Annotated in this window: 50 protein-coding genes (2 of these 50 cut by a window edge); 27 read left to right on the forward strand and 23 right to left on the reverse strand. The window is 66.1% G+C overall.

The features are described from left to right. Positions 1–519: the 3' portion of a nitroreductase gene (locus ACQR1Y_RS08860; protein WP_434876269.1), read on the forward strand. 159 nt of this gene lie to the left of the window's left edge; 519 of the gene's 678 nt are visible here — the last part of the coding sequence; its start codon lies beyond the left edge, outside the window; the stop codon is at positions 517–519. Between the two features lie 150 nt (positions 520–669). Here ACQR1Y_RS08860 and ACQR1Y_RS08865 read toward each other — a convergent pair whose 3' ends face one another. Further along, the gene (locus ACQR1Y_RS08865; protein WP_434876268.1) at positions 670–1,374 is read right to left on the reverse strand and encodes an alpha/beta fold hydrolase; all 705 of its coding nucleotides are present in this window, start codon (positions 1,372–1,374) and stop codon (positions 670–672) included. Between the two features lie 72 nt (positions 1,375–1,446). Continuing rightward, positions 1,447–1,926, reverse strand: a complete 480-nt coding sequence (locus ACQR1Y_RS08870) for an Lrp/AsnC family transcriptional regulator (RefSeq protein ID WP_434858101.1) — start codon at positions 1,924–1,926, stop codon at positions 1,447–1,449. Between ACQR1Y_RS08870 and ACQR1Y_RS08875 the strand changes: the two genes are divergently transcribed. After that, a complete protein-coding gene (locus ACQR1Y_RS08875) occupies positions 1,894–2,451 on the forward strand; it encodes a nuclear transport factor 2 family protein (RefSeq protein ID WP_434858102.1) in 558 nt (185 codons plus the stop codon). The genes ACQR1Y_RS08870 and ACQR1Y_RS08875 overlap by 33 nt on opposite strands. Before the next feature lie 799 nt (positions 2,452–3,250). Here ACQR1Y_RS08875 and ACQR1Y_RS08880 read toward each other — a convergent pair. Together ACQR1Y_RS08880 and ACQR1Y_RS08885 are read right to left on the reverse strand one after the other, a co-directional pair. Next, positions 3,251–4,165, reverse strand: coding sequence for a phosphoribosylaminoimidazolesuccinocarboxamide synthase (locus ACQR1Y_RS08880; protein ID WP_434876267.1), 915 nt, complete (start codon positions 4,163–4,165; stop codon positions 3,251–3,253). A gap of 39 nt (positions 4,166–4,204) precedes the next feature. Further along, a complete protein-coding gene (locus ACQR1Y_RS08885; RefSeq protein WP_434876266.1) occupies positions 4,205–5,122 on the reverse strand; it encodes a pirin family protein in 918 nt (305 codons plus the stop codon). Positions 5,123–5,262: 140 nt separating this feature from the next. Between ACQR1Y_RS08885 and ACQR1Y_RS08890 the strand changes: the two genes are divergently transcribed. Next, positions 5,263–6,327, forward strand: a complete 1,065-nt coding sequence (locus tag ACQR1Y_RS08890) for a helix-turn-helix domain-containing protein (protein ID WP_434876341.1) — start codon at positions 5,263–5,265, stop codon at positions 6,325–6,327. A gap of 141 nt (positions 6,328–6,468) precedes the next feature. Continuing rightward, positions 6,469–7,875 carry a serine hydrolase domain-containing protein gene (locus ACQR1Y_RS08895; RefSeq protein WP_434876265.1) on the forward strand — a complete coding sequence of 469 codons (1,407 nt, stop codon included), beginning with the start codon at positions 6,469–6,471 and terminating at the stop codon, positions 7,873–7,875. 8 nt (positions 7,876–7,883) lie between these two features. Here ACQR1Y_RS08895 and ACQR1Y_RS08900 read toward each other — a convergent pair whose 3' ends face one another. Beyond that, complete coding sequence (locus tag ACQR1Y_RS08900) at positions 7,884–9,251, reverse strand: MmgE/PrpD family protein (protein ID WP_434876264.1); 1,368 nt, start codon at positions 9,249–9,251, stop codon at positions 7,884–7,886. A 120-nt stretch (positions 9,252–9,371) separates the two neighbouring features. Between ACQR1Y_RS08900 and ACQR1Y_RS08905 the strand changes: the two genes are divergently transcribed. Further along, positions 9,372–10,514 carry an FUSC family protein gene (locus ACQR1Y_RS08905; protein WP_434858107.1) on the forward strand — a complete coding sequence of 381 codons (1,143 nt, stop codon included), beginning with the start codon at positions 9,372–9,374 and terminating at the stop codon, positions 10,512–10,514. A gap of 2 nt (positions 10,515–10,516) precedes the next feature. Here ACQR1Y_RS08905 and ACQR1Y_RS08910 read toward each other — a convergent pair whose 3' ends face one another. The 10 genes from ACQR1Y_RS08910 to dnaA form a co-directional block, all read right to left on the reverse strand. Next, positions 10,517–11,902: an MATE family efflux transporter gene (locus tag ACQR1Y_RS08910; protein WP_434876263.1), complete on the reverse strand. Its 1,386-nt coding sequence runs from the start codon at positions 11,900–11,902 to the stop codon at positions 10,517–10,519. Between the two features lie 725 nt (positions 11,903–12,627). Next, complete coding sequence (locus ACQR1Y_RS08915) at positions 12,628–13,107, reverse strand: DUF2867 domain-containing protein (RefSeq protein ID WP_434876262.1); 480 nt, start codon at positions 13,105–13,107, stop codon at positions 12,628–12,630. 410 nt (positions 13,108–13,517) lie between these two features. Beyond that, positions 13,518–14,813 carry a UDP-N-acetylglucosamine 1-carboxyvinyltransferase gene (murA, locus tag ACQR1Y_RS08920; RefSeq protein WP_172110530.1) on the reverse strand — a complete coding sequence of 432 codons (1,296 nt, stop codon included), beginning with the start codon at positions 14,811–14,813 and terminating at the stop codon, positions 13,518–13,520. A 102-nt stretch (positions 14,814–14,915) separates the two neighbouring features. Continuing rightward, positions 14,916–15,191, reverse strand: a complete 276-nt coding sequence (locus ACQR1Y_RS08925) for a FitA-like ribbon-helix-helix domain-containing protein (RefSeq protein ID WP_434876261.1) — start codon at positions 15,189–15,191, stop codon at positions 14,916–14,918. 93 nt (positions 15,192–15,284) lie between these two features. Continuing rightward, positions 15,285–17,723: a DNA topoisomerase (ATP-hydrolyzing) subunit B gene (gene gyrB, locus ACQR1Y_RS08930; protein ID WP_434876260.1), complete on the reverse strand. Its 2,439-nt coding sequence runs from the start codon at positions 17,721–17,723 to the stop codon at positions 15,285–15,287. A 341-nt stretch (positions 17,724–18,064) separates the two neighbouring features. Beyond that, on the reverse strand, positions 18,065–20,218 hold the full coding sequence (locus ACQR1Y_RS08935; protein ID WP_434876259.1) for a hypothetical protein: 2,154 nt from the start codon (positions 20,216–20,218) through the stop codon (positions 18,065–18,067). A gap of 119 nt (positions 20,219–20,337) precedes the next feature. After that, entirely contained in the window at positions 20,338–21,474 is a 1,137-nt protein-coding gene (gene recF / locus ACQR1Y_RS08940) for a DNA replication/repair protein RecF (RefSeq protein ID WP_434876258.1), read from the reverse strand. 63 nt (positions 21,475–21,537) lie between these two features. Further along, entirely contained in the window at positions 21,538–21,825 is a 288-nt protein-coding gene (locus tag ACQR1Y_RS08945; RefSeq protein ID WP_434858120.1) for a GIY-YIG nuclease family protein, read from the reverse strand. Between the two features lie 67 nt (positions 21,826–21,892). Next, positions 21,893–23,011: a DNA polymerase III subunit beta gene (dnaN, locus tag ACQR1Y_RS08950; RefSeq protein WP_434876257.1), complete on the reverse strand. Its 1,119-nt coding sequence runs from the start codon at positions 23,009–23,011 to the stop codon at positions 21,893–21,895. 318 nt (positions 23,012–23,329) lie between these two features. Beyond that, complete coding sequence (dnaA, locus tag ACQR1Y_RS08955; RefSeq protein WP_434858122.1) at positions 23,330–24,766, reverse strand: chromosomal replication initiator protein DnaA; 1,437 nt, start codon at positions 24,764–24,766, stop codon at positions 23,330–23,332. 157 nt (positions 24,767–24,923) lie between these two features. Between dnaA and ACQR1Y_RS08960 the strand changes: the two genes are divergently transcribed. Beyond that, complete coding sequence (locus tag ACQR1Y_RS08960) at positions 24,924–25,064, forward strand: hypothetical protein (protein WP_434876256.1); 141 nt, start codon at positions 24,924–24,926, stop codon at positions 25,062–25,064. Between the two features lie 1,068 nt (positions 25,065–26,132). Here ACQR1Y_RS08960 and rpsT read toward each other — a convergent pair. Then, complete coding sequence (rpsT, locus tag ACQR1Y_RS08965) at positions 26,133–26,402, reverse strand: 30S ribosomal protein S20 (protein ID WP_434858297.1); 270 nt, start codon at positions 26,400–26,402, stop codon at positions 26,133–26,135. Between the two features lie 363 nt (positions 26,403–26,765). On the opposite strand from rpsT, the gene ACQR1Y_RS08970 reads away from it, so the two are divergent. The 3 genes from ACQR1Y_RS08970 (at position 26,766) to ACQR1Y_RS08980 (ending at position 28,758) form a co-directional block, all read left to right on the forward strand. Further along, positions 26,766–27,083 carry a hypothetical protein gene (locus ACQR1Y_RS08970; protein WP_434858123.1) on the forward strand — a complete coding sequence of 106 codons (318 nt, stop codon included), beginning with the start codon at positions 26,766–26,768 and terminating at the stop codon, positions 27,081–27,083. A gap of 122 nt (positions 27,084–27,205) precedes the next feature. After that, the gene (gene msrA / locus ACQR1Y_RS08975) at positions 27,206–27,862 is read left to right on the forward strand and encodes a peptide-methionine (S)-S-oxide reductase MsrA (protein WP_434858124.1); all 657 of its coding nucleotides are present in this window, start codon (positions 27,206–27,208) and stop codon (positions 27,860–27,862) included. 179 nt (positions 27,863–28,041) lie between these two features. Then, positions 28,042–28,758: a polysaccharide biosynthesis/export family protein gene (locus tag ACQR1Y_RS08980; protein WP_434858125.1), complete on the forward strand. Its 717-nt coding sequence runs from the start codon at positions 28,042–28,044 to the stop codon at positions 28,756–28,758. A gap of 154 nt (positions 28,759–28,912) precedes the next feature. On the opposite strand, the gene ACQR1Y_RS08985 is transcribed toward ACQR1Y_RS08980, so the two are convergent. Further along, complete coding sequence (locus ACQR1Y_RS08985; RefSeq protein WP_434876255.1) at positions 28,913–29,584, reverse strand: dienelactone hydrolase family protein; 672 nt, start codon at positions 29,582–29,584, stop codon at positions 28,913–28,915. Between the two features lie 54 nt (positions 29,585–29,638). Further along, on the reverse strand, positions 29,639–29,944 hold the full coding sequence (locus ACQR1Y_RS08990; protein WP_434876340.1) for a hypothetical protein: 306 nt from the start codon (positions 29,942–29,944) through the stop codon (positions 29,639–29,641). A 321-nt stretch (positions 29,945–30,265) separates the two neighbouring features. On the opposite strand from ACQR1Y_RS08990, the gene ACQR1Y_RS08995 reads away from it, so the two are divergent. The 4 genes from ACQR1Y_RS08995 (at position 30,266) to ACQR1Y_RS09010 (ending at position 35,750) form a co-directional block, all read left to right on the forward strand. Next, entirely contained in the window at positions 30,266–30,754 is a 489-nt protein-coding gene (locus ACQR1Y_RS08995) for a (2Fe-2S)-binding protein (RefSeq protein ID WP_006610320.1), read from the forward strand. After that, the gene (locus ACQR1Y_RS09000) at positions 30,751–33,045 is read left to right on the forward strand and encodes a molybdopterin cofactor-binding domain-containing protein (RefSeq protein WP_434876254.1); all 2,295 of its coding nucleotides are present in this window, start codon (positions 30,751–30,753) and stop codon (positions 33,043–33,045) included. The genes ACQR1Y_RS08995 and ACQR1Y_RS09000 overlap by 4 nt, the downstream gene beginning before the upstream one ends. 210 nt (positions 33,046–33,255) lie before the next feature. Continuing rightward, positions 33,256–34,365: an HD-GYP domain-containing protein gene (locus ACQR1Y_RS09005; protein ID WP_434858129.1), complete on the forward strand. Its 1,110-nt coding sequence runs from the start codon at positions 33,256–33,258 to the stop codon at positions 34,363–34,365. An 83-nt stretch (positions 34,366–34,448) separates the two neighbouring features. Further along, positions 34,449–35,750: a cytochrome P450 gene (locus ACQR1Y_RS09010; protein WP_434876253.1), complete on the forward strand. Its 1,302-nt coding sequence runs from the start codon at positions 34,449–34,451 to the stop codon at positions 35,748–35,750. 27 nt (positions 35,751–35,777) lie between these two features. Here the strand turns inward: ACQR1Y_RS09010 and ACQR1Y_RS09015 are convergent, their stop codons facing one another. Beyond that, entirely contained in the window at positions 35,778–37,352 is a 1,575-nt protein-coding gene (locus ACQR1Y_RS09015; protein WP_434876252.1) for an AMP-binding protein, read from the reverse strand. 154 nt (positions 37,353–37,506) lie between these two features. Between ACQR1Y_RS09015 and ACQR1Y_RS09020 the strand changes: the two genes are divergently transcribed. Together ACQR1Y_RS09020 and ACQR1Y_RS09025 are read left to right on the forward strand one after the other, a co-directional pair. Continuing rightward, the gene (locus ACQR1Y_RS09020) at positions 37,507–38,331 is read left to right on the forward strand and encodes an RnfABCDGE type electron transport complex subunit D (protein WP_434858132.1); all 825 of its coding nucleotides are present in this window, start codon (positions 37,507–37,509) and stop codon (positions 38,329–38,331) included. Beyond that, on the forward strand, positions 38,328–39,659 hold the full coding sequence (locus ACQR1Y_RS09025; protein WP_434876251.1) for a DUF2330 domain-containing protein: 1,332 nt from the start codon (positions 38,328–38,330) through the stop codon (positions 39,657–39,659). The genes ACQR1Y_RS09020 and ACQR1Y_RS09025 overlap by 4 nt, the downstream gene beginning before the upstream one ends. A gap of 7 nt (positions 39,660–39,666) precedes the next feature. Here the strand turns inward: ACQR1Y_RS09025 and ACQR1Y_RS09030 are convergent, their stop codons facing one another. Next, positions 39,667–40,077: a VOC family protein gene (locus ACQR1Y_RS09030; protein WP_434858134.1), complete on the reverse strand. Its 411-nt coding sequence runs from the start codon at positions 40,075–40,077 to the stop codon at positions 39,667–39,669. 108 nt (positions 40,078–40,185) lie between these two features. Between ACQR1Y_RS09030 and ACQR1Y_RS09035 the strand changes: the two genes are divergently transcribed. The 6 genes from ACQR1Y_RS09035 to ACQR1Y_RS09060 all read left to right on the forward strand — a co-directional run bounded on the left by ACQR1Y_RS09035 (position 40,186) and on the right by ACQR1Y_RS09060 (position 45,538). After that, the gene (locus ACQR1Y_RS09035) at positions 40,186–41,160 is read left to right on the forward strand and encodes a Bug family tripartite tricarboxylate transporter substrate binding protein (RefSeq protein WP_434858135.1); all 975 of its coding nucleotides are present in this window, start codon (positions 40,186–40,188) and stop codon (positions 41,158–41,160) included. 137 nt (positions 41,161–41,297) lie between these two features. Further along, positions 41,298–41,597: a DUF3551 domain-containing protein gene (locus ACQR1Y_RS09040; protein ID WP_434858136.1), complete on the forward strand. Its 300-nt coding sequence runs from the start codon at positions 41,298–41,300 to the stop codon at positions 41,595–41,597. 136 nt (positions 41,598–41,733) lie between these two features. Beyond that, the gene (locus tag ACQR1Y_RS09045; protein ID WP_434858137.1) at positions 41,734–42,351 is read left to right on the forward strand and encodes a hypothetical protein; all 618 of its coding nucleotides are present in this window, start codon (positions 41,734–41,736) and stop codon (positions 42,349–42,351) included. Further along, complete coding sequence (locus ACQR1Y_RS09050) at positions 42,338–42,718, forward strand: winged helix-turn-helix domain-containing protein (RefSeq protein ID WP_434858138.1); 381 nt, start codon at positions 42,338–42,340, stop codon at positions 42,716–42,718. Before ACQR1Y_RS09045 ends, ACQR1Y_RS09050 begins: the two co-directional genes overlap by 14 nt. Before the next feature lie 36 nt (positions 42,719–42,754). Beyond that, positions 42,755–43,498, forward strand: coding sequence for a di-trans,poly-cis-decaprenylcistransferase (locus ACQR1Y_RS09055; RefSeq protein WP_434876250.1), 744 nt, complete (start codon positions 42,755–42,757; stop codon positions 43,496–43,498). A 93-nt stretch (positions 43,499–43,591) separates the two neighbouring features. Continuing rightward, positions 43,592–45,538 carry a tetratricopeptide repeat protein gene (locus ACQR1Y_RS09060; protein WP_434876249.1) on the forward strand — a complete coding sequence of 649 codons (1,947 nt, stop codon included), beginning with the start codon at positions 43,592–43,594 and terminating at the stop codon, positions 45,536–45,538. A gap of 6 nt (positions 45,539–45,544) precedes the next feature. On the opposite strand, the gene ACQR1Y_RS09065 is transcribed toward ACQR1Y_RS09060, so the two are convergent. Then, positions 45,545–46,669, reverse strand: coding sequence for a helix-turn-helix transcriptional regulator (locus ACQR1Y_RS09065; protein WP_434876248.1), 1,125 nt, complete (start codon positions 46,667–46,669; stop codon positions 45,545–45,547). A 173-nt stretch (positions 46,670–46,842) separates the two neighbouring features. Further along, positions 46,843–47,265, reverse strand: coding sequence for a GFA family protein (locus tag ACQR1Y_RS09070; protein ID WP_434876247.1), 423 nt, complete (start codon positions 47,263–47,265; stop codon positions 46,843–46,845). Between the two features lie 236 nt (positions 47,266–47,501). Here ACQR1Y_RS09070 and ACQR1Y_RS09075 point away from each other — a divergent pair, with 236 nt between their 5' ends. The 4 genes from ACQR1Y_RS09075 (at position 47,502) to ACQR1Y_RS09090 (ending at position 53,596) form a co-directional block, all read left to right on the forward strand. Beyond that, positions 47,502–48,509, forward strand: coding sequence for an AraC family transcriptional regulator (locus ACQR1Y_RS09075; protein ID WP_434876246.1), 1,008 nt, complete (start codon positions 47,502–47,504; stop codon positions 48,507–48,509). Positions 48,510–48,623: 114 nt separating this feature from the next. Beyond that, on the forward strand, positions 48,624–49,724 hold the full coding sequence (locus tag ACQR1Y_RS09080; protein ID WP_434876245.1) for an HlyD family secretion protein: 1,101 nt from the start codon (positions 48,624–48,626) through the stop codon (positions 49,722–49,724). Beyond that, positions 49,721–52,468: a ribosome-associated ATPase/putative transporter RbbA gene (gene rbbA, locus ACQR1Y_RS09085; RefSeq protein ID WP_434876244.1), complete on the forward strand. Its 2,748-nt coding sequence runs from the start codon at positions 49,721–49,723 to the stop codon at positions 52,466–52,468. The genes ACQR1Y_RS09080 and rbbA overlap by 4 nt, the downstream gene beginning before the upstream one ends. Before the next feature lie 3 nt (positions 52,469–52,471). Beyond that, positions 52,472–53,596 carry an ABC transporter permease gene (locus ACQR1Y_RS09090; protein ID WP_434876243.1) on the forward strand — a complete coding sequence of 375 codons (1,125 nt, stop codon included), beginning with the start codon at positions 52,472–52,474 and terminating at the stop codon, positions 53,594–53,596. 56 nt (positions 53,597–53,652) lie between these two features. Here the strand turns inward: ACQR1Y_RS09090 and ACQR1Y_RS09095 are convergent, their stop codons facing one another. Then, positions 53,653–54,474 (reverse strand): outer membrane protein, encoded by an 822-nt coding sequence (locus ACQR1Y_RS09095; RefSeq protein ID WP_434876242.1) that lies wholly within the window; start codon positions 54,472–54,474, stop codon positions 53,653–53,655. Between the two features lie 368 nt (positions 54,475–54,842). Here ACQR1Y_RS09095 and ACQR1Y_RS09100 point away from each other — a divergent pair, with 368 nt between their 5' ends. Together ACQR1Y_RS09100 and ACQR1Y_RS09105 are read left to right on the forward strand one after the other, a co-directional pair. After that, entirely contained in the window at positions 54,843–55,097 is a 255-nt protein-coding gene (locus ACQR1Y_RS09100; RefSeq protein ID WP_434876241.1) for a hypothetical protein, read from the forward strand. 996 nt (positions 55,098–56,093) lie between these two features. After that, a protein-coding gene (locus ACQR1Y_RS09105; RefSeq protein ID WP_434876240.1) for a UDP-N-acetylglucosamine-peptide N-acetylglucosaminyltransferase crosses the window boundary here: on the forward strand, positions 56,094–56,845 show its 5' portion. It continues 619 nt past the right edge of the window; 752 of the gene's 1,371 nt are visible here — the first part of the coding sequence; its start codon is at positions 56,094–56,096; its stop codon lies beyond the right edge, outside the window.

Consider the following 56,845-nt stretch of genomic DNA (forward strand, 5'->3'; position numbering starts at 1 on the left):
CCGCTCAACCGCATCCGCGCCGGCAACACCGAGCGCATGGTCGCCGGTGTCCCGCAGTCGCGTGAATTTCGCACGGGCCAGCCGTTCGCAGGCCATCACCGCGACCGCCAGGTGCAGGTCGCCAAGCAATTGTTCTCCGCGATGGGCATCGCGCGCGACGACAAGGACAAACGCCAGGACTGGGTGCTGCGCGGCTTCCGCCAGTTCGACGCCCCGGTCTGCATCATCGTCACCTATGACCGCGTGCTCGACGGCAGCGACGACACGCCGTTCGATTGCGGTGCGGTGACGACGGCGCTGGTCAACGCCGCCTGGTCACGCGGCCTCGGCGCTGTCATCAACAGCCAGGGCATCATGCAATCGCCGGTGGTTCGCGAGCACGCCGGCATCGCCGACGACCAGATCATCATGAAGAGCATCGCGCTCGGCTGGCCGGATCACGATTTCCCGGCCAATGCCGTGGTCTCCGAGCGCAAATCGGTCAAGGACGCGACGGTGTTCGTCGGGTTCGAGGAGTAGTTGACACCTCGTAGGGTGGGCAAAGCAGCCGCCGCAGGCGGCAGCATGCCCACCGTCTATCCGCGCATGCTCCAGCAAGACGGCGGGCACGGCGTCACCACGAGCTCGCCCGGAGATGCACCGCGCTCTCGCCTTTGCCACCCTGCCGATTCAATCGTGAACGGGTGCAACGCGCTCGCAGAACGCATCGATGACCATGGCAGCAGCTTTGGCATGAGTCGCCAGCAACATGTGGGGCGCATCAAGCTCGCACAGCTCGCAATCGGGCCGAGCCGCAAGGATGTCCGAGATTTCTCTCTGACCAATGAGCAGGTCCGCACTGCCGTGCATGCACAGCATCGGGCAGGTGGTCGCACGCAATCGGTCGCGCCGGTCGATCCGGAGCGCGTCTTTGGCCCGCGCGCGCAGGACCGCCGGCGGCAGCGAGCGCAGGACGTCTTGCAGCCGTTGCCTGAGCTCCGGCGTTGTCGCCGATCCCATGATGGCTGCGGCCATGAGCGTGGACGGCATCCATCGCGCATCGAGCAGCCAAGTGAGCGGCGACATCCACCGCGGCAGCGGATGCCGCGCAAAGCTTGACGCAAGGATGAGCCCGGCGACTCGCGGGTTCGTGGCTGCGATCTCGATTGCAATCGGTCCAGAAAATGACTCCCCCAGAATGACGAAGCGATGCCGAGGCAAGCGCTCGCCGACGAACCGTGCGAGCTGGTCGTAGTCGAGGTACCGATCGAAGGGATAGGCGATGATGTGCGTAGGGCGGTTCGCCGACAGACGTTCGGCGAGGGGCTTCAGCAACTGTCCAGTCCCGTCCATGCCGGGCAGCAGGATGATCGGGGCGTTGGTGCTCAGGCCCATGACCAGGCTGCCGCGACCTCTTGCGCACGACTCCTCGAAATCATTGCTCTCACTCTCCGACTGTCCACACCCTCAGAGCGGTTCTGAAAGCGGCAACGGGGCCGTTGCCTTGCGGGTCTGAATGGCGATATTGCTTTTGACCTCCCGGACGATCGGCAGGTTCAGCAATCGTTCGACCAGGAAGCGCCGGTAGTGCTCCAGATCGGCCGTCACGACTTCGAGCAAGTAGTCTGAGTCGCCGGACACCAGATGACAGGCGAGGACTTCGGGCATCGCGCAAACGGTGTCCTCGAAGTCGAGCGCGTGCACGTTGGCATGTCCCTCGATCTTGACGGCGAGGAACGCGGAAAAGCCCAGCCCCACGCTGTCGCGGTTGAGCACCGCGCGGTAACCTTGAATGATGCCATCGCGCTCCAGCCGCTTTACGCGCCGAAGGCATGGAGAAGGTGACAGTCCGACGCGATCCGCAAGCTCGACATTGCTCAGCCGTGCATCAGCTTGCAGCTCGCGGATAATGCGATGGTCGATGGCATCGAGCGTGATTTTTGGCATGTCTCGCCCAATCCGGCTGCTGAAGGGACAATTCATTGCGCCGAGGATCGGGAGGTTAGCACAGTTCGCAAGGACATGCTGCGGCGTTCCGCGCCAAGATCAAGGGCAGTCAACACCACCCGTGAGCTGAACATGACAGATCCTGCACCGCCCCACACACTGCTTTCTACCGTCGATCGTTACTTCGACATGATGTTCGACTTCGACGTCAGCCGTTTCGATCGTGTGTTCGCACCCACAGCGCAGTTGCACGGCTTCCGCGATCAGGCGCTGCGCGTTCTGACCGCGGCCGAATATCGCCATGTGCTGGAAACAACTCCCTCGCCGGAAGCGAAAGCGGCGCCGCGTCAGCAAGAGGTGCTGCTGGTCGATCTGGCATCGGCAACGCAGGCGCTCGTGAAGGTGAGGGTCAGGATCGATCGGATCCTCTATCTCGACTATCTCTGTTTTCATCTGATCGACGGCGCATGGCGGGTGACCGCCAAGTCATTCCATGTCGAGCATCAGTTTGCGGAAGGCGATTGATGGCTGAGTGGTGTCGATCGCTGGCTGGGGTCGTGGCGCTTGCGCGAACGGTGACCCATCCGGGCGGGCAAAAAGACGCTTGCTAAAAATCAGAAATCATGCTTTGATGCGCCCATCCCGTCCTCATGCAGAGGGGCGTACGCGTCGTCACGATACGTAGAGGCGGGGAGCGGTGGCCGCGGGTCTGTCAGGTGCTGATGCGCTGGACGATGGACAGCTCGCGGACGTTCAAGCCGTGTGGTCCTGGCGCCCCGATGCTGGCGTCAAGTCGGTGTGACGTGATCCTTGACAGGACGTGTCGCACTGGCGACGGGGGCAAGAAAGCCCGGTCCCCGGGGAGAGCTCGGAGCAGACGTTAAACCCATCGCGCAGGGAGGGCCGGGATGTCTCGGCTGAACCTGTGGTGACCGCCGCGTGCATTCTTTTTCGCACGCGGGCCATGGGAGCAGCCAGCTCCCGGCCTTCCCTGCGCCCTCGGCATTTTCGGAGGGCTCTGTTTTGATCAACTCGGGCGCGACGGCGCTGCGGGCGTATTGGTGCGCATCATGATGATCTCGCCGAGCGGACCCCCACCCCCGACCCCTCCCCGCAAGGGGGAGGGGAGACGACAGAGCGTGCCTCTTGCCACAAGATTTCGAGCAGAAAGGCTGAGGAGTTCGAATTGACCAAGAAAGCGGCCGCAGATTGGCCCCTCCCCCTTGCGGGGAGGGGTCGGGGGTGGGGGTCCCCGATGCACACTGTCGATGATGCGCTAAGACAAAAAGCCCAACCCAACCGTCAACGCATGAGCCTGCGATCTTCAGATATTCAGCTCACTCCCCGTCACGCGCCGGAACGCTTCGAGATAGCGCTGGCTGGTCGCGTCCACCACGCTTCGAGGCAGCGGCGGCGGAGGAGCTTCGCCGTTCCAGCGGCCCGCCTTGCGTTCGGAATCCAGATAGTCGCGCAACGGCTGCTTGTCGAAGCTCGGCTGCGGCTGGCCCGGCTGATAGGCATCGACGGCCCAGAACCGCGAACTGTCGGGCGTCATCACTTCGTCGATCAGGATGATGTTGCCGTCCTTGTCGCGGCCGAACTCGAACTTGGTATCGGCAATGATGATGCCCTGCTCGCGGGCGAGCTTTTCGCCGAGCGTATAGACCGCGCGCGTCATGCTCTCGAGCGTATACGCCGTGTCGTCGCCGACCACCTCGCGCATCCGGGCGATGGTGATGTTCTCGTCGTGGCCGGTCTCGGCCTTGGTCGCCGGGCTGAAGATCGCGGGCTCCAGCTTCTGGCTCTCGACGAGACCTGCGGCCAACTGCTCGCCGGCCAGCGTGCCGCTCGCGGCGTATTCCTTCCAGGCCGAGCCGGAGAGATAGCCGCGGATCACGCATTCGATCGGAAACACGGTGGTGCGCTTGCACAGCATCGCGCGGCCCAGAATCTCCTCGCGATGCGGCTTCAGCTCGGGCACCGCGGCGATGATCTCATCCGTATCGGCCGAGATCATGTGGTGATGCACGACGCCTTCGAGCGCGCTGAACCAGTAGGACGAGATCTGCGTCAGCACCGCGCCCTTCATCGGGATGGTCTCGTTCATCACGACGTCGAACGCGGAGATGCGATCGGTGGTCAGCAGCAGCACGCGGTCGTCGCCGACGGCATAGATGTCGCGGACCTTGCCGCGGCCGATCTTCGGGAGCGGCAGATTGCTGGCGAGAAGCGTGGTCATGGGTCAGGGCCTTCGAAAGAGAGCGTCGCTCCCCATAGCCTATTCCGGCAGCGGAATGAACTCGTGCTCCTGCGGAACGGCGGCGAAGCGGCCGGTTTTCCAGTCCTGCTTGGCCTGCTCGATGCGCTCCTTGCTGGAGGAAACGAAATTCCACCAGACATGGCGCGGCCCCTCCAGCGCATCGCCGCCGAGGAACATCATCCGGGTCGGCTTGATGGTGCGGACGCTGATGGCGTCACCGGGACGGAAGATCAGCAGCCGCGGGCCCTCATGGCGCTCGCGCGCGATCTCGATTTCGCCGTCGACGATATAGATCGCGCGCTCCTCGTGGTCAGGATCGAGCGGCACGATGGTGCCGGCCTGCGCCGTGACCTCGACATAGAACCAGGGCGAGACCATCGTCACCGGCGAGGCTTTTCCGAACGCCTTGCCGGCAATGATGCGCGCCGAAAAGCCGGTGTCGCTGACGGTCGGCAGCGCGCCCGCCGCATAATGCTGAAAGCTCGGCGCAATCTCCTCGGATTCCACAGGGAGCGCGATCCAGCTCTGCAGGCCCAGCATCTGCTGCCCGTTCTGCCGCTGCAGGTCCGGCGTGCGTTCGGAATGCGCGATGCCGCGGCCGGCGGTCATCAGGTTCATCGCGCCAGGCTGGATCTCCTGGACGTTGCCCTCGCTGTCGCGATGCATAATGGCGCCGTCGAACAGATAGGTGACGGTGGCCAAGCCGATATGCGGATGCGGCCGCACGTCCATGCCCTTGCCGGAGACGAACTGCACCGGGCCGAAATGATCGAAGAAGATGAACGGTCCGACCATCTGCCGGCGGCCATGCGGCAGCGCGCGGCGCACGGCGAAGCCGTCGCCGAGATCGCGGGTGCGCGGCACGATGACATGCTCCAGCGCATCGCAGGAGGTGGGATCGCCGAATTCGGGATCGATCGATGGCTGCCAGCTCATGGGACACTCCTGAAAAGTGGTTGCGCGAGCTTAGCAGTTTCGCGACGGCGAGGGCAGGGCATGACGTCGCGACATCCGTGCGATTTGAAAGCCGTCAAGGCCCGGCCTAGAGTTCCGGCGCCGATCATGGACGTGTGATGATGCCGCTCGACCACCTCGATCTCGCCCTCCGCGCCGCAGCCATCGCGCTGCTCGCCATGCTGGCCGTGTCGTTGTGGCGTGATCTCGGCAAGCAGCCGGTCGGCCGGCTCGCGGTCGCGCTGGCGCTCGGCTCGGCCGCGCATGCGGCGACGTTCAATATCGGCGGCACCGCGGTGCCATCGCTCGCCGCCGCGCCGCTGATCGCGCTCGCGACCGCCGACATCGTCGTGCTCTGGCTGTTCTGCCGCGCGCTGTTTGATGACGGCTTCGCACCGCGATGGCGGCACGGTCTGATCTGGCTCGCGGTGTTCGGCTTCAGCCTGATCAGCTGCCTCGTGCTCGGGCCGGCGGGGCATGCGCGGATCGTCATCGTCGCGAACAATTTGCTGGCGCTTGGTTTCGTCGGACTGACTCTGGCGCAGACGATCCGGTCGTGGTCGGCGGATCTCGTCGAGGGCCGCCGTCGCGTCCGCGCCTTCGTCGTCATCGCGGCGCTTGGTTACGGCGGCGTCAACGCGCTGCTGCAGATGGTCGCGGCTGGCAGTGGTCCGTCGGAGCTCGCCAATGTCGTCAATGCGGCGATGTTCTTGGCCGTCGTCGGCGCCGTCGCGCTGATGCTGCTGAAGGTCGGTGCGTCCGACGTGTTCGCTCCCGAGGCGCCGCATGACGCGATAAGCGTGCCGGAGCCGGTTGTCGCGGCCCAGCCTGCCGCCAACCGCAAGCTGGTCGACGCGCTGATGCGGCTGATGGCCGACGAGCGGATCTACAGGCAGGAGAACGTCACCATCGGCATGCTGGCGACCCGGCTCGCCATTCCCGAGTACCGGCTGCGCCGGCTCATCAATGGCGAACTCGGCTATCGCAACTTCAACACCTTCCTGAACAACCACCGCATCGAGGAAGCCAAGGCCGCGCTCGCCGATCCGGCCCAGGCCGAGGTGCCCGTGATCACCATCGCGATGGACGCCGGCTTCCAGTCGCTCGGCCCCTTCAACCGCGCGTTCAAGGCGGCGACGGGCGTGACGCCGACCGAGTTCCGGCGCATGAGGCTGGCCGCGGCGTGATGGTTCGAGCGCTGACATCAAAGGAGAATTCCGAAATCGGCGAGCTCGCCGCGCGTTTCGGCGGGTGCATGTTTCGAAATCGGCGAGCCGTGCGACGGCCGCTGCGGTGTGGTCCGGCAGGTTCATCTGCCGGAGCTTCCCATGACCCGCCGCCGCCTGCTTCTCGTCTTCGTGTCGACTGTCGCCGTGACCGCCCTTGCACTCGGCGCCGCCCGGGCCCGCGATGTGCCGCAAGTGGCGACGGGCTTCATCGCCAGCGTCGTGTGCTCGGAGACCTTCGTCTCCGGCCTCGATCCGGAGCGTGTGCTGGCCGAGACACGCGACGCGATGCCTGGTGCTGGCCTGCTGACCTGGGCCATGAATGTCCAAGTGGACCGGGCCACCAAGGACGTCACCGTGACGCTGCTGGGGCTCGGCCGCAGTCATGCGGTCTATCGCGACGGCCTCGGTTGCCATCTCGATCATGGCGGGGCGGAGGGATGGCCGGCCATGCGGCTGCCCACGCCGTCGCCGGCCTTGCCAGCCGAGATCGGCCCTCCGCGCCCCGTGGAGCCGGCCACGCCGGCCTTGGCCGCCGCCCTCGACCGGGCCTTCGCCGAGCCGGAAGCGCCGCCCTTTCGGCGCACCCATGCGGTCGTCGTGCTCAAGGACAGCAAACTGATCGCCGAACGCTATGCTCCCGGCTTCGCGCTCGACACGCCGCTGCTCGGCTTCTCCGCAACCAAGTCGATGACCGCGACCCTGATCGGCATCCTCGTTCGTCAGAACAAGCTCGCTTTGCATGCGCCCGCACCGGTCGCGGCCTGGCAGGGCGAGGCCGATCCGCGCCACGCCATCACCGTCGATCACCTTCTCCGCCACACCGCCGGGCTCGCGCTCGGCAGCTCGTTGCAGGCCTCGTTGTTGTCTGCGTTGGAGCCGGTCAACCGGATGAAGTTCGTCGAGCCAGACCGCGCGGCGTTTGCCGAATCCATGCCGCTCGAAACCGCGCCGGGCGCGGTCAGCAACTATCACGACGGCAACACCGTCATCCTCTCGCATCTCATCCGCGCCGCCGCCGGCGGCAGTGCCGCGGATGTCCTGCGGTTTGCGCATCGCGAGTTGTTCGATCCGCTCGGCATGCGCAACGTCACCATCGAATTCGATGCCGCCGGCACGCCGGAAGGATCGAGCCAGATGCTGGCCACCGCGCGCGACTGGGCGCGGCTTGGCCAATTGTATCTCGACGATGGCGTGATCGCCGGCCGCCGCATCCTGCCCGCCGGCTGGGTCGATTACGTCAGCACCCCGACTCCCGGAGCCTTCGTCGGCCTCGGCGCCGGCTTCTGGACCAACCGCGGCGACAGCTTTGGCGCTACCTATCGCGTCTCCCACGGCTGGCCGCGCGATGCCTTCTTCGCCAAAGGCACGCTCGGCCAGTATGTCGTCGTCATCCCTTCGGAGCGCCTGGTCATCGCGCGCTTCGGCCGCACCGTGAACTGGCCGCCGGAGGCCGACGGCGTGGCGCAGCTCGTGAGCGACGTGATCGCGGCGACGCGTGGGGAGTGATGCTTGGATCAGGCTCTCCCCAAAGCGGTGGCCTGCGCGACGCGATCGAACCGCTCCAAGGAGAGAATCGCATCGGCAAAAGTTTGCGCGCGGCTGCTCAGCACCGGCCGCGCCAAGGTGATGAACTTGTCGCTCATCGCCTGCGCCGTCGGAAACGACGTCGGCTCGCCCGAGGGATCATCATGCATCCGCTCGTGCACGCCGTCCTCGGTGGTGATGGTGACGCGCGCGCCGAAGGGATGGCTGCGGCCTTCCAATTTGTCGTCCTGCACGACGTCGAACTTGTCGGCGAGGCTGTTGATCGCGCTGTCACCCAGACGCGTGTAGTCGTCCCAGCCGAAGCGGCCCTGGTCGAGCGCGAGCGCGCCGGTGAAGAACATCGAGAACTGGCCGCCGACGATCGAGGTCGGATGCCGCTTGGTGCTCGCGTCGCCGGTCAAGGTGATGCCGTTGCGATGCAGGCCGACCTCGACGCGCCTGACCTGGTCCGGCGTCAGATTGTGCTCGCGGCGCAGCGCGATGATGGCGTCGATCGCCGCATGGGTATAGCGGCAGCTCGGATACGGCTTCACGCCGATCTTCATCGTCTCGTAGGTCGTGCCGAGACCCGCGACCGCCTTCTCATGATGCGGCGTGTCGGTGTAGCCGACCAGGAGCCCATGCTTGCCCTCGACGGATTCGATCGCGCCGACGAAATCATTCTTGGCGAGCGTCGCCGCGATCACGCCGTTCATCGCCGACGCCCCGACCTGATAGCGCTTGTTCCAGGCGCCGTTGACGAGAAACTGCAGCGAGCCCGCCGCCTGGCTGCCGGAGACGCCGAAGGCGTAGACGAGCTGCTGCTCGGACAATCCGAACAGCTTGCCCGCGGCCGCCGCTGCGCCGTAGGTGCCGGCGGTCGCGGTCGGGTGGAAGCCGCGCCCATAATGCGAGGTCGGATCGAGCGCGTTGCCGAGCCGGCAGCACACCTCATAGCCGGCGACGATCGCGGTCAGCACCTCGCGGCCGGACGCGCCGACCATCTCGCCGACGGCGAAGGCGGCGGGTACCACCGGCGCGCTCGGATGCAGCGAGGAGTCCGCGTGGGTATCGTCGAAGTCGAGCGAGTGGCCCATCGTCCCGTTGAGCAGCGCCGCCACGGCCGGTGTCCACGTCCGGGAGTCACCGAACACGGTGGCCTCGCCCGCGGCATCCAGCTTCAACGCCGCCAGCATGTTGACGACCGACGGCGTCGATTCCGCCTCGCGCCGGGCGCGGATGGCGCTGCCGAGAAAATCGAGCGTCAGCACCTTGGCGCGGTCGAGCACCTCGGGCGGGATATCGTCATATTTCAGGTCGGCGACATAGGCGGCGAGCGTTGCGGTTTCCTGGGCCATCGTGTTTCCTCACATCGTTGCGGCGACCGTAGGCAGACTGATTCCGGCTTTCAAGCCGGTTCCGCGTTGCGAAGGGCTGCCATGCCGGGACCGCGCTGGTCCGTTCGAGGTGAGTGACTGATGCCGTCGATCAAGGAGCTGTTCGGCCGGGTGTATGCCCGCAGGGCGCAGATGTCGCTCGCCGTGCGCGGCACGGTGGCGGCGACGCTCGCCTTCGCGATCGCAACCGCTCTCCAGCTCAAGCTGCCGCTGTGGGCGGTGCTGACCTCGCTGATCGTGACGCAAGGCAGCGTCGGGCGCTCGCTGAAGGCGACGCGCGACTACATGTTCGGCACCATCGGCGGCGCGATCTATGGCGGCGCCATCACCGTGTTCATCCCGCATTCCGGCGAGTTGCAATTGCTGGGCATGCTGATCCTGGCGGTGACGCCGCTCGCCTTCATCGCCGCGCTCAATCCGAGCCTCAACGCCGCCACGGTGACGGCCGTCATCGTGCTGCTTGTCCCGACCATGGGCCATCTCGATCCGCTGGGCTCGGCGGTCGACCGCGTGTTCGAGGTCGCTGTCGGTGCGCTCACCGGGCTTGCCGTATCGTTCGTGGTGCTGCCGTCGCGCGCTCACGTGCAGATGCGCAGCGCTGCCGGGCGCCTGCTCGAGCTGATCGCGGCCGCCTTCACCGAGTTGCTGGCCGGCCTGTCGCGCGGCCGCGACAACGACGCGCTGCATCGAATCCAGGACGGCATCGGCACCGCCCTGAGCGAGTTGAACGCCACCGGCGCCGAGGCCGAGCGCGAGCGGTCGGCGCGGCTGTCGTCGGGCGCCGACACCGGCCCGCTGTTGCGAACCATCCTGCGGCTGCGCCATGACGTCGTGATGATCGGCCGCGCCAGCGTGGTGCCGCTGCCCTCGGAGCTGCAGACGCGCCTGTCGGGCCCGGTCACGCGCGTCAGCGACGCCATCGCCGGCTATCTGCGCGGCTGCGCCGCCGCCATCCGTAACGGCTCCGGACCGCCGGCGATCTGGCCGGTGCATGTCGCGGTCAAGTCCTATGCCGAGGCGGTCGCCGCGTTGCGCAGCGACGGCCTGACGCGGGGTCTGCCGGGCGACGCCGCCGAGCGCTTCTTCGCGCTCGGCTTCTCGCTCGATCAGATGCGGCAGAACCTGATCGACCTCGAACGGGTCATCGCCGAATGGGCCGAGACATCGCCCGGCAAGCCGCATCGGCCTGAGCCCGAGGAGACGTCCGATACCGCGGGCGCCTGACATCATCGCGACAGCCTGAGGAAGCGCAGCACGAGCAGTGCCGCATAGATGCTGGTGCCGAGCGACAGCCCGATCCAGATGCCGGTCGCGCCGAGCGAGGTGTGCAGCCCGAGCCCATAGGACGCAGGAAAGCCGATCAGCCAGTAGCCGAGCACGGCGAGCAGCAAGGGCACGCGCGTGTCCTTGATGCCGCGCAGCGCACCGACGGCGATGGTCTGCAGCGCATCGGTGATGAAGAAGGTGGTTCCGACCAGCAGCAGGGTGGCGGCGAGCGCGACGGTCGCTCCGACATCGGCGACGCCGCTGCCGAGAAACAGCTGCACGAGCTCGAACCGCGCGAGGATGATGCCGAGTGTGAAAAGCAGCGCCAGCGCAAGGCCGAGCAGCAGTGCCATCAACCCGGCGCGGCGCACGCCCTGCGCATCGTTGCGCCCCGCGGCGTGGCCGACGCGCACCGTCGCCGCCATGCTGATGCCGAACGGAACCATGAACAGGATCGCGGTGATCTGCAGCGCGATCTGATGCGCGGCGAGCGCGGGCGTGCTGATCAGTCCCATCAGGATCGCGGCCGCCGAGAACAGGCCGTATTCCAGCAGGAACGACAGCGAGATCGGCGCGCCGATGATGAGCAGCTGCCGCAGCAGCCGCCAGTCGATCTGTCCCAGTCGCGCGAGCACGCGATAGTCGCGGAAGGGCGGACGAAACACGGCGAACCAGAGCCCCGCGAGAAACGTCGCCAGGTTCACGGTGGAGGTCGCAAGCCCGACGCCGGTCAGGCCGAGCTGCGGAAATCCCCACGCGCCGTACAGCAGCGGATAGACCAGCAACGCATTGAGCGGGATCGCGGCGAGCGTGATCCCGAGCACCGGCTCCGGGCGATTGACCGCGCCCATGAAGCTGCGCAGCGCCAGGAACCACAGCATCGGCGCGACGCCCCAGGCGAGACCGGCCAGATAGTCCTGTGCGAGATGCGCGACGCGGGGCGTCTGCCCGAGCGCGAGCAGGATGGCTTCGCCGTTCAGCGCGATCAGCATGATCGGCAGCGCAATGAAGAGACCGGTCCACAGGCCGACTCGCAGCGCGCGCCGGACCAGCCCGGCGTCTCCGGCGCCGAACGCCTGCGCGGCCAGCGGCGCCACCGCCGACATCAGGCCCATGCCGAAGGTCGAGCCGACGAAGTAGACGGTGCCGGACAGCGCGGCCGCCGCGACCGCGTCGCCGCCGAGGCGGCCGATGAAAGCGAGGTCGGTCGACATCATCGCGATCTGCGACAGCTGCGTCAGCGCCATCGGCGCAGCGAGCCGGATCGTCTCCCAGAGTTCGACGGTGAAAGAGGCAGGCGGCGCCGCCGGAAGCGGCGCATGATCGGTTGCAACGATAGGGGTCATGGACGCGGCTATAGCAGCCTCCGCCGGTTCCTGCACATCACGGTCGTTGTTCCCTCTCGAACACATGCGGCGTATGAACGCAGCCTGCGGCAACGATGAGAGCCGTCGGATCGCACGGCCGCCGCGTGCGCGTGCGTTGTCATTCTCGCGGCATGCTTCGCGCCCGAGCTTTGCAAAGTGAGCGGCCCTTGGAAGTGAGAGGGCGCAGGGAAGGCCGGGTGCTTGACCACACCCATGGCCCGCCTGCAAAAGAAGTAGCAGGCGGCAGTCACCACAGGTGGGCCGCACAACCGGCCTTCCCTGCGCGATGGTCTTAACGGCTTATACGTACTCTCCCCGGTGCGCCGGGCTTGTTGGCCACCGTCACCGACAGATCGTTCGCCGGCTTGACCTCAGCGTCGGGAGGCCAGGACCATACGATTTCGCCGTATGCGACCGCTCCTTCGTCCACGCGCCGACCTCGGATTGCCCCGAGCGCGCGCTGAAAGCCGCCGCATCCATCGCATCCCACCCTCAACGGTCCGTGACGATCGCGAAGCGTCCCTCTCATGAGGACGGGATGGCGGCATTGTTTCTGATTTGCGGAACAAACGCAAGCGTAAAATTCGGAAAATAAAAAGCGCGAAGGGCTGACTCGGTCGGAGCTGCCGGCGGCTCCGATGTGATCTGCGTGTCGGGTAAACCGTTCGAGATCGTGACGCGTGACGGAGACGCGTTGAACGCGTTCAGGCGGTTCCTGAGACCTGCCGTAGCGTGGCCTTGACCACGAGGCGATGGAACGGCGTGATCACGGTGAGATAGATGCGGCCGAGTGCGTTGTGGGTCCGGACCAGGGTGGTCGCGGTCACCTGAGAGCTTGCGCCGATTGTCGCGACGTCGACCAGAACGCGGAAGTCCAGATGCTGGTCGTCGAAGCCGAGCACGAGTTGGCTTGGCGTCTGTGCGATGACCGGGAAAATCCCGATCATGGGGCCAGGACGGCGTGCGTCCGCGCCCGAGGTCTTCAAGCCGAACGGCCTGACGAGCGCATTGCGGAGTTTCAGGAGAGCGGCCATCCACCAGGGCGCATGACCGAGCATGCGCTCGGCCGTGGTGCGGGCATCGAGGGCCGCGCCGTCGATCGTGATGCGGAAGGCATCGGCGAAGTCGGCTCCGGCGAGCCATCGGTCACGGTCGACATCGGGCGTGATCTCGCTGATCGTCATGCGTGCGCCTCGAACGGGTCGGCCGGTACGGACGTATCGCGAAACAAGGCCAGCGCCGCGGCCTCATGGCGTATCAGGAGGGCGAGGATCGATTGGTGCGTGAGCGACATCGTTTGAACAGGCATCTCGAAGTAGGATCCAGGCTCTTCGCGGCACGGGCGGTGGTCCCCCCGCCGCTTGCGGGGAGAGGGCTGGGAGGTGAGGGGGCTCTCCACGAGCACCGCACTCGCTGAGAGCAAGGAGTAGGGTGGGCAAAGGCGCGCCACTCTGTCACGGTTCGTCCGCGATGTTGCTCGCGCCGTGCCCACCATCAGTGTCATCCGTCGCTCGACGGTGGGCACGAGCCGCCTGCGGCTGCTCTTTGCCCACCCTACGGTCCTTCGGTGACGCGGAGAGAGCAGAGCGAACGTCTACCGTCCCCGCTCCGGCACCCGCGTGATCTTCGCGCCGAGCGCGTTCAGGCGTTCGTCGATGCGTTCGTAGCCGCGTTCGATCTGGTCGGCGTTGTCGATATAGGACGTGCCCTCGGCGCAGAGCGCGGCGAGCAGCATGGCCATGCCGGCGCGGATGTCGGGGGAGACGACGCGGGCGCCGCGCAGCTGGCTGGGGCCGGCGACGATGGCGCGATGCGGGTCGCACAGCACGATGCGGGCGCCCATCGAGATCAGCTTGTCGACGAAGAACATCCGCGACTCGAACATCTTCTCGAACATCAGGATCACGCCCTCGCATTGCGTGGCGGTGACGATCGCGATCGACATCAGATCAGCGGGGAAGGCCGGCCAGGGCTGGTCCTCCAGCTTCGGCACGTGGCCGCCGAAATCGTCCTTGATCTTCATGGTCTGGTCGGAGGGCACGATGAGATCGTCGCCGGCGACCTCGCAGACGATGCCGAGCCGCTCGAAGCCCATGCGGATCGAGCGCAGATGCTCGGTGCCGGCGCGCACGATGCGCAAGGGCGAGCGCGTCACGGCGGCGAGGCCGATCAGCGAGCCGACCTCGATGTGATCGGGCTGGATCGCGTAGGACGCCTGGCCGAGCGTGCTGGCGCCATGGATTACCATCGTGTTGGTGCCGATGCCCTCGATATTGGCGCCGAGCGCAACGAGGAAGTGCGCGAGGTCCTGCACGTGGGGCTCGGAGGCGGCGTTGCGCAGGTAGGTCGTGCCGTGCGCGGCAACGGCCGCGACCAGCGCATTCTCGGTCGCGGTGACGCTGGGCTCGTCGAGGAAGACGTCGGCACCCTTGAGGCCGGAGGCGCGCAGCTCGATCTTGTCGGTCGCGGTGACGGTGGCGCCGAGCTGCTCGAAGGCGAGGAAATGCGTGTCGAGGCGGCGGCGGCCGATCACGTCGCCGCCGGGCGGCGGCAGCGCCACTTCGCCGCAGCGGGCGAGCAGGGGGCCGGCGAGCAGGATCGAGGCGCGGATGCGCGCGCACAGGTCCGGATCGAGGTCGGCGGCGCGGATCTCCTTGGCATGGATCGCGAGCCGGTTGCGGCCGCGCCATTCAGCCGACGCGCCGACCGAACGGACCAGCTCGACCAGAGTCTCGGTGTCGCGGATGCGCGGCACATTATCGAGCGTCACCGGATGGTCGGTCAGAAGCGCGGCTGCGATGATCGGCAGCGCCGCGTTCTTGTTGCCCGACGGCTCGATCGCGCCCTTGAGCCGGTGACCACCCTCGACGATGTATTGAATGGGCGCCATGTGTCGGTCCGTTTTTGATGCTGAGGTCAAAGGCGGCGCCGGCTACAGCGGAACCTCGCTCCGGCGTGCAATTATCACGGAAGCCGCACGCAGACCACTGTCCTAAAGAGTCTCCGGGCCGAGCAGGTTTATTCGGTGTGGGGCCTTGCGGCAGGCTAGCAGCTGCCGCTCCAGCAACTCGATGTCGGCAGTCGTGAGGCCGATTGTGCGGCTCATCTCCGAGAGTTTGCTGCCGATGCGCAGCCTGTCGCTCGGACTTGTCGCTTCGTCGAGAATGGCGCGGATTTCGGCCTCAATGCTGCGGGCATTTTGCGTGGCGCGCAGCTTTGGAGCCCGATGGATTTCGTCGGAAAGGTCACGAACAGTGACAGTGGTCATGACGATGTCCTCCGTAAGAACAGCGAGAACGCCAATATCACATGCCGAGTTGCACAGCAGCCTATCGAGAACCGCTGCGGCGGCGCCCCGCGCCTACACGTCCACGTTCGCCGACAGCGAATTGTCCTGGATGAATTCGCGGCGGGGCTCGACGACGTCGCCCATCAGCTTGGTGAAGATGTCGTCAGCCTCGTCGACCTCCTTGACCTTCACCTGGAGCAGGGTGCGCGCCTCGGTGTCGAGGGTGGTTTCCCAGAGCTGCTGCGGGTTCATCTCGCCCAGCCCTTTGTAGCGCTGCATGGCGATGCCCTTGCGGCCCGCATCGGTGACGGCCTCGAACAGGTCGACCGGGCCATGGATCACGGTCTGGGTATCGCCCCGGCGCAGGAAACCGGGCTTGGCGTAGGCGTCCTGCAGGCGCGCGGCGTAGTCGTCGAGCTTGCGCGCGTCGGCCGAGGCCAGCAGAGCGTCGTCGATCACAGCCACGTCCTTCACGCCGCGCACGGTGCGCTCGAACGTAAAGCCCTGGCCTTCCACGAAATGGCCGATCCAGCCGCGTTCGACTTCGTCCGCCAGCACGTCGAGCCGCTTGGCGATGTAATCGGCCGCGGCGTCGGCGGTGGCGATGTCTCGCGTGATGTCCGCGCGCAGCACGCCGGCAATCGCGGCCTGCTCGACGACGCTGCGGTCGTAGCGGCTGTGCAGATTGCGCAGGATGTTGCGGACCAGCCGCGCCTCCTCGACCAGCGCCAGCAGGTCGCGGCCCTTGCGTTCCTCGCCCTCGGCGGTCCTGAACACGCAATCGTCGAGTCCGGTGCCGATCAGGTAGTCCTCGAGCGCGCGCTCGTCCTTCAGATACTGCTCGGACTTGCCGCGCGTCACCTTGTAGAGCGGCGGCTGCGCGATGTAGAGATGGCCGCGATCGATGATCTGGCGCATCTGCCGGTAGAAGAACGTCAGCAGCAAGGTGCGGATGTGGGCGCCGTCGACGTCGGCGTCGGTCATCACGATGATCTTGTGGTAGCGCAGCTTGTCGATCGAGAAGTCGTCGCTGATCCCCGTGCCGAGAGCGGTGATCAGCGTGCCGATCTGCTCGCTCGACAGCATCTTGTCGGGACGCACGCGCTCGACGTTGAGGATCTTGCCGCGCAGCGGCAGCACCGCCTGGAACTCGCGGTTGCGGCCCTGCTTGGCGCTGCCGCCGGCCGAGTCACCCTCGACGATGAACAGCTCGGACTTGGCCGGATCCTTCTCCTGGCAGTCGGCGAGCTTGCCGGGCAGCGAGGCGATGTTGTTGAGCGGATTCTTGCGCGTCAGCTCGCGGGCCTTGCGCGCCGCCTCGCGCGCCGCGGCGGCCTGGATCACCTTGCCGACGACGGTCTTGGCCTCCGACGGATGCTCCTCGAACCACGCCGACAGCGCCTCGTTGAGGACGTTTTCGACCACGGGGCGCACTTCCGAGGACACCAGCTTGTCCTTGGTCTGCGACGAGAACTTCGGATCCGGCACCTTCACCGAGAGCACCGCGGTGAGGCCTTCGCGGCAATCGTCGCCGGTCAGCGCAATCTTTTCCTTCTTCGCATTGGCCTCGGCATAGCCGTTGACCTGGCGCGTCAGGGCGCCACGGAAGCCGGCGAGATGGGTGCCGCCGTCACGCTGCGGAATGTTGTTGGTGAAGCACAGCACGTTCTCGTGGTAGCTGTCGTTCCACCACAGCGCCGCCTCGACGGTGATGCCGTTCGACTCCGAGCGCACCATGATCGGATTGGGAACGATCGCCTTCTTGTTGCGATCGAGATATTTGACGAACTCCTCGACGCCGCCGGAATAGAACATCTCCTCGCGCTTCTCGACCGCGTGGCGCATGTCGGAGAGGATGATGTGGACGCCGGAATTGAGGAAGGCGAGCTCGCGCAGGCGATGTTCGAGCGTCGCGTAGTCGTATTCGACCATCTTGAAGGTCTCGGTCGACGCCAGGAACGTCACCTCGGTGCCGCGCTTGCCGGGTGTATCGCCGACGACCTGTAGCGGTGCCACCGCGTCGCCATGGGCGAACACGATGAGGTGCTCCTTGTCGTCGCGCCAGATGCGCAGCTCGAGCTTGCTCGACAGCGCGTTGACGACGGAGACGCCGACGCCGTGCAGACCACCGGAGACCTTGTAGGAGTTCTGGTCGAACTTTCCGCCGGCGTGCAGCTGGGTCATGATGACCTCGGCCGCGGAGACGCCTTCGCCTTTGTGGATGTCGACCGGAATGCCGCGGCCGTCGTCGCGCACGGTGACGGAGTTGTCGGCGTTCAGCACGACCTCGACGCGGCTCGCATAACCGGCGAGCGCCTCGTCGATGGCGTTGTCGACGACCTCATAGACCATGTGGTGCAGGCCGGAGCCGTCATCGGTGTCGCCGATATACATGCCCGGGCGCTTGCGCACGGCATCCAGGCCCTTCAACACCCGGATCGATTCTGCGCCGTATTCGTTCGCGGTGGCAGGCTCGTTGTCGGCGATGGTTTGCCGGGCGGGTTCGGTCATGTGAGGCCTTTGAAGGGGTCCCGGAAGGGGTGCCGATGGGCGATGTCGCGCAAGGGTGCTGAGAGCACTCTTTGTGCCACGAAAGCGGGGGCGCGCCTAGCGCAAAAAGACGTGCCTTAAGATATTGAAGAGATGGGTTTTTTTAACGGTTTTTCAAGCCGTCCGGGAGCCCTCTTCGGGGCCTGCGCAAGGCCGATTCGGACGGCCATTCGCAGGCGTTCGGACAGCGCCTGGGACGGCCGCTTCAGGCGGGCGCTCCAACGGCGTCAGGCCGCCCGTTGGAGCGGCCTGACGATCCACGCAATCGCTGGCGGAGGGCGCGCTGCCGGGCGCCCTCAGGCTCAGTACAGCGGCAAGGGCAGGGCCTGGCCGGTCGGGCCGATCATCAGGCCCCAGGCGTCGCCGGCGCCGAGCTCGATGGTGTCGCTCACGGGCGCACGGCTGGCGATCTTGATCTCGTAGCGGTATTTGCCGGGCGGCAGATCGAGCAGCGGGCCCTTGGGCGTCTTCGGGCTGCCGGTGCCGGCTGCGATCTTCACCGCCTGCCTGTTGATCGTGAGCACCGCATCGGTGTCGCCGGCATTGCCGAGCATCAGCTTGGCCTGGCCGGGCTTGGGCAGGATCTCGGCCTTCGCGGCGGCGTCTGCGTTCTTCTGCACCAGGTTGATCGAGGTCTCGCCACGCGCGCGGCCGAGCGTCAGCACGGCGGGCCCTTGCGGCGAGGTGAAGGCGAGCCTGGCCTTGTCGGCGCTGGTCTGCGCGCCCTCGGGCTTCTCCTGCCAACCGCGTTTGGTCAGCTCGGCACGGTAGAACGCCAGCACGGCGTTGAGATCGGCGGGCACGCTGGCTTCGAGCTCCAGGCGGACGGGCGTGTCGAAGCCGGGCGCCTTGGAGGTCGCCATCGAGGTGGCGCTGCGCTCCTTCGGCACCGGCAGCGCCGACGACGGATCGGCTTCGAGCGGGCGAGCGTCCTTGGCCTGTTGCGACGACGCCTGCGCGGCGGCCGCTGGCTTGGCTGCAGCGATCAGGGCGCTGCCGTCGGCGGTCACGTTCACCTTGGGGCCCATCTGCATGATCGTGAACGCGACCGACTTGCCCTTCGCGGAAAACTCCAGCCGCGCCATGGTCGGATTGTCGATCACGGTCGGCGCTTCCCTGTAGCCGGCCGCCTTCAAGGTCGAGCGGAAGAAGCCGGCGAGGGCCTTCACCGACGAGGTCGACTTGAACTCCAGCCGGCCCTGATTGCCGTCGAAGGTCACCGCCTCGGCGGTCTCGGGCAGGGCGATCGGGGCGGGATTGTCGGCCAGCGCCTTGACCGGCGCATCCGACATCGCTCCGGCCTGGGCAGCCCGCCGGACCTCGTCCGCCGCGATCACCTGTTTGGCCATCGCGGCGGCGTCGGCCATGAACTTGTCGTCGGCGTCCTTCTTGGCCTTGGCACGCGCGGCCAGCGCCGCTTCGGTGGCGCGCATCGACAGCTCGACCATGGTGAAATCATATCGGCGCGACAGTTTCAGCGTGCCGGTCTCCTCTGCCGAGGCGACCTTGAGCGTCACGTCATCCGGCGTGCCCGGTGCGGCCGCCTCGATCCGGAAGCCGCGCGCCGGCAGCTCGCTTGTGTAGAACGCGAGCACGGCCGGCAGCTCGGCGATGATGGCACCCTTGGCCTGGCGGCTCGGCGAGGTCGCGCTGCCCAAGCTTTGCGACGATTTGGCCGGCTTCGGCATCGGCAGTCCGGCGCGATCGTCGCCGGCCTCGAGCTGCGCCGGGAGTGCGAAGGGCGCGATGCGGATCTCGACAAGGGTCTTGCCATCGTCGCGGCGGGTCAGGGTCAGCATCACCGGATTCTGGCGGCGGTAGCCGTCGCTGTCGTCATGGCCGAAGAAGGCGCGCACGCCGTTCGGCGCGGTCTCGCCGAGATCGGCATTGGGCCAGCGTGCGGCGGTCTCCGCGGTCAGCTTCTGCCAGCCGAGCGCGGTCATCTCCTTGGCGAAGAAGGCCATGGTCGCATCGACCGGCGTCGCAACGATGCAGGACAGATAGGGCCGCGTCTCGTCGAACACGATCTCGGTCGCGCCGTCGGGGAACGGCACATTGGCGTAGATCCGCTGCGGCGAGTAGCTGACCTCCGACTGGTCCATGCGGCCGCCGCTGCCGGTGACGTAGGCCGACAGGCCCTGTTTGCCCTTCTTGTAGTTCAGCGTCGGATTGCGCTCCTCCAGCGGCCTGACGTAGCGCACCCAGCCGTCGGCGCTCAGCACCTGCTGGGTGGCGGCATTGGTTGCGGCAGGCGGCATCGGCAGTCGGTAGACGACACGATAGCGATCGGGGCGCGACGTATCCTCCACGGCGCCCTCGGCGCGCGGCAGCGCGTGGACGTCGACGATGGCGTCATCGGCGCGCGCGGGGACGATACAGCTCGCGACAAGCAGAACGCTGCAGGCAAACAGACGTAGCCGCGGCGCGGCGATGGCCTGCGGCCAAAGCTTGGACATCACAGATCTCCAGGATTTCGATTGCGGCGCGTAGGCCTGCGGGATGTCGGAGGACCTCGTCGTCGATCCAACGACAGCTAGTCGAAGCTGGGAACTGATAGGTTCAACGGCGGAAAACGTTACCGCCGTGCGCTGATCCGGCCGCCCTCGACGTCGAAGATCTCGCCGAGCTCGCGCAGTTCGGCGAAGGCCGCGGGATCGGCGCCGGTCAGCCACACCTGGGCACCGAGCGTGCCGAGCTCGGCGAACAGCGCGGTGCGGCGGCCGGGATCGAGATGGGCGACGATCTCGTCGAGCAGCAGCATCGGCACGATGCCGGTGGTCTCGGCGACCAAGGTCGCGTGCGCGAGGATCAGGCCGATCAGCAGCGCTTTCTGCTCGCCGGTCGAGGCGTCGCGCGCCGGCATGTTCTTCGGCGCGTAGATCACGTGCAGGTCGGTGAGATGCGGACCATCCAGCGTGCGGCCCGCGGCGGCATCGCGCGCGCGATTGTCGCGCAGCAGCGCGCGATAGCGGTCCTCGACGGCGAGCGCGGGCTCGGTCAGCAGCGCGTTCTCCATCCAGCCGTCGAGCGCGATCTCGGCCGAGGGAAACGCCGACGCCGCCCCGCGCTGGCGCAGCATCGCGGCGAGCTTCACCGCGGTCTGGCCGCGACTTGCCGCGACGGCCACCGCAAGCTCGGCGGTCTCGCGCTCGATCGCGTCACACCAATGGTCGTCGAAATTGCGCACCTCGAGCAGGCGGTTGCGCGAGCGCAACGAGCGTTCCAGCGCCGAGACGCGGCTGGAATGCTCGCTGTCGATCGCCAGCACCAGGCGGTCGAAGAAGCGGCGGCGGTCGGAGGCGGAGCCCATGAACAGGCCGTCCATGGCGGGCGTGAGCCACACCATGCGGATGTGATCGCCGAATGCGCTCGCCGAGCCGACCGGCTCGCGGTCGATGCGGCAACGGCGTGTGGTGTTGGCATCGCTGCGCGGTGGCTCGATGCCGGTGCCGAAGGTGGTCAGCCCCAGCGCGCCCTCGACCTCGGCCGACACGGCCCAGGAGCCGTCGCCCTGGTTGTCGGCGACATCCTCCAGCGTCGCGCGGCGCAGGCCCCGGCCCGGCGCGAAGAACGAGATCGCCTCCAGGCAATTGGTCTTGCCGGCGCCGTTGGCCCCGACCAGCGCCACCATGTCCGCCTGCACGCTGACGCTGGCCGCGCGATAGCTGCGGAAATGCGTCAGCGACAGGCGATTGATGCGGGAGGGGGTCATCAGAAGGAGTCACAAGCCCAGTTCTGTCATTGCCGGGCTTGACCCGGCAATCCATCGTCCGCGTCAGCGGACTATTTCATCATAGAGATCGCGCCAATCTGGATTGTCTTTTGCGATCAGGCCGATCTTCCATTCGCGTGACCAGTGTTTGATGTTCTTCTCGCGCTGCAATGCTCCGGCGATCATCTCATGCGCCTCGAAGTAGACCAGCCGCTTGATTCCGTAGCGCTTGGTGAAGCTCTCTGCGAGGCCTGCGCGATGCTCGTAGACTCGTCGAACGAGATCGTTGGTCACGCCGACATAGAGCGTGCCGCCGGGCTTGCTGGCGAGGATGTATACCCAGTAGGCCATGAGTTGAGATGGATGGCCGGGTCAAGCCCGGCCATGACGAGTTTCCTTCAATCTCGCGCGCCGTACCTCACACCCGCATCGGCATCAGCACGTACAGCGCGTTGCGGTTGTCACGGTCCTGGATGAGCGTCGGCGAGCCGGGATCGGCCAGCCGGAGCACGGCGACCTGGCCCTCGATCTGCGCCGCGATATCGAGCAGATAGCGCGAGTTGAAGCCGATATCGAGTGCGTCGGAGGCGTATTCGACCTCGAGCTCTTCCGTCGCGCTGCCGGAGTCCGGATTGGTGACCGACAGCACCAGCTTGCCGGGCGACAGCGCGAGCTTCACGGCGCGGCCGCGCTCGCTCGAAATGGTGGAGACGCGGTCGACGGCTGCGGCGAAATCGGCCTTGTCGACGACGAGCTCCTTGTCGTTGTTCTGCGGAATGACGCGGCCGTAGTCCGGGAAGGTGCCGTCGATCAGCTTCGAGGTCAGCACCACCTGTCCGAGGGTGAAGCGGATCTTGCCCTGCGACAGCTCGATCTTGATCTCGCTGTCATTGTCCTCGATCAGCCGCTGCACCTCGCCGACGGTCTTGCGCGGCACGATGACGCCGGGCATCTCGGCGGCGCCGGCCGGCTGCGGCAGATCGACCTGCGCAAGGCGATGGCCGTCGGTGGCCACCGCGCGCAAGGTCGGCTGCTTGGCATTGCCGCCGGCATGCAGATAGATGCCGTTCAGGTAATACCGCGTCTCCTCGGTCGAGATCGCGAACTGCGTGCGGTCGATCAGGCTCTTGATGTCCTTGGCGGGAACGCCGAAGGCATGCGTCATGTCGCCCGCGGCGAGATCCGGGAAGTCGCTCTCCGGCAGCGTCTGCAGAGTGAACTTGGAACGGCCGGCGCGGATCGCGAGCACCGCGCGCTCGCCGTCGCTCTCCAGCACGATCTGCGAGCCGTCCGGCAGCTTGCGAACGATATCGTAGAACATGTGCGCCGGCACGGTGGTGGAGCCGGCGGTGGCGGTTTCGGCGGCGAGGGTTTCGGTCACTTCGAGGTCGAGATCGGTCGCGCGCAGCGACAGCCGGGCGTTCTCCGCACGGACGAGAACATTGCCCAGAATCGGGATCGTGTTCCTCCGCTCGACCACACGATGGACGTGGCCCAGCGACTTCAGGAGCTGCGCGCGTTCGACGGTTACCTTCATTGCACTACCCGCCCGTTCCCAACTGAGCTTGTCCTGGAATGCCGGCGGGCTGGAACAGCGCCGCGGCCGATGGCACCTCGCGCCCGAACAGCGCTTTTTCAGCGTCCAGGAGCGTGAGGGGGAGGCGTAAAGTGGCGCGGATGAGGCCCAAGCGCAAGGGAAAGCCAAGGGAAAGCGGGCCGATTTCCCATGTTTCGGCAGGCGTTTCCGCGCACCGGCGAACGGACCGGAGGGCGTCAGAATGACGGGGGCAATCGCGGCCGGGGCCGGACCTTCTGTCCGCACCCCCTGGCCGCTCGGGCTGGCCGTGCGGGCGAACTAGTCCTGCAGTTGCCGCTTCAGCGACTCGACCTCGTCGTTCAGCGTCACATCCTTGCCGACCAGCGCCTCGATCTTGCGGACGGCATGCAGCACGGTGGTGTGGTCGCGACCGCCGAAGCGGCGGCCGATCTCGGGCAGGGAGCGCAGGGTCAGCGTCTTGGCCAGGTACATCGCGACCTGGCGCGGCCGCACGACATTGGCGGTGCGGCGCGACGACAAGAGGTCGGAGCGGCTGACATTGTACTGCCGCGCCACCACGCGCTGAATGTCCTCGATCTTGATCCGCTTCGGCTCCTGCGGGCGAACGAGGTCGCGCACCTCGCGCTCGGCCATGTCGAGCGTCACGGGCTGGTTGTTCAGCTTGGAATGCGCGAGCAGGCGGTTGATCGCGCCTTCGAGATCGCGGCCGTTATGGGTGATGGAACGGGCGAGATAATCGAGCACCGGCTCCGGCACGTCGAAGCTCGCATGGTGCGCACGGGCCGCCGCGACGCGCGACTTGAGAATGCCGAGCCGCAGATCCTCGCCAAGCGTCGCCATCTCGACCACGAGGCCGCCGGCGAGGCGCGACCGGACGCGGTCGTCGAGGCTTTCGAGGTCCGACGGCGGGCGGTCGGCGGCGATCACCACCTGGCGACCGGCATCGATCAGCGCGTTCAGCGTGTGGCAGAACTCGGCCTGGGTCGACTTGCCCTGCAGGAACTGCAGATCGTCGATCACCAGCACGTCGATGCCGCGCAGCGCTTCCTTGAATGCCAGCGCCGTCTGCGATTTCAGCGCCGCGACGAAGCCGTACATGAACTTCTCGGCGGTGAGATACAGCACCTTGCGCTCGCCGCCGGCATTGCCGGCCCAGGTCACGGCCTGCAGCAAATGCGTCTTGCCGAGGCCGACGCCGGCATGGATGTAGAGCGGATTGAACATCACGGGATCGCCGCGGCGGCCGTCCGCGACCTGGCGGGCGGCGGCATGGGCCAGCGTGTTGGCGCGGCCGACGACGAAGCTTGCAAACGTCAGGCGCGGATCGAGCGGCGAGCCGCCGAGCGCATCATGGCTCGTCGCCAGCGATGCGGCGGCAGCAGAGCGCGGCTCCGTCGTGGTGGCCGGCTTGGCGTCGTTGCGCTCGGGCCGGCGGGCCTCGACGGCGACGGGAGCTTCCTTGGCCGGCGTCGCGCAGCGCATCGCGGTCCGAACCGACAGGTCGATCCGGTGGACCTCGGGCATCTCCGCCTGCCATGCCGACAGCACGCGCTCGGCATAATGCGCCTGGATCCAGCTCTTCAAGAAGCGCGTCGGCACCGACAGATGAACGCTTTCGTCCTGAACGGCTTCGAGGTCCATGCGGGCAAACCAGCTCGTATAGACGTCCTCGCCGACGGTCGAGCGCAGCCGACCCTTCACGCGAGACCAGCGTTCTTGTTCCGAATTTGTCATGGCAGTCGCAACTTTTCGAATTGAGTGGTGGTGTCGTGTGATCGCCGGAGAGACGTCTCGTTGAAGACACGTCTCCCGCAGCGAGACCTCGAGCGGAGGCTCAACTCCAGACATGGCTTGCCGTTCGGCGCTGGCGCCGTCTGGCCGATCAATGCTGGTGAAGATGAAGACTCCGCGAGGTCAGCGCATACTCGGACGAGCGGGAGGACCAATGGCCGTGCTGGCGATGGCCGTGCTGGTCGTATCGATCACGTCGGTGCTGACCGCCAAGGGTGCGCTGACCGCCAAGGGTGCGTGATCCGGAACCAGCCTCTGCTGTTTACCCGCAATGTGTCCGTCAAGCATGCAACCTCCCCGCCCTGCCGTGATTGCTCACGGCAAGTTGTCATCCCAATGCCGCCGCGCCTGAACCCCAAGATCCAGCCGCTACGCCGTACATCCCGTCCAAGTTGTCCACTCGGTGAGCGAGCCGCCACAAACGCTGGTCGGGTCGAGCAGTGCCGTATCTCTCTTGTTCAAAACGGCGCAACGATGATGCTGCACCCGAGAAATTTCGACAAAGCTCGGTCGTTCCCCATATTGCTATGGGTACAGATCCGGCCATCGCTTTGGAAAGCGTCGCCAACGCGCACACCGCCGCCGATTTGCACGTCCGCCCCGTTTCCTAAACCGCGCTGGTCTGAAGATCGTGGGCGCCGCGAGTGATTAAAGAAATACACGATGCATCGAGACTCGCAATCCATAAGATCGGAGCACGCGTGACGAGTCTCGGCGGCGGTTGCGACGTGGTGTTGCGCGTTAAGAAAGCAAGGTTTTGAATCATCGCGAGGAATCTCGCATGTGACAAACAACATCGTCTGCCCAAAATTTCTTCATAATTTTTTTACGTAGCGACCGCGTGCGGTGGCTTTTCCAATCACTTCACTGCGCTATGCGCTTAAGTCATTTTCGAGCCGATGTTTTTCGCGATTACTTGAAGCGGGTAACTCCCGCCACGTCGCGTCGGCGACGCGAACCGCGCATCGTGCGCTCTTGACATCAATGCGCAATCACCCGGCGCAGATTCGCGCCTGTTGCAGGTGAGACAAAATTATCACCGCGTAGAAATACGGAACAGTACGTATGACTACGGGACGCGTCATGTGCGCGCGACATCACACTTGTTCCACCACGCGCGAAGATCGCATCCGCACTGCGATGTCGCCATCAAATAGAACGCGCGCGACCATGAGATGGACGCGCGCGTGAGGACGGCGGGCAATAGCAAGTGCGCAAAAGGAAGCGGGAACAAGGAAGCGCGAAAAAGAAAAGCCCGGCATGCGCCGGGCTGTTCGCGTCTTGATAGTTCGTCAGCCGATCGAGCGCGTCACTTCGCGGCGAGCTTGGCGATCTGGTGCGCGAGGCGCGACACTTTGCGGCTGGCGTTGTTCTTGTGAATGATGTTGCGCTGCGCGGCACGCATCAGCTGCGGCTCGGCATTGACCATCGCCTGCAGCGCCGCGTCGCGGTCGCCCTTCTTGATCGCGTCCTCGACGGAGCGCACGGCGTTGCGCATCTGGGTACGGCGCGACTTGTTGATGATGGTGCGGCGGGCAATCTTGCGCGTCGCTTTCTTCGCAGAGGTCGTGTTGGCCATGCTCTCAAATATCCTTCGGCGGCGAGCGGTCGCCGCAATCAGCGGGTACGCGCGCGGCCCGCTCGTTTGCGGCCCGATCGACGCGATGGGTTGTTCGGACGCCTCTCTGAGAATGCCATGACCGGAGCGGGTGGGCTCGGCGGATCGGCGCTGCTCAAAGAACAGCGGCGGCGGGATTGCGCCCACCGCCAGTGGCGGACCTTATAGGCGCAGCCTCACCCACCGTCAACGGTCTCGGAAGTCGCATCTGGCGCCGGAATCCGCCAAAAGCCGGTTCTAAACCCCTGACGAGGTTGAATTTCTATGGAGCCCCCGCTATGGCCTTGCTGCCCGCAAGGGCATCGGAGAGAGGGCAGGTGAGGCATGATCCGCGGTTTTTTCCGTCTGGTGGGGCTGTTGCTGCTGGCCGGAAGCTTCATCTTCCTGGTCTATGACGGCGCGCGCTGGGTGGCCGACCAGACCCTGCAGTTCACCCGTTTCGGCCAGCTCTGGAACGACGTCCATCAGGCCAGCCAGGCCGCCTTCAAGGCCCAGGTCGAGGCCAAGGCGCCGTTCCTGTGGGACTGGATCGTGAAGGGGTTCCTGGACCAGCCGGTGTTCGCCGTGCTGGGCCTGCTCGGGATCCTCCTGATGCTGCTGTTCCGGCCGCGCAAGCCGCTGATCGGCTATGGCCGCGACTGACTGCCGGAAAGCGGCGTAACACCGCTGGGGTTGGCAGCGTAGAGACCTATATAATCCACCAGTGAAGGTCATCGCGCCGCGGGGCTCTCCCCCGCGGGCGAATGCCATGCCCGGAGACACCCATGTTCTTCATGCGCAAACCCGCCGCCATGCCGAGCGCCGCCGAGGCGCTGCCCGGCCGCGCCCAGCCGATCCCGACCGCGAGCACCCATTTCGTCAACGGCCGCCGCCTGCTGCCGCCCTATCCCGCCGGCCTCGAGCAGGCGCTGTTCGGACTCGGCTGCTTCTGGGGCGCCGAGCGCAAGTTCTGGCAGCTCGGCGACGGCATCCATGTCACCGCGGTCGGCTATGCCGGCGGCCACACGCCGAACCCGACCTATGAAGAGGTGTGCTCGGGACTGACTGCGCATACCGAGGTCGTGCTGGTCGTGTTCGATCCCAAGGTCGTCTCCTATGAGCGGCTGTTGAAGACGTTCTGGGAGAACCATGATCCGACCCAGGGCATGCGCCAGGGCAATGACGTCGGCACACAATATCGCTCGGCGATCTACACGTTCAGCGATGCGCAGCGTGAGGCTGCCGAGGCCTCGAAGGACGCTTACGAGAAGGCGCTGCGGGCCAAGGGTCTCGGCGCGATCACCACCGAGATCGCGCCGGCCGGCCCGTTCTATTTCGCCGAGGATTATCACCAGCAATACCTGGCCAAGAATCCGGCTGGCTATTGCGGTCTCGGCGGCACCGGCGTGGCGTGCCCGATCGGGGTCGGCGTCAGCGCCTGATCGCGCAGCGCTGCGGTCCAAGCATCGATCCCTCCGCCGCACCGCGGCGGAGGGATTTTCTTTTTTGCAGCCGATTTGCAACAGACCTCGCTTGCGCCCGGCGCCGGCCACACGCGCCAACGGTTTGTTAACCTTAACCGCGCATGACTAGGGCACATCCTCATTCAAGGATTGTTCGAGTGCGCGCGTTGTTTCTTCCGGTCATTGCCGTCTTGTCCACGATGCTGCTGTCGGGCTGCATGCACACGGCCTCCCCCGTTGCTGTCGGCCAGCCGCAGAGTGATCTCGACGCCATGGCCTATGGGACACCTTCGACCGGCCCGGTTGCCGCCACCGGGCAGGGCGGAGCGATCCCCGCGCTGCGCAACGCGTTCGCCGCCGCGCCCGGTCCGGGCGCTTATGTCATGCCAGCCGGCTATGCGCCCGGGCGGCGTGATGCCGCCTACCATCTCGACGCCGGCGACAAGCTGCGCGTCGTTGTCTACGGCCAGGAGGGCCTGACCAACACCTACGCCATCGATGCGTCCGGATCGATCACGATGCCGCTGATCGGCAGCGTGCCCGCGCGTGGCCGCACCACCGCCGGCCTCGCCGCCGAGATCACCGCCAAGCTGCGCAATGGCTATATCCGCGAGCCTTCGGTGGCCGTCGAGATCGAGGCCTATCGCCCGTTCTTCATTCTCGGCGAGGTGCAGGCGCCCGGCCAATATCCCTACGTGCCCAACATGACGGTGGAGAGCGCCATCGCGATCGCCGGCGGCTTCTCGCCGCGCGCCCGGCGCGACATCGTCACCTTGACGCATACGGACCCCTCGGGCGCCATGCGTTACGAGGTGCCGCTCGGCACGTCGCTGAAGCCCGGCGATACGATTCAGGTCGGCGAGCGCTGGTTCTGAGCTGAGCGGGCGCCGTCTGCGCCGGACGCTTTCGCGAGGAGTGGTGCAAGATTCCATCCACCGTCATTGCGAGCGAAGCGAAGCAATCCAGGGGCGTCATGCGCGGCCCTGGATTGCTTCGTCGCTTCGCTCCTCGCAATGACGGTGGTGTCGTTCAGCGCAAATGCGCCGCGAAGAACGCGAGGCTGCGCGTCCAGGCGAGATCCGAGCTCGCCTTGTCATAGCTGGAACGCTCGTCGCAGCCGAAGCCGTGCTGGGCGCCGGGATAGACGAAGATCTCGACATCCGGCCGCTTGGCCTTGATGGTCTCGACATCGGTCAGCGGAATCCCTGAGTCCTTCTCGCCGAAATGCAGCTGCGTCGGCACGGTCGGCTTGTCGTCGGCGAAGCGAACGACGGCGCCGCCGTAATAGCCGACAGCGGCTTTCAGTCCGGTGAGCTTGGTCGCGGCCGCATAGGCGATGCTGCCGCCGAGACAGAAGCCGATGATGCCGACCGGCCCTGCGCTCTTCACCGCATCGATCGCCGCCTGGGTGTCGCGCAGGAACGCCTGCCAATCCGGATTGGCGACGAACTTGCGCGCCACGGCGATCTCGTCCGGCGAATAGCCCGAGGTGAAGTTCGGCTCGACGCGATCGAAGATCGCCGGCGCAATCGCCACGTAACCTTCCGCGGCCAGACGGTCGCAGACGTTGCGGATGTGGTGATTGACGCCAAAGATCTCCTGGATCACCACCAGCGCGCCCTTGACCGCGCCGCTCGGGTCGGCGCGATAGGCGCCGAGCTGGAAGCCGTCCGATGCGGTGAGCTTGATGTCCTGTCCCACGTTCACTCCTTATAAGTATCGATACATCCCGGTCGGTGAGCGATCGCGAGACGCCTATCGCCACATCCAATTGGTGCCGTAGTCCTCTTTCCAGCCGGTGAGCCGTCCGTTGCGGAACTTGAGGAACAGGCGGTGATGGTGCGGGACCAATCCGCTGCCGCCGAGATTGCGCAAGGCGAGAAAGGTCTCGTTGCCCGGCGAGCCGTTGAGATAGATCAGCGGCTGCTCGAGCACGCGCGATGTCTCCCCGACATCCATGCCGAAGGCAAGCGGTGAGACGTTGGATAACGTCGCTGTGAAAGGCGCGCGGGCCGAGAGCGGCGAGGAATGCCCGGCTTCGGCTTGCGCCGGGATCAGCATTGCGGCGATCGGCAGGGCGGACGCGAGCATCGCGGCGGCAGCGTGCCGATTGGCGTAAGCCTGTAATCTCATGAGCTGACGTCTCCTCGCGTGCCGTCGACTGCCGCCTTCTTAGCCGATGCGGCGCTGCAATCCCACAGCTTCTGCGCCGCACAACGAGAATTGCCGGTTCTTTCGCAAGCGCTGTTCCAAATTTCGTTGCGTCGTTCCGGCAACGCGATCATTCTTTCGGCTGGCTGGCATCGATCCGGTGGGTGCTGGCGTCGCATAAACCGAACTTCGCCGTAAGCGAAGTCGCACGCCGGGCGGGGAAGAAACCAAATGCCTAATCTCACCATCAACGGGCGGACCATGTCCGTCGACGCGGCGAACGATACGCCGCTGCTATGGGTCATCCGCGAGCAGTTGCAGATGACCGGCACCAAGTTCGGCTGCGGCGCAGGGCTGTGCGGGGCCTGCACCGTGCATGTCAATGGCGAGGCCGTGCGCTCGTGCCAGACCATGGTCGGCGACGTCAAGGACAAGAAGATCACCACCATCGAGGGCCTGTCGCAGAAGGGCGATCATCCGCTGCAGAAGGCATGGATCGCCGAGCAGGTGCCGCAATGCGGCTACTGCCAGTCCGGCCAGATCATGCAGGCGGCCTCGCTGCTCGCGAAGACCACGAGCCCGACCAAGGAGGAGATCACGGCGCATATGGATGGCAATCTCTGCCGCTGCATGACCTATTCGCGAATCCAGAAGGCGATCCAGCGCGCGGCATCGGAGATGCGCACCGCGTCGAACACCAGCGACCGGAGGGCGACATGAACCAGCACGTGAAAGCAGCGCCCGCCATGACCCCGAATATGGCCACAGATCTCAGCCGCCGTTCCTTCCTGGTCGGCACCGCCGCCACCGGCCTCGTGCTCGGCTATGCCGGTCTCGCCGATTCCGCGCTCGCGGCGACGACGCCCTCGGCCTTCGAGCCCAGCGTCTGGTACTCCATCGCGCCCGATGGCCTGGTCACCGTGACCTGCGGCAAGGCCGACATGGGCCAGCACATCGCCTCCACCATGGCGCAGATCGTCTGCGAGGAGCTCGGCGCCGCCTGGAAGGACATGCGCGTCCAGCTCGCCTCCAACGATCCGAAGTTCAACGATCCCGTGCTCGGCGCCCAGATCACCGGCGGCAGCTGGAGCACGATGATGAACTTCGATGCGATGAGCCGCGCCGGCGCCGCCGGGCGCATCGCGCTGACTGAGGCTGCCGCCACAGCGATGGGCGTGCCGGCCAAGGAGCTCACGGTGCGCGACGGCGTCGTGATGCATCCGAAGTCGAAGAAGCAGATGAGCTATGCCGAGATCGTCAAGAGCGGCAAGATCACCAAGAGCTTCACGCCGGACGAGCTGAAGGCGATCACGCTGAAGACGCCGGATCAGTACACCATGATCGGCGTCTCCGTGCCGCAGCTCGACATCCCCTCCAAGACCAACGGCACGGCGAAGTACGGCATCGATACGATGCTGCCGGGCATGGTCTACGGCAAGGTGGTGACGCCGCCGGTGCGCTTCGGCGCCACGGTGAAGTCGGTCGACGATAGCGAGGCCAAGAAGGTCCCCGGCTTCATCAAGGCGGTGACGCTCGACGACAAGACCGGCTCGACCTCGGGCTGGGTGGTGGCCGTGGCCAACACCTACGCCAATGCCAGGAAGGCGGCGGACGCGCTCAAGATCAGCTACGACAAGGGTCCGTACGCGAATGTCAGCACTGACCAGATCATCACCGAGGCGATGCGGCTGCAGGCGCAGGAGGACTCCGGCCAGTTCTTCGTCAAGGACGGCGATGCCAATGCGGCGCTCGCCGGCGCGGTGAAGGTGCTGGAGGCGGAGTACACCACCAGCATCAACATCCACGCGCCGCTGGAGCCGATGAACGCGACCGCCGAGTTCAAGGGCGACATCCTGCACATCTATTCCGGCAATCAGTTCGCGACGCGTTCCGGCGCGATCGCGGCCGGAGCCGCCGGGATCGATCCCAAATATGTCGTGATGCACCAGGCCTGGCTCGGCGGTGGCTTCGGCCGCAGGCTCGATGCCGACATGATGGTGCCGGCGGTGCAGGCGGCCAAGGCCGTGGGCAAGCCGGTCAAGGTGATCTACTCCCGCGAGAACGACATGACGATGGACTACTCGCGGCCGCTCACCTACCAGAAAGTGAAGGCGGGGATCGACGCCAGCGGCAAGCTGATTGCGCTGAGCCATGACGTCGTCTCGGCGTGGCCGACGGCGCGCTGGGGCATCCCGGACTTCCTGACGCCCTCGGTCGACAAGAAGGGCCCGCTCGACTCGTTCACGGTCAACGGCGCCGACTTCTTCTACACCGTGCCCAACCATCATGTGCGCGCGATCAAGAACGAGCTCGCGCACAATGCGACGCCGTCCGGGCAGCTCCGCTCGGTGGCGCCGGGTTGGACGTTCTGGGCGGTCGAGAGCATGATCGACGAGATCGCGGTGGCCTCAGGGCAAGACCCGGCGCAGTTCCGCATCGCGCTGCTCGACGGCAAGGGCAAAAACGACGGCGGCGCGCAGCGGCTGCGCAACACGCTGCTCGCGGCGATGGGCCTGTCCGGCTACGGCGCCAAGAAGCTGCCGAAGGGCGAGGGCATGGGCGTCGCCTGCGTGTCGTCGCAGGAGCGGGCGACCGCGAGCTGGACGGCGTGCGTCGCCCATGTCGCGGTGGCTGAGAGCGGCGAGGTCACGGTGAAGAAGCTCACCGTGGCGACGGATGTCGGTACGCAGGTGCATCCCGACAACATCCGCGCCCAGGTCGAGGGTGCGGCGCTGTGGGGCCTGTCGCTGGCGATGTACGAGAAGGCGACCTTGAAGGATGGCGGCATCGAGCAGACCAACTTCGACAGCTACACGCCGCTGCGCATGAGCCAGGTGCCGGAGGTCGCAATCGCCGTCATCGCCAATGGCGAGAAGGCGACCGGCGTCGGCGAGCCCGCGGTGACCGTGGTCGCGCCGGCGCTCGGCAACGCCATCTACAACGCCTGCGGCGCACGGCTGCGCGCGCTGCCTATGACCGCAGCGGCGGTGAAGGCGGCGATGAAGGCGTAGCCGTACCGCCGGGCCCACAACGACAGGAAACCGCCGGAGATGCTCTCCGGCGGTTTTCATTTGGTCGGTATCGTGCCCGGGGAACATCCAATTTGAACGATTGCCTCAACCCTTTGCTCACCCGAACGCAGACAGCTTGAGCGATCCGATTAAGCCGCGTCGAACCCGTATCCCGGTAACCTGCTTCGGCAGCAAACCGTAGGGGCACGTATGAGCGCGACAGCCAAGCAGACCGCGACCCAGACCGCGACCAGGCGCCATCTCCTGCTCGCGTCCGATCGCGGTGATCAGAGCAGCGAGCTCGCGCGCATCCTGCGCTCGGTCGGTGACGTCGACCTGATGCCGACCACCGAGATCCCGGAAAATCCAGGCAACCGCTTCTCGGGCGTCATCGTCGACATCAATCTGCGTTCGCCCGAAAGCGTGCAGCGTGTGCGCAAGAAGCTGTCGTCGCGGGCCTATAGCGAGGTTCCGCGGCTGTTCGTGCTGGCCGAGGCGCTGCACCACGCCACCATGCAGGCCTGGGCGCTCGGCGCCACCGACACCATCGCGCGCCCGTTCAGCCCCGCCGACGTGCTGCAGCGGGTCCGCTCGGCGCTGCCGGCGGATGACGGCTATGACGAGACCGATCGCGGCAAGCTGCTGAACCGCGGCGTCGAGGCGGCGCAGGCCGTGATGGCCAAGATCTTCGAAAAGCTGCCGGCCGGCGTGGCGCTGACCATGGCGGACATCGTCGCCGCCGAGAACAAGATCCTCAAGGCGATCAAACATTCGTCGTTGCGCGAATGGATGACCGTGGTCGGCTGCCACCACAACGATACATATCGGCATTGCCTGTTCGTCACCGGCTTTGCCGTCGGCTTCTCGATCCATCTCGGGATGCGCGAGGACGACCAGCGCCGGCTGGTCCGGGCGGCGCTGCTGCACGACGTTGGCAAGGCCTTCATTCCGGTCGCCATCCTCGACAAGCAGGGCAAGCTCACGGCCGAGGAGATCGGCATCCTGCGCCAGCATCCGCGCCTGGGCTATGAGGCGCTGTGGCGCCAGGGCGGCTTTCCGTCGGAGATGCTGGACGTGATCCTGCATCACCACGAATTCCTGGACGGCTCCGGCTACCCCGATGCGCTGCATAACGAGCAGATCAGCGACATCGTGCGTCTCATCACCATCGTCGACATCTATGCCGCGCTGATCGAGAACCGGGCCTATCGGCCGGCCTTCACCCATGCGCGCGCATTCCAGATCATGGAGAACATGGGGCCCAAGCTCGATCAGCAATTGCTGCAGGCGTTTCGCCCCGTGGCCATGGGCGCGCACTGACCGGGTAGCCGCTGGACGCAAGTGTGCCGTAATCGCGGTCAACTAGTCTTCCCGCCAATCAATGAGATCGCGGGAGGACTGGCATGGGCGCAGCGGCACTGGCCGACGAGGTCATTCCCGACCACATCGCGGCGACCCTGGTCGACCCGGCCTGCTATGCCGACCACCGCATCCATGAGTCCTACCGCTGGCTGCGCGCCAACAACCCGCTCGGCCGCGCCGAGCTCGATGCGTTCGATCCGTTCTGGGTGGTGACCCGGCACGCCGACATCCTCACCATCAGCCGCCAGAACGATCTGTTCCACAACGCCGACCGCGCCACCACCCTGACCAACAAGGGCGTGCTGGAGCGCGTGCACAAGATCACCGGCCAGCCCAATCTCGTTCGCTCGCTGGTGCAGATGGATGCGCCGGATCATCCGAAATATCGCGCATTGACGCAGGGCTGGTTCATGCCCGCCAACATTGCCAAATTCGAACCGCGGATTCGCGAGATCGCGCGCGCCACCGTCGGTCGCATGGCGGCCAGGGCCGCGGCCCATGGCGGCGTCTGCGATTTCGTCGCCGATGTCGCACTCGGCTATCCCCTGCACGTCATCATGGAGATCCTTGGCGTGCCGGAAGAGGACGAGCCGCGCATGCTCAAGCTGACGCAGGAGCTGTTCGGTCCGCAGGACCCGGACACGGCGCGGGTGCGCGAGGCGCTCTCGGCCGAGGTGTTCGCCGCGATGCTGCAGGCGGTCGTGGCCGATTTCGCGGCCTATTTCGAGCGCATCACTGCGGATCGCCGTGCGCATCCGCGCGACGATCTCGCCACTGTCATCGCCAACGCCAGGATCAACGGCGAGGACATGCCACTGCATGACCGCACCAGCTACTACATGATCGTCGCCACCGCCGGTCACGACACGACGTCGTCATCGACGGCCGGCGCGATCTGGGCGTTGGCGGAAGACCCGGAGCAGTTCGCGCGCGTGAAGGCCGATCCTGCGCTGATCCCCGGTCTCGTCGACGAGGCGATCCGCTGGATGACGCCGGTCAAGCATTTCATGCGCAGCGCCACCGCCGACACCGAGCTCGGCGGCCGCAGGATCGCGAAGGGCGACTGGCTGATGCTGTGCTACGCCTCGGGCAACCGCGACGAGGCGGTGTTCGCGCAGCCCGACAGCTTCCGCTGCGATCGCAAGCCGAACCGGCATGTCGCGTTCGGCTATGGCGCGCATCTCTGCCTCGGACAGCATCTCGCCAAGCTCGAGATGCGCATCCTGTTCGAGGAGCTGCTGCCGCGGCTGACGTCGCTGTCGCTCGCCGGACCGGTGAAGATGACGCAGGCGACCTTCGTGAACGGACCGAAGACGCTGCCGATCCGGGTCACGATGGACTGAGCCGCAGCGGCGGTCCGCGGCGCGGCCTCAATCGAGCAGCTTGCGCAGCTCGGCCTTGGCGACCTTCTCCAGGGTCGAGCGCGGCATCTCGTCGACCAGCCTGACTTCGCGCGGCACCTTGAAGTCCGCGAGGCCCGCGCGGCAGGCGGCGAGCACCCTGTCGGCCAGATCGTCGCGCCTGGCGCTGTCGTGCGGGATCACGAACGCGACCGGCACCTCGTCGAGCATCGGATGCTTCTTGGCGACCACCGCCGTCTCTCGCACGCCCGGCACGGTGACGATCACCTGCTCGATCTCGGACGCCGCGACGTTCTCGCCGCCGACCTTGAGCATGTCCTTGGTGCGGTCGCCGAACTTGATGAAGCCGTTCGGCAGCCGCGTGACCCGGTCGCCGGTCAGGAAGAAGCCCTCGGCATCATAGCTCGTGCGCGTCGCCTCCTCGTTGTAGAGATATTCTGCAAACAGCGACAGGCCGCGCACGCCCTTGATGGCGAGATTGCCGGTGCCGCCGACCTCGGTCGGCCGGCCGTCATCATCGGTGATGCGGATAGCGTATTCGGTCGCGGCGCGGCCGATCGACATCGGCGTGTTCGGCTGATCGATCTCGCCGATGATGCCGTGGGTGATGGTCTCGGTCATGCCCCACCAGCCGATGATCTTGATGCCGAACTTGGAGAAGATGGTCGGATCGGACACGGACGTGCCCCAGAGGCGGAACTTGTGATCCTTCGGCACCTCCTGGTCGAGCAGCGCCTTCAGGCAGAACGGAATGGTCGAGGTCCAGGTGCAGCCGTGCTGCATCGCCACCGGCCAGAACCGACTGGCCGAGAAACGCGGCTGGATCACGCAGCTGGCGCCAACCCACAGCGTCGCCAGCATCGAATAGGCCAGGGCATTGGTGTGGAACAGCGGCAGATAGGTCTGGTGCACGTCGTTCTGATGCAGGTCCTCGTGCACGGCATTGACCTTGGCGCCCCAGAGCGCATTGGCGTGTGTCCACAGCACCGCCTTCGGCCGTGATGTCGTCCCCGACGTGTACTGCACGCTGCACGGTGCGAGAGGATCGACCGGCCGACGCGGCCGGTCGGCGCTGTCGGCGAACAGCGCTTCGAAGCGCTCGCCTCGCTCGACGGCCGGGGCGGTGGGCTGACCCGGATCATGCGAGATCACCGCCATCCAGCGGATGTCGGGGCAGTGTGCCGCGATCATCTCCGCATAAGCGGGCTGTGTGATCGCCGCCACCGCGCGGCAATGTCCGGCGAAGTAGTTCATTTCGGCCGCTGCCGAGCGGGTGTTGGTGGTGACCGCCAGCGCGCCGAGTTCGACGCAGGCAAACCAGGCGAGCATGGCCTCGATGCAATTGTCGAGATGGATCAGCACGGCATCGCCGGGCCCGATGCCGCGCTTGACGAGCCCGGCGGCTAGCGCGCCGACGCGATCATGAAATTCGCCATAGGTCCATTTGCGCGCCGGCGCGTCGAAGGGCGCCCAGATCAGGAACGGATGATCGCGCCGGGTCTCGCTGCGCAGTCTCAACAGCCATGGCACGTCCATGCCGTCGAAGGGCGTCACGGTGCCGAGCGCAATCCTTGGTTCGTTCATCTTCGTTCCCATCGTCTCGTCGGCGGCCTGTCTGCTGCCGCTTCGTGCTTGTCCTGATCTTCTGCCACCTGCAGGCGGCGCAATCAAATCCGGATTGAACCCGCTATCCTTTCGAAGCGACCAATGGCGCGGCGAAACGCGCCCGGAGGTTTGCATGCTGGACCTGCCACGACCATGGCGGTTGCCCGACGCCCGCTATTTCCAGATCGCGGCATTGGCCACGCTGCTCGCGATCAATTTCGCGGTCATTGATTTCGGCGCCCGGCCCGCCGCGAGCGTGATCGCGGTCACGACCGCGCTGCTCACGCAGATCGTCTGCTGCCGCCTGTCCGGCACACCGCTCGATCTCCGATCGCCGTTGATCACGGGCCTGTCACTCAGCCTGCTGCTGCGCGCGGATGCGCTGTGGCTGCATGCGGCGGCAGCGTTGATCGCGATCGGTTCGAAATTCGTGCTGCGAATCGACGGCAAGCACGTGTTCAATCCCGCGGGCCTTGCCATCGTGGTGCTGCTGTTCACCACCAAGGGCGTGTGGATCTCGCCCGGCCAGTGGGGCACCGAGATCTGGTTCGCAAGCCTTGCCGGCTTCTTCGCGATCCTGGTGCTGAGCGCGTCCCGCCGGGCCGACATCGCCGTCTATTTCTTCGCCAGCCACGCCGCGCTGCTGCTGCTGCGCGCCGCCTGGCTCGGCGATCCCCTCGCGATCCCACTTCATCAGCTGCAGAGCGGCTCGCTGTTGATCTTCACCTTCTTCATGATCTCCGACCCGCGCACGACGCCGGATTCGCGCGCCGGCCGGCTGCTGTTCGCGCTGACCGTGGCGGTCGCGGCGCATTACCTTGCCTTCTTCTGGCAGATGCGGCCGGCGCTCTACGTCGCGCTGATCGCGCTGTCGCCGCTCACGCTGCTGCTCGACCGTCTCATCCCGGCTGCACGTTTTTCCTGGCGCTGTCCCGTTCCCCATGGAGTTTCGACATGACCCTGCGCTTTCGCAAACGCGTCCGCACCAGCGTGGCTGCGACCGCGATCCTGGCAAACGCGGCGATCACGCCGGCCAACGCCTTCTGCGGCTTCTACGTCGCGCAGGCCGACGCCAAGCTGTTCAACCAGTCCTCGAAGGTCGTGCTGTCCCGCGACGGCGAGCAGACCGCGATCACCATGGCCAGTGACTTCGAGGGCGACGTGAAGGAGTTCGCCGTCGTCGTTCCCGTGCCGACCTTCATCGAGCGCAAGCAGATCGGCGTGGTCGAGCCGAAAACGATCGATCACCTCGACAAATACACCGCCCCGCGGCTGGTGGAGTATCATGACGAGGATCCCTGCCGTCCGCACATAGCGTTCTCGCGCTCCGGCATTCCGTATCCGGCGGCGGTCGGCGTGGTGCAGGAACTCGCCAAGCGGTCCTACGGCGTCACCATCGAAGCCAGCTACGATGTCGCCGAATATGACGTGCTGATTCTGTCGGCGCAGGAGAGCGACGGGCTGACGCGCTGGCTGACCGACAACCAGTATCGGATTCCGCAAGGCGCCGAGGCCGTGCTCGGCAGCTATATCAAGCAGGGCATGCGGTTCTTCGTCGCCAAGGTCAATGTCGACCGCATGAAGAACCTGCGTACCGGCAATCTGCGGCCGCTGCAGGTGCGCTACCAGAGCCCCAAATTCATGGTGCCGCTGCGGCTCGGCACGGTGAACGCCAAGGGACCGCAGGACCTCATCATCTACGCGCTCACCAAGAACGGGCGCGTCGAGGCGGCGAACTACCGGACGGTGAAGATCCCGTCGGACATCGACGTCCCACTGTATCTGAAGAACGAGTTCGGCCCGTTCTACAAGGCGCTGTTCGAGCGTGCGGTGGCCCGCGAGAACATGCAGGCGGTGTTCGTCGAATATGCCTGGGACATGGGTTGGTGCGATCCCTGCGCCGCCGATCCGATGAGCAACAAGGAACTGGTCGAACTCGGCGCGCGCTGGATCGGCAGTGATGACGACGCGCCGTTCAGCGCTCGACGCAATGTCGCTCCCGGATCGAATGCTTATGTCACCCGGCTGCATGTCCGCTACGACGCGAAATCCTTCCCTGAGGACATCGTGTTCACGGAGACCAAGGACCGCAGCAACTTCCAGGGCCGCTATATCCAGCACCACCCCTGGCGTGGGGAGGCTACTTGCGCGGCGGCGAAAACATATAAAGAGGAACTTCCGGCGCGCTTCGCCAAGCAAGCGACAGATGTCGCGCAACTGACCGGCTGGTTGCAAAGCGACATCGTCGCCAAGATGGAGAAGAGCGGCGAGACGGCGATCAAGTAACCTCGTCTCAGTCCTGATATGACGAGATCTCGATGAGGTTGCCGTCGGGATCCCGGCAATACACCGAGCGCAGGGTGCCGCGGGCGCCCTGCTTGGCGACCGGCCCCTCTTCGATGGCGACGCCGAGCGCCTGCAGGTGCGCGACGACCTCGTCCGGCGTGCCGCCGGTCAGGAAGCACAGATCGTCGCTGCCGGCCATTACGTGATCGGCGGTGAACCAGTCGATCTTGTCCGCGTCCTTCGGTCGCACATTGATCTTCTGGTTCCCGAACTTCAGCGATGTGCGCCTCACCTTGCCCTGGCCGGGATCGAAGCTCTCGACCTTCATGCCAAGGACGGCCTGGTACCAGGCCGTCGTGCGGTCCACATCGGCGACATTGATCACGAGATGATCGAGTGCATCGACCTTGACCGGCATGAGACTTCTCCTGGCAGGACATCGACCTCGCCGACAACGCGGCGGTCTGTTACAATCTCGACTGGCGGCTCGTTAACCACCGCTCAATGATAATACCCGAGGAAACGCATGATTTCACGCCGTACCGCGCTAGGTCTGATCGCCTCCGCCGTTCCGTCCATCGCTGCCATTGGCAAGGCCTCCGCGGCCGACTATCCGGCCCGCCCAGTTCGCTTCGTGGTGGGATATCCGCCCGGCGGCGCCACCGACATCCTGGCCCGCTTGATCGGCCAGCGTCTGTCCGAGACGCTCGGTCAGCAGTTCATCGTCGAGAACAAGCCGGGCGCTGGCAACAATATCGGCACCGAGTCGGTGGTGAACGCGACGGCGGATGGATACACCCTGCTGCTGGTCAATCCGGCGAACTACATCAATGCGAGCCTCTATCCCAATCTGAAGTTCAACTTCGTGCGCGACATCGCCCCGGTGGCCTCGTTCAACCGCGTGCCGAACGTCATGACCGTGAACGGCGATATCAAGGCCAAGACCGTGGCCGAGTTCATCGCCTATCTGAAGGAGAACCCGGGCAAGGTGAACATGGCGTCCTCGGGCAACGGAACGTCGGTGCATCTGTCCGGCGAGATGTTCATGGCGATGACCGGCACCAAGATGCAGCATGTGCCCTATCGTGGCGCCGCGCCCGCGATCACCGACATGCTCGGCGGCCAGGTTCAGGTGATCTTCGACAACATGCCCTCGATCATTCAGCACATCCGCTCCGGCTCGCTGCGCGCGCTCGGCGTCACCACCCAGGAGCGCTCGCCGCAACTCCCCGACATCCAGGCGATCGCGGAGACCGTGCCGGGCTACGAGGCGAGCGCGCTGTTCGGCATGGGCGCACCGAAGAACACGCCGAAGGAGATCGTCGAGAAGCTCAACAAGCAGGTCAATGCGGTGCTCACGGAGCCGGACATCAAGAAGCGACTCGTCGATCTCGGTGGTGAGCCGCTGGTCCAATCGCCGGAGCAGTTCGGTGCGCAGGTCGCGGCCGAGACGGAGAAGTGGAAGAAGGTGGTCGATTTCGCCGGGTTGAAGCTGGATTGAGGCGGCGCGGCCGCGGGATCGGTGACGTGCCCCGCCTGCGACACGTCATCGCCTTGCTCGGTGATCCAATCCGCCAATCCGTCGTTTTTTAACCATGCCAGTGTGATGCAATCTTCGCGGCAGAAGAGGAACAGATCATGCGCAAGGTTATGATGATGGCGGCCGGCCTCGTCGGCGTTGCACTCGTCAGCGGCGGCGCGGCCACGCCAGCCGCGGCCGGGGGGATCGACTATCCCTGGTGCGTGCAGGGCAGGGGCGTGGGTTACCCCGGCGATTGCTCCTACCAGACCTTCGAGCAGTGCCGGGCCAGTGCATCCGGGCGCAACGCCGGTTGCGGCATCAATCCGCGCGTGGCGTTCGAGAGCGCGCATCGCGGCCCCTCGGTCTACGTGGATATGCCCCCGCCGCGTCGCGTCCACCGCTACTCCTACTATTGATCTCGGCCAGCGCGCCCTGATGAAGGCTCCGGCCCCGTTGTCGGGGCCACCGGCCGGTGCGGGCTTGCGTCAACTTTGCGATCGTGTATGCTTTGCATCGCAAAGTGAAGCGGCCCTCCTGGGCTTCAGGTGAGACATGCGCGACCTCGACAAGGCGCTGGCGGACATCATCGCGATCCGCAGCCAGCTTGCGGCAGGCACGGCCTTTCGCGGCTATGGGCCGGCGACGATGGCCGTCACGTCGGCGGTTGCGCTCGTCACTGCGTCGCTGCAGCAGGTTTTCCTGCGCGATCCCACCGAGGATGCGCCGGCGTTCCTGCTCGGCTGGGCGGTGGCCGCGTTGGTGTCGCTGACGATGATCGGGATCGAGATGCGGGCGCGGTCGCGCCGGCACCACTCCGGCTTGGCGGACGCGATGATCCACCAGGCGGTCGAGCAGTTCCTGCCGGCCGGAATCGCGGGCGTGCTGCTCGCGGTTCTCATGTGGAAGTTCGCGCCGGAGGCGCTCTGGATGTTGCCGGGACTCTGGCAGATCCTGACCTCGCTCGGCGTGTTCGCGTCGGTTCGCTCGTTGCCGCGCACGGTCGCGCTGGCCGGTGCGTTCTATTTCCTGGCGGGGTTCGCGGTGCTGCTGGTGGGCAGCGCGAGCCATGCCTTGTCGCCCTGGACCATGGGCCTGCCATTCGCGATCGGCCAGGCCCTGATGGCGGGCATTCTGCATTTTGCGACCGGAGAGTCCGATGTCGAAGACTGACGGCAGCGCGCCGTTCTCCTATGACGGCCTGGACCGCGTCATTCACGAGAAGGCCAGGCTTGGCCTGCTGACCTCGCTGATGGCGCATCCCAAGGGCCTTGCCTTTGCCGACCTCAAGCAACTGTGCGGATTGACCGACGGCAACCTGTCGCGTCACCTGCAGGTGCTCCAGGAGGCGGGCCTCGTGGAGGTCACCAAGGGATATGAGGGCAATCGCCCGCATACCTCCTGCCGGCTGACCAAGGCGGGGCGTCGCCGCTTTCTCGACTATCTCGCAGTGCTCGAGCGCCTCGTCCGCGATGCCGCGGCGGCTGCGGGCAGGGAGAATCCGCCCGCGACGGTCGGCCTCGTCACCGGTCGCGCCTGAACCTTCCATCGCATTTTTTTGACCTGGAGCTTTGCAATGCAAAGTAGTCTGCAACCGAAATCGCCTGCTGTGATGGATGGCCTGCACGTCGGCATCATCATGGATGGCAATGGCCGCTGGGCGACCCGCCAAGGCTTGTCGCGGCTGCGTGGCCATGAGGCGGGCGTCGAGGCGATCCGCCGCGTCGTCGAAGCCGCGCCGGATCAGGGCGTCGCGACGCTGACGCTCTATGCTTTTTCGAGCGACAATTGGCGCCGCCCACGCGCCGAGGTTTCCGCCTTGATGGCGCTGCTGCGGGTGTATCTCGCCAGCGAGGTCGAGGCGCTGGTGCGCAACGGCGTCCGCCTCACCGTCATCGGCCGCCGCGACCGGCTGCCGGGCGGCATCGCCGATGCGATCGGCCGGGCCGAAGCGGCCACCCGCAACGGCCGGACCCTGCATCTGCGCATCGCGGTCGACTATTCGGCGCGCGATGCGATCCTCCAGGCTGCGGCCAAGGCCGGTGGCGTCGATGGCTTGACGCGCGAAGCCTTCTCCGATCTCGTCACCGGCGAAGCCGGCTTGCGCGATGTCGACCTGATCATCCGCACCTCCGGCGAACAGCGCCTCTCGGACTTCCTGCTTTGGGAAGGCGCCTATGCCGAGCTGCACTTCACCGAGCGTATGTGGCCCGACTTCGATGCGGCGGATCTGGCGGCGGCGCTCGCCTCGTTCCGCGGCCGCGAGCGCCGCTTCGGCGGCCTGGATGCCGTCCCGCTTGCGCCGGTGCCGGTCTCCTGAGCGTCTATCCCGCGCGGGTTGGGGAGTTAGCACAATCTTTCCGCGCACCCGGGAATCATCTACCGCTCGACCGACGAGCGCAGAGATCCCGTGATGAAGCACAAGCCGCGCCGGCACTCCGGCAAATCCCCGGTCAAACCCGGATCTTCGGGGCTCGGGGGGACGCCCGAAGCGCTGTGCCAAGCAGCGCTGAGGCTGTTGCGCACGGGCCAGCTCAACGAGGCTGAGGATGCCTGTCGTCGCGCGCTGACGCTGGATGCAGCGTCGATCGACGCGCTGCGGGCGATGGGCCAGGTCTGCCTCGCGCTGAAGCGCGCCGATGATGCGATCGAGTGGTTCGCCCGCGCGATCCGCCAGGACATCTCCGCGCCGGAGTCCTTCATCGGCCTTGCACAGGCGCTGCGGCTGGCTGGTCGGCTCGACGAGGCCATCAAGGCCTATGATCGCGCGCTGCAACTGCAGCCGGAGGCCGTGGACAGCTGGGATGCGCTCGGTGAGCTGCTGCAGGCGAGGGAGCGGCATGCCGAGGCGGCGCTCGCCTGCGACCGCCTGCTGCAGCTCGCGCCCGATCGTATCGCGACCTGGCTTCGTCTCGGTGACGTGCTGGAGGCGCAAGGGCGGCGCGACGAGGCCGCGCTCGCCTTTGAACAGGCGCTGAAGCTGCAGCCTGATCATGTCGACGCCGCCAACCGGGCCGGCGCGATTCATTTCGACGCCGGCCGCTATCCCGAGGCGCTCGCGAATTTCGATCAGTCCTTGCAGCGCCAGCCGGACCAGGCCGGCGTGCTCTGCCTCAAAGGCATCTCGCTGCGGCGCCTCCGCCGCTACGAGGAGGCGCAGGTCTTTGGCCAGCGCGCGCAGGCGTTGTCGCCGCACGATCCCGACTTCGCCAACAGCTATGGCTGCATCCTGCAGAACCTCGGTCGCCACGACGAGGCGATCGCGATGTTCGATCGCGCCATCGCGATCCGGCCGCAGACCGCGGACTTCTACAATCATCGCGCGACGTCGCTGGCCGAGCTGCATCGCTTCGAGGAGGCGTTCGCGAGCTTCGATCGCGCCATCGCGCTGCGGCCCGACTTCGCCGACGCGCATTGGAATGCGGCGCTGTTCCGGCTGCTGACGGGCGACTTCGCCCGCGGCTGGGCCGGACGCGAATGGGGCCGCAAGTGCCGCGCCGTCGGCTTCGTCGAGCGCAATTTCGATGCGCCGATGTGGCTGGCTGATGCGCCGCTGGCCGGCAAGACGATCCTGCTGCACAGCGACGAGGGATTCGGCGACAGCATCCAGTTCGCTCGCTACGCCACGCTGGTCGCCGCTGAAGGCGCGCGCGTGGTGCTCGAGGTCGACGCCGCCCTGCAACCTCTCCTCGCGGGACTGGAGGGCGTGGCGCAATGTCTCGCCCGCGGCAAGGACGCACCGCCCGCGGTCGACTATCACTGTCCGCTGTCGAGCCTTCCGCTCGCCTTCGCCACCGGCCTCGACACCATTCCGGCCATGCCGAGTTATCTGCCGCGACCAGCTGACGCGCGCCGCGCGACCTGGGAGCAGCGGCTCGGCCCGCGTGACCGCTTGCGCGTCGGTCTGGTGTGGTCGGGCAATCCCGCCCATCTCAACGATCACAACCGATCGCTGCCGCTCGTCATGCTCGCGCCGCTGCGCGAGACCGGGGCGCAATTCGTCAGCCTGCAGAAGGAACCGCGGGCCGCCGACAAGATCGAGCTCGCCGCGCGCGACGACATCATCGATCTGACCTCCGACATCAGTGACTTCGTCGACACCGCGGCGCTTATCGATGCGCTGGATCTCGTCATCACCGTGGACACCAGCGTCGCACATCTGGCCGGCGCGATGGGGAAGCCGACCTGGATCATGCTGCCCTACACACCGGACTATCGCTGGCTGCTCGATCGCGACGACAGTCCCTGGTATCCGTCCGTCCGCCTGTTCCGCCAGGATGCCAGACGCGACTACGTGGACGTCGTCACCCGCGTCCGCGACGCGCTCACCTGGCTCATGGCGGACGCCGCACGGCCGTAGGCCGCCTCAGTTCATCCGAAGCCCGATCGAGATCTCTTGCACGCGCCGGGTCAGCTCGGCGACGCCGCGCCATCCCGTCTTCTCGCGCGTGCGCTTCAGATGCGTATAGACCGTGGTGACCTTGACGCCGCGATGCGCCGCATATTCGACAGCCGTCATGCCGCCGCTCAGGGCGCAGGCGAGCTGGGCCTCCGCCCGGGTCAGTCCATGCAGCTCCTGCAGCAGCCGCGCCGCCGCGCGATCGGGTAGCGGATCGCGCACCAGCATGATCGCGGCCGCGTCGGGAAGGTCTGAGCGCAAGCGGATTTGCGGCAGCGCGCGCAGTGAAATCGTGCAGGGCGGCAGGCCGTCGGTGCGAGGCGCCAGGAAGTCGATCGCCGTCTCCTCGCCGGCAAGGTTTCCGGTCCCGGCGACCGCGCCAAGAGCGCGGGCAAAGCGGCGGCTGACATCGCCGGAGCGGAAGTGAATGCCGCGCTGATCGATCCGAAACAGGCCGCCTTCCGCCGACATCGCCTGCAGGCTCGGATTGAGATAGACGACCTGGCCCTTCGCGCCCAGCAGCGCGACGCCGTCCGTCAGAAGGTCGAGCGCGCGCATGTCGAACTCGCCTTGCGCCGCGCCAAAACGCCGCCGCCAATCATAGGCGCGTTGCAGATGCGGTGTCAGGCGCCGCAGCTGCGCGATCTCGGCCGAGCCGACGTGACCTTGTCGTTCCGCGCGCTGCAAGGTGAGGGCGACGAAATGCCGAGGCGTGTGCTCGATCACCGCGGAGAGGAAGTAGCGGAGCCCGGCCCGCGGCAGGAACTCCGCGTAGAACGGGTCCCGGCTCATCGCGCGTTCGTCCATGACCTGATAGTCCCAGCACAGCTCGCCTCGGTGCTGACGGGCCGCGACCGCCAGGCGGGGATTGCGTGGCGCGAAGTGAGCCAGATAGTCGTCGCCCTCGGCCGAGGCGACGCCGCTGCTATGAAAGACCAGCGGGCGGGACGTGGTCGTGTCGATCACTTCCAACGTGGCGCCTTCGGCGCCTATCAGTGTCCGGATCGAGCCGAGCGCGTCGGTGATGCCATCGAGTTCTGCAAAGCCCTGATAGAGCGCGTCCAGCGCCTGCGCGTAAAGCTCGCTCGTCACGGTCGCCTCGCTGCAATGACCCGGGCCGGTCGCGCGGGTCTGCGATGTCAACCCTGACGCGTGGATGATAGTCCCTTGTGAGTCGCCATGCGCCGCGACAGGTTCACCGGCTCCGACCGACCGACGCCGAGAGCCTGGAGGCGACGAGTCCTCCAGGCTCGCTGCGTGCCGGGCTATTCGGGCACAGTGTCGCCCGAGCCGCCGAACTCGCGCGGAAAATCCTTCAGCTTCGGCAGTCCGTCGCGCATCGGCAGCACCGTTTCCGCATAGTTGATGTGGACCGCGGGCTGGAACGCAAGCTCGGGCAGGGTCGCCGCGAACACGTCGATCAGCCCGAGTGGCGGGTGGTTGGTCATCAGATGCCCGCCACATTTGGCGCAATATTTCCGTTGGCTCAGCGCCGTCTTCTGAAACATCGCCACGTGCTCCGCGCCCGATGTGATCCTGACCGCATCCGGCTTCCAGAGACTGAAGGCATTGACCGGGCCGCCCGACCACGACCGGCAGGAGCGGCAGTGGCAATAGCCCATGGCCTCCGGCGCCCCGGTCACCTCGATTTCGACGGCTCCGCAAAAACATCGTCCAGACAGTGTCATCCTCGTCCTCATTGGTTGTGAGAGGGACGGACGGCAACATTCCCATGCGCGTGAGTCTTGGCGTCGGGCGACGAATGCCGAGGCTGCGGCGATCAGAGGTGATCCGGTTCACATTCGAGCAGCGCATGCGAGCCCGCGTCCCCTGATCAGAGGACGCCTGCCGCAAGCAGATGACGGTATCGAACCGTCGGAGCGAACCATTCTCGGTCGCAATCGGATCAGTCGCGGGTGATTGCATGTCGGGTCTCAATTCTCAGATCGTCGAGTTTTCGACCGACCGGATCGCGGAGCACGAACGGGCTGCGTTCTGGCGCGAGCATTACGGCCAGGTGATGCTGCGGGTGGACTTCGAGCCCGCGCCGGACGTCGCCTTCAAGGCGCATAATCGCGCGCTGGCGCTGCCCGGATTGCAGCTGTTCGATGCCTGGGCGACGCCGGCGCGGATCTCGCGATCCGGCCGACATCTGACCGACGGCGCCGACACCGTGCTGCTCGCCATCAATCGCAAGGGGACCGCATTCGTGGAAGCCGCGCATCAGGCTCAGGAGCTGCGCGAAGGCGATGCGGTGATCCTGAGCGGCGCCGAGCCGTGCGCGTTCCATCGCGCGAGTAGCGGCCGGTCGTTGACCCTGCGTGTGCCGCGCGTGATGATCGAAGCGGCCGATCTCAGCATCGAGGATGCGGTGATGCGGCCGATTCCCGCAGGGCACGGCGCGCTGCAACTGCTCGATCACTATGCGAGCTGGCTCATGAGCAGCGGCGGTGCCATCGACGCGCAGCTCTTGAATCTGTCGGTGCGTCACGTCCAGGATCTGCTGGCGCTCGCGATCGGTCCGTCCGTCGACATGGCCGAGACGATGCGCGCGCGCGGATTGCGCGCCGCCCGGCTCAAGCTCGCCAAATCGTTTCTGGTCGCCAATAGCCGGCGTCGCGACGTGTCCGTATCGACGCTTGCGGCGAAGTTGAACGTCACGCCCCGCTACGTGCAGCGTCTGTTCGAGATCGACGGCACGACCTTCTCCGCATTCCTCGCCGGTGTGCGGCTCGCGAACGCCCATCGCATGCTGTGCGATCCTGCCCACGGCCAGCTCGGGATCGCCAGCATCGCCTATGATGTCGGCTTCGGGGATCTCTCGCACTTCAACCGCTCGTTCCGCCGCCAATATGGGCTGACACCGCGCGAAGTCCGTGGCGATCGTGGCCAGAGCCAGGATGTCCGGCACGGAGCCGTAACCCAAACGTGATCGCGATCCACGCCACCCGGCGGCTGAACGCTGCGCGCCGTTGAGCTGAGTCAACTGATATCCGGAGCCATATGGCAAACCCGGCGCCAGCGTCAGCGACGAAGGCGTCTTGGAATGGATCGGCAGGAAACTGAGCTCGTCAGCAATACGAAGATCGTGCCACAGCCGCGCGCTGAAACCGCAACGGTCGTGCCGCACCCGGCCATGCCTGTTCCCGTGGCGCATCAGCCGCAACGCAGGCGCGCGATGTGGCCGTTCCTGCTGCTGCTCGCCGCGCTCGGCGCGGCAGGAGGCGGTGGCTATGTCTGGTGGCAGCAGCTTCACCCGCCGCTGCCGCTCGGCATCAGCGTCAGCAATGGTCGTATCGAGGCGGACGAGATCGATATCGCCACCAAATATGCCGGTCGCGTCGCCGAACTGCGCGCCGATATCGGCGATCTCGTCGAGGCCGGCCAGATCGTGGCGCGCATGGACACCAAGGAGCTGCAGCAGTCGCTGTCGAAGGCAGAGGCCCAGGCCGAACAGGCGCAGCATGTGGTCGATCAGGCGCACGCCAATCTGGCGCAGCTGCAATCGCAGAAGACGCTGGCCGAACAGGAGATGGAGCGCACGCGGAGCCTGCTGCAAAGTGGCTGGACGACGCGTGAGCTCGCCGACCAGCGCCAGCAGGCGCTCGACGCCGCGACCGCCGGCCTGACTGGCGCCCAAGCAAAGATATCGGAAGCGCAGCGCTCGCTGGAAGCGGTCCGGCACGACGTCGCGCTGTACATGGTTCAGATCGCCGACAACTCGCTGATCGCGCCGAAGCCGGGCCGCATCCAGTATCGGCTCGCCAATGTCGGCGAGGTGCTCGGCGCCGGCGGCAAGGTCTTCACCATGCTCGACACCGGCTATGTCTACATGGACGTGTTCCTGCCGACCGAGGAGGTCGGCAAGGTCAAGATCGGCAGCGACGCGCGCATCGTGCTCGACGCCTATCCGGATCGACCGATCCCGGCGAAGGTCTCGTTCGTCGCCAGCCAGGCGCAGTTCACGCCGAAGACGGTCGAGACCCGCAGCGAGCGCGACAAGCTGATGTTCCGAATCCGCGTGCGCGTCGACCAGGACAGGCTCGCCGCCCATGCCGACGCGGTGCGCAGCGGTCTGCCGGGCGTGGCGTATGTCCGCTGGAATCCCGACACCGCCTGGCCCGCGCGTCTGCAAGCTGCGCCATGAGCACATCAGCGCCTCCCGTCGTGGTGGTGAGGCAACTGTCCCAGCGCTATCGCGAGATCACCGCCCTCGACGACGTCTCGCTCAAGATTCCCGGTGGCTGCGTCGTCGGCCTGATCGGCCCCGACGGCGTCGGCAAATCGTCGCTGCTGTCGATCCTGGCCGGCGCCCGCGCAATCCAGTCGGGCGATGCCGTCGTGCTCGGCGCCGACATGGCCGACCGGCGTGCGCGCGAGCAGGTCTGCCCGCGGATCGCCTACATGCCGCAGGGTCTCGGCAAGAATCTCTATCCCGATCTCAGCGTGCGCGAGAACATCGTGTTCTTCGCCCGGCTGTTCGGCCAATCCCGCGCCGAGCGCGACTGGCGCATCGCCGAGCTGCTGGACGCGACGGCCTTGGCTGACTTCGCCGACCGGCCGGCGAAAAAATTGTCCGGCGGCATGAAGCAGAAGCTCGGCCTGTGCTGCTCGCTGATCCACGATCCCGACTTCCTGATCCTGGACGAGCCGACCACCGGCGTCGATCCGCTGTCGCGGCGGCAGTTCTGGGACCTGATCGACCGGCTCAGGGCGCGCAGCGCCAACCGCATGAGCGTCATCGTCGCCACCGCCTACATGGAGGAGGCCGAGCGCTTCGACTGGCTGATCGCGATGAACGATGGCCGCGTGCTCGCGACCGGCGCGCCGGACGAGCTGAAGGCGCAGACCGGCGCGGCGACGATTGAGGATGCGTTCGTCGCGCTGCTGCCCGATGGCGCCGCACGGGACGAGGCGGCCATGCCGCCGAAGGCCGAACTCGACGGCAGCCACGAGACCGTCATCGTCGCGCGCGACCTGACTTGCCGCTTCGGCGATTTCACCGCCGTCGACGGCGTCAATTTCGCGATTCGCAAGGGCGAGATCTTCGGCTTCGTCGGCTCGAACGGCTGCGGCAAGACCACGACGATGAAGATGCTCACCGGGCTCTTGCCGCCGACCGCGGGCGAGGCGCTGATCTTCGGCCGCTCGATGGAGGCCGGCAACCATCAATCGCGCAGCCGGGTCGGCTACATGTCGCAGGCGTTCTCGCTGTATGGCGAGCTCACGGTGCGGCAGAACCTCGTGCTGCATGCCCGTCTGTTTCACCTGCCCGGCGCCACCGCCGACAAGCGGATCGCCGAGCTCATCGATCGCTGTGATCTCGCCGACCATGTCGACGGTCTCGCCGCTGATCTGCCGCTCGGCATTCGGCAGCGGCTGTCGCTCGCGGTGGCGATCGTCCACAAGCCCGACCTGCTGATCCTGGACGAGCCAACCTCGGGGGTCGATCCCGTGGCGCGCAACCAGTTCTGGCGGCTGCTGATCGAATTGTCGCGGCAGGACGAGATGACCATCTTCGTCTCCACGCATTTCATGAACGAGGCCGCGCGCTGCGACCGGCTGTCGCTGATGCATGAGGGGCGCGTGCTCGCCACCGACACGCCGGACGGGCTGATCGCGGCCAAGGGAGCGCAGACGCTCGAACAGGCCTTCATCGCCTTCCTCGAGCAGGACGCCGGCGTCGCCGATCCGCCGGTCACTCTCACCCAGGCGAGCCCCGACCAGCCGCATGCAACGGCAGCGCAGGGCGACCAGCGCCAGCCCGCCTTCAGCTCGCGGCGGCTGCTCGCCTATACGATCCGCGAGGGCCTGGAGCTGATCCGCGATCCGATCCGGCTGATGTTCGCGCTGTTCGGCACCGCGTTCCTGATGATCGTGATCGGCTTCGGCATCTCCACCGATGTCAACAATCTCACCTTTGCCGCGCTCGACCGCGACCAGTCGCCGGAAAGCCGCGCCTATCTCGCCGAGCTCAGGGGATCGCGCTACTTCGTGGAGAAGCCGCCGCTCGCCGACTATGCCGAGCTGGAGCGGCGCATGAAGAGCGGCGACATCAAGGCCTCGATCGAGATCCCGCCGAATTTCGGCGTCGATCTCAAGCGGGGACGGCCGGTGTTCGTCTCGGCCTGGATCGACGGCGCAATGCCGTTCCGCGCCGAGACCATCCGCGGCTATCTCGAAGGCACGCACCAGCTCTATCTGTCCGATCCGGCCGTGAAGACCACGCAGCCGCTGCCGGCCGCGCCGGTCAGTGTCGAGATCCGGTTCAAGTACAATCAGGCCTTCGACAGCATCTATGCGATGGCGCCGAGCACGATCGCGCTGCTGCTGGCGCTGTTCCCGGCGATCCTGATGGCGCTCGCGGTGGTGCGCGAGAAGGAACTGGGCTCGATCACCAATCTCTACGTCACGCCGGTGACGCGGCTGGAATTCCTGATCGGCAAGCAGCTGCCCTATGTCGGGGTCGCGCTGGCGAATTTCGTGCTGATGTTCGTGATGGCGCTGGTGCTGTTCCGGGTGCCGCTCAAGGGTGCTTTCCTGCCGCTGCTCGCCGGCACCTTCGTCTATGTGTTCACGACGACCGGCTTCGGCATGCTGATCTCGACCTTCTGCCGCACCCAGATCGCGGCGCTGTTCGGCACCGCGATCCTGACCGTGCTGCCGGCGACACAGTTCTCCGGAATGCTGGTCCCGGTCTCCTCGCTGTCCGGCGCCGCGCGGCTGATCGGCATGGGCTTTCCGATGACCTACTACCGGCCGATCACGGTCGGCACCTTCACCAAGGGATTGGGTTTTGCCGATGTCGGCATGGACGTCCTGGCGCTGCTGGTCTTCATTCCCGCGCTGACCGCGGTCAGCCTCCTGATGCTTCCGAAGCAGGAGCGCTGAGCCATGCTGCGGTCGCTGTCCAACATCTTCTGGCTGGGCACCAAGGAGCTGCGCAGCCTGTTCGGCGATGTCGTGCTGATCGGGCTCGTGATCTATTCGTTCACGGTCGCCGTCATCAGCCAGGCGCAGAGCAGCTCGCAGGAGCTGCACCGCGCCTCGATCGCGGTGGTCGACGAGGACCATTCCGAGCTGTCTCGCCGCATCACCAAGGCGTTCCTGCCGCCATATTACCAGACGCCGGTGCACATCCGTCAGGACCAGATCGAGCCGCTGATGAACAGCGGCCGCTTCACCTTCGTGCTCGACATCCCGCCGAACTTCCAGCGCGATGTTCTCGCCGGCCGCAAGCCGTCGGTTCAGGTCAATGTCGATGCGACCGCGATGATCCAGGCCGGCATCGGCTCCGGTTACGCGCTCGAGATCATCGATACCGAGGTCGCCTGGTTCGTCGCCCGCTCCGAGACGCCGTCGCTGGCTCCGGTGAATCTGGTGACGCGGATCGCGTTCAATCCCAATGTGACCACGGCATGGTTCGAGGGCGTGATGGGCATCATCAACAGCGTGACCATGCTGGCGATCATCCTGGCCGGCGCGGCGCTGGTGCGCGAGCGCGAGCACGGCACCATGGATCATCTGCTGGTGATGCCGCTGTCGCCGTTCGAGATTGCGATGTCGAAAATCTGGGCCAATGCGCTGGTGATCGCGGTGGCGGTTGCCGTGGCCCTGTATGTCGTCGTCAGATGGTATCTGCAGGTGCCGATCATGGGCTCGATCCCGCTGTTCCTCGGCGGCACCGTGCTTTATTTGTTCTTCGCCACATCGGTCGGGCTGTTCCTCGGCACGATCGCGCGGTCGATGCCGCAGCTCGGGCTGCTCTACATTCTCGTCGCGGTGCCGATCAACATGCTTTCCGGCGGGATGACGCCGGTGGAGAGCCAGCCGGTCTGGCTGTCGACGATCATGAAGGCCTCGCCCTCGACGCACTTCGTCTCGTTCGCGCAGTCGATCCTCTATCGCGGCGCTGGCCTCGATGTCGTCTGGCCGCAATTCGTCGCCGTGGCCGTGACCGCTGCGCTGGTGCTGTGGCTGACCTTGCGCCGCTTCCGGACCGCGATCGCGGCGGCCTGAGCTCAGCAAAAAAGCCTCGGCGGAGCCGAGGCTTTTGCGAATCGTTGTCGTCGCGATCAGTAGCGCGCGACGACCGGGCTGCCGAACTTGTAGTTCACGCCGACCCGGACGGTGTGGAACGAGAAATCCTGCGACAGATTTTCCCGGTAGTTGAGGCCGGGAGGAGCAAACGTGCTGCCGGGGGAATAGGTCGAGGCGTAGCTGATGTTGCCGAGGTCGGTGTAGAGGTACTCGGCCTTCACCGTCCAGTTCGGGGCGAACGCATGCTCGACGCCGGCGCCGACCGTCCAGCCGGCCTTCGTCACGTTGGCAGACGCGGTCTTGGCGTAGCCGTTGCCCGAGGTCAGATCCCAGCTGCCCTTGACGTTGCCGACGGCGAGACCGCCCGTGACATAGAACAGCGTGGTGTCGACGGCAAAACCCGCGCGGCCGCGCAGGGTCATGAACCAGTCGGTGCGGATGGTCTCGTTGAACGTGCGCGTCGTCGGCGGATTCGGGCCCGTGACGATCAGGCGCTTGTTGATGTCCGATCCGTTGATGTCGGCCTCGATGCCGAACACACCCGGGCCGCTCTGCCAATTGTAGCCCGCCTGCAAGCCGCCGACGATGCCGGCGGGATTGAGCCGGTTGTTGCTGAGGGCGACGAACGTATTCTGGAAGGCGACGCCTTCGGCCGCCCAGCTGCTGGTCTGATCGAGGGTCGTGCCGAGATTCGAGCGGCCCCAGCCATAGCCGACGTTGCCGCCGAAGTAGCCGCCGGTCCAATTGTAGATCGCGGCCGGAGGCGGAGCCTTGGTGTAGCGGGCCGGAAGGTCTGCGGCGAAAGCGCCGAACGAGGTCGCGAGGAGCAGGGCGGTTGCGGAGACGAGCGTCTTCATCGGTCACAATCCTCAAATCAAATGAGCAACGTTCGGACACACTCATCTCACAATCCGATTTGTTGTGCTGTAGTCCAACTACAACACTCGCCGTCGTAAGTATCTGTGATGTCATCACAATTCTCCGTTGTGCCGTTAACCCTAAGTCGTTGTAAACCCGACCCCTAATGGGCACAGCGGTTCAGTGATACGGGAGGCCGCCGCGTCTCGACCGCCGTCCAGACGGATGCGGACAAATTGACGCATCTCATTAGGCAACGATTTGCCAACCATCCGCAGCACTGGCGCGGGCCGCTAACGATTTCGCAAAACGCGCGGGTGCACCGTCGCCTCCGTCGTCCTGGGGGGACGGAGAGGGGAGAGCAGTCATGATGAATGGGGAAGCGGTTCTCGAAAACGTGCGGCGCTATCGCACCATCGCCTCCTTGTACCGGCAGACGGCGGCGTTCCGTCCGCATCAGCGCGAGTCGCTACTGGCGCAGGCGGCCGAATGGGAAAGCCGCGCGGTCGCCGAGCTCGAGGATTACTTCATCGCGCGCCAGGCGCCGTCGCAGCCGCCTGCAAACATGAACTATCATACGCCGTCCTACACGCCGCCCGCCTGGCAGATGGCCGCGGCGTAGTCGCAAGGTCGCAGCCGAGCAGCCCCGCGGCGCAATCCGCGCCCGAGTTGGTGTGCCGATGGACCCTCTCCGAGCGAGAGGGGCAGGGAAGACCAGGCACCGACCGGTGCCCGTGGCCCCCGTGCGAGAAGAATGCACGGGGCAGGAACCACAGGTTCGGCCGACGACCGGCCCTCCCTGCGCAATGGGCTACGGCTTATACGTGCTCTTCTCGGTGCACCGGGCTTTCTGGCCACCGTATCGCGACAACGCTTTCGCGTTGCGCGGGACACCAGCATCGGGGTGTCAGAACCACACGACTTCACCGTCCGCAACGAACCGTTCGTCGGCATGCCCTTGGGCATGCTGCGATCCACTGCGGCCATCGCTCCCCGCCTCGCGTGTCGTGACGACCGCGATACGCCCTCTGCTCGAGGCGGTATGTCCGCATCAGACAATAGATTTCGAAAAAACGGAAGCAAAAAATTTTAGCGGTGGCATCTGGACAGGGGTCATCGCGTTGAGGCGGCGGGCGAAATGAGTTTTTCGGAGCATGTCGCCTCGTGGCGTTGGAGATCGAGCTGGAGTGGACCGGTCTGCCCGACGGGCGACTCACGCGTCGAAGATCTCGCCGAGCGATTAGTCCGGAGTTTCCCGAGACGACATCGGATTGGGAGCCGACAGCGGTGCTTCACACTGGCTGTCGTCCCGGACAAGCCACGACGCGCGCGAGCGCGTTGGGGCGCCGATCCGGGACCCATAACCACAGGGCGTCGGTGTTGGCACCACTGGCGCTCCAGCGTGCGCGACACGGGCAGCACGGAGTATGGATCCGGATCTGCGCCCTGCCAACGCTGGCGCATTGTCAGGACTTGTCCGGGATGACGGCGGAGGGGATCGGCAGTCGTGTGTCTTCAAGCGGAGGAGCTTCGCGTAACCGGCGCTTGGTGATCCCAGATCTGGCGCAGGACTTGCTGAGCTTAAGGCGGCCGGCGGCTCCGGCGACGAGGGGACTCGATGAGAGCGTTCGGTCGCGACCGTGGCATGTGCGCCTGGGATGATTTCGCCCAGTCATCGATCGAGGCCCGCCTGGCGCTGGCGGGAGCGGGATCGGGGCAGATTCCGCCGTTCCTGATGCTGTCCGTGCCCGGAATGAGCGCGCAGGAGCATCGCGTTTGTTCGGAGCTATGGACGCGGGATCGCCTGGCCGCGAGCGGCGTCGAGCGAACCCGCCTAAACTTCCGCTTCGATCTGGGGGTTCGCGACAAACTTCGTGTCGGTTACCTGTCAAACGACTTCCACGATCATGCGACCGCGCATCTGCTGATCGAGGCGCTGGAGGCCAACGACCGGACACGTTGCGAGCTGCACGCGTTCTCGTTTGGAGCCGATGACGGCGGCCTGATGCGCGGCCGGCTCAGCCGCGCCTTCGACGTCTTTCACGACATCACGTCGCTGAGCGACAGCGACGCCGCAAGTGCGGTCCATGCGGCTGCCATCGACATCCTGGTCGACCTGAAGGGGTTTACGCGCGGCGCCCGCACCGGAATCCTGATGCTGCATCCGGCGCCCGTCCAGGTGAACTTCCTCGGCTACCCCGGCACGCTCGGCGGCGACATCTGCGACTACATCATCACGGACGCGTTCATCACGCCGGCCTCGGCCGCGGCCGATTACGCCGAGAGCTTCGCCTATATGCCGCATTCCTACCAGCCGCATGGCCGGGCCAGCCTCGGGCCGCCCCCGGCGCGCGCCGATGTCGGCCTGCC

Source organism: Bradyrhizobium sp. HKCCYLRH3099 (genome assembly GCF_051167855.1).
Taxonomy (GTDB): Bacteria; Pseudomonadota; Alphaproteobacteria; order Rhizobiales; family Xanthobacteraceae; genus Bradyrhizobium.

Bases quoted from the DNA above. Each gene is read 5' to 3' on its own strand.
- ACQR1Y_RS08865 (WP_434876268.1), bottom strand. From the start codon at position 1,374: ATGGGCCTGAGCACCAACGCCCCGATCATCCTGCTGCCCGGCATGGAC.
- ACQR1Y_RS08875 (WP_434858102.1), top strand. From the start codon at position 1,894: ATGGTCGATGGCATCGAGCGTGATTTTTGGCATGTCTCGCCCAATCCG.
- ACQR1Y_RS08870 (WP_434858101.1), bottom strand. From the start codon at position 1,926: ATGCCAAAAATCACGCTCGATGCCATCGACCATCGCATTATCCGCGAG.
- ACQR1Y_RS08880 (WP_434876267.1), bottom strand. From the start codon at position 4,165: ATGACCACGCTTCTCGCCAGCAATCTGCCGCTCCCGAAGATCGGCCGC.
- ACQR1Y_RS08885 (WP_434876266.1), bottom strand. From the start codon at position 5,122: ATGAGCTGGCAGCCATCGATCGATCCCGAATTCGGCGATCCCACCTCC.
- ACQR1Y_RS08890 (WP_434876341.1), top strand. From the start codon at position 5,263: ATGCCGCTCGACCACCTCGATCTCGCCCTCCGCGCCGCAGCCATCGCG.
- ACQR1Y_RS08895 (WP_434876265.1), top strand. From the start codon at position 6,469: ATGACCCGCCGCCGCCTGCTTCTCGTCTTCGTGTCGACTGTCGCCGTG.
- ACQR1Y_RS08900 (WP_434876264.1), bottom strand. From the start codon at position 9,251: ATGGCCCAGGAAACCGCAACGCTCGCCGCCTATGTCGCCGACCTGAAA.
- ACQR1Y_RS08905 (WP_434858107.1), top strand. From the start codon at position 9,372: ATGCCGTCGATCAAGGAGCTGTTCGGCCGGGTGTATGCCCGCAGGGCG.
- ACQR1Y_RS08910 (WP_434876263.1), bottom strand. From the start codon at position 11,902: ATGACCCCTATCGTTGCAACCGATCATGCGCCGCTTCCGGCGGCGCCG.
- ACQR1Y_RS08915 (WP_434876262.1), bottom strand. From the start codon at position 13,107: ATGACGATCAGCGAGATCACGCCCGATGTCGACCGTGACCGATGGCTC.
- murA (WP_172110530.1), bottom strand. From the start codon at position 14,813: ATGGCGCCCATTCAATACATCGTCGAGGGTGGTCACCGGCTCAAGGGC.
- ACQR1Y_RS08925 (WP_434876261.1), bottom strand. From the start codon at position 15,191: ATGACCACTGTCACTGTTCGTGACCTTTCCGACGAAATCCATCGGGCT.
- gyrB (WP_434876260.1), bottom strand. From the start codon at position 17,723: ATGACCGAACCCGCCCGGCAAACCATCGCCGACAACGAGCCTGCCACC.
- ACQR1Y_RS08935 (WP_434876259.1), bottom strand. From the start codon at position 20,218: ATGTCCAAGCTTTGGCCGCAGGCCATCGCCGCGCCGCGGCTACGTCTG.
- recF (WP_434876258.1), bottom strand. From the start codon at position 21,474: ATGACCCCCTCCCGCATCAATCGCCTGTCGCTGACGCATTTCCGCAGC.
- ACQR1Y_RS08945 (WP_434858120.1), bottom strand. From the start codon at position 21,825: ATGGCCTACTGGGTATACATCCTCGCCAGCAAGCCCGGCGGCACGCTC.
- dnaN (WP_434876257.1), bottom strand. From the start codon at position 23,011: ATGAAGGTAACCGTCGAACGCGCGCAGCTCCTGAAGTCGCTGGGCCAC.
- dnaA (WP_434858122.1), bottom strand. From the start codon at position 24,766: ATGACAAATTCGGAACAAGAACGCTGGTCTCGCGTGAAGGGTCGGCTG.
- rpsT (WP_434858297.1), bottom strand. From the start codon at position 26,402: ATGGCCAACACGACCTCTGCGAAGAAAGCGACGCGCAAGATTGCCCGC.
- ACQR1Y_RS08970 (WP_434858123.1), top strand. From the start codon at position 26,766: ATGATCCGCGGTTTTTTCCGTCTGGTGGGGCTGTTGCTGCTGGCCGGA.
- msrA (WP_434858124.1), top strand. From the start codon at position 27,206: ATGTTCTTCATGCGCAAACCCGCCGCCATGCCGAGCGCCGCCGAGGCG.
- ACQR1Y_RS08990 (WP_434876340.1), bottom strand. From the start codon at position 29,944: ATGCTGATCCCGGCGCAAGCCGAAGCCGGGCATTCCTCGCCGCTCTCG.
- ACQR1Y_RS08995 (WP_006610320.1), top strand. From the start codon at position 30,266: ATGCCTAATCTCACCATCAACGGGCGGACCATGTCCGTCGACGCGGCG.
- ACQR1Y_RS09000 (WP_434876254.1), top strand. From the start codon at position 30,751: ATGAACCAGCACGTGAAAGCAGCGCCCGCCATGACCCCGAATATGGCC.
- ACQR1Y_RS09005 (WP_434858129.1), top strand. From the start codon at position 33,256: ATGAGCGCGACAGCCAAGCAGACCGCGACCCAGACCGCGACCAGGCGC.
- ACQR1Y_RS09010 (WP_434876253.1), top strand. From the start codon at position 34,449: ATGGGCGCAGCGGCACTGGCCGACGAGGTCATTCCCGACCACATCGCG.
- ACQR1Y_RS09015 (WP_434876252.1), bottom strand. From the start codon at position 37,352: ATGAACGAACCAAGGATTGCGCTCGGCACCGTGACGCCCTTCGACGGC.
- ACQR1Y_RS09020 (WP_434858132.1), top strand. From the start codon at position 37,507: ATGCTGGACCTGCCACGACCATGGCGGTTGCCCGACGCCCGCTATTTC.
- ACQR1Y_RS09025 (WP_434876251.1), top strand. From the start codon at position 38,328: ATGACCCTGCGCTTTCGCAAACGCGTCCGCACCAGCGTGGCTGCGACC.
- ACQR1Y_RS09030 (WP_434858134.1), bottom strand. From the start codon at position 40,077: ATGCCGGTCAAGGTCGATGCACTCGATCATCTCGTGATCAATGTCGCC.
- ACQR1Y_RS09035 (WP_434858135.1), top strand. From the start codon at position 40,186: ATGATTTCACGCCGTACCGCGCTAGGTCTGATCGCCTCCGCCGTTCCG.
- ACQR1Y_RS09040 (WP_434858136.1), top strand. From the start codon at position 41,298: ATGCGCAAGGTTATGATGATGGCGGCCGGCCTCGTCGGCGTTGCACTC.
- ACQR1Y_RS09045 (WP_434858137.1), top strand. From the start codon at position 41,734: ATGCGCGACCTCGACAAGGCGCTGGCGGACATCATCGCGATCCGCAGC.
- ACQR1Y_RS09050 (WP_434858138.1), top strand. From the start codon at position 42,338: ATGTCGAAGACTGACGGCAGCGCGCCGTTCTCCTATGACGGCCTGGAC.
- ACQR1Y_RS09055 (WP_434876250.1), top strand. From the start codon at position 42,755: ATGCAAAGTAGTCTGCAACCGAAATCGCCTGCTGTGATGGATGGCCTG.
- ACQR1Y_RS09060 (WP_434876249.1), top strand. From the start codon at position 43,592: ATGAAGCACAAGCCGCGCCGGCACTCCGGCAAATCCCCGGTCAAACCC.
- ACQR1Y_RS09070 (WP_434876247.1), bottom strand. From the start codon at position 47,265: ATGACACTGTCTGGACGATGTTTTTGCGGAGCCGTCGAAATCGAGGTG.
- ACQR1Y_RS09075 (WP_434876246.1), top strand. From the start codon at position 47,502: ATGTCGGGTCTCAATTCTCAGATCGTCGAGTTTTCGACCGACCGGATC.
- ACQR1Y_RS09080 (WP_434876245.1), top strand. From the start codon at position 48,624: ATGGATCGGCAGGAAACTGAGCTCGTCAGCAATACGAAGATCGTGCCA.
- rbbA (WP_434876244.1), top strand. From the start codon at position 49,721: ATGAGCACATCAGCGCCTCCCGTCGTGGTGGTGAGGCAACTGTCCCAG.
- ACQR1Y_RS09090 (WP_434876243.1), top strand. From the start codon at position 52,472: ATGCTGCGGTCGCTGTCCAACATCTTCTGGCTGGGCACCAAGGAGCTG.
- ACQR1Y_RS09095 (WP_434876242.1), bottom strand. From the start codon at position 54,474: ATGAAGACGCTCGTCTCCGCAACCGCCCTGCTCCTCGCGACCTCGTTC.
- ACQR1Y_RS09100 (WP_434876241.1), top strand. From the start codon at position 54,843: ATGATGAATGGGGAAGCGGTTCTCGAAAACGTGCGGCGCTATCGCACC.